At 44.5% G+C, this 57671-nt stretch carries 53 protein-coding genes and 1 tRNA gene (1 of these 54 running past the window's edge); 27 read left to right on the top strand and 27 right to left on the bottom strand.

Annotation, left to right across the window (positions count from 1 at the left end; translation table 11 throughout):
- A protein-coding gene (gene kdsA, locus AC1XUF_RS29750; RefSeq protein WP_483345602.1) for a 3-deoxy-8-phosphooctulonate synthase crosses the window boundary here: on the bottom strand, positions 1 to 441 show its 5' portion. 372 nt of this gene lie to the left of the window's left edge; the window shows 441 of its 813 coding nt (coding positions 1-441); it begins with the start codon at positions 439 to 441; the stop codon falls past the left edge of the window.
- A gap of 230 nt (positions 442 to 671) precedes the next feature.
- Here kdsA and AC1XUF_RS29745 point away from each other — a divergent pair, with 230 nt between their 5' ends.
- The 5 genes from AC1XUF_RS29745 (at position 672) to AC1XUF_RS29725 (ending at position 5360) form a co-directional block, all read left to right on the top strand.
- Positions 672 to 908, top strand: a complete 237-nt coding sequence (locus AC1XUF_RS29745; protein WP_015813362.1) for an acyl carrier protein — start codon at positions 672 to 674, stop codon at positions 906 to 908.
- Between the two features lie 44 nt (positions 909 to 952).
- A complete protein-coding gene (gene fabF, locus AC1XUF_RS29740; RefSeq protein WP_483345515.1) occupies positions 953 to 2206 on the top strand; it encodes a beta-ketoacyl-ACP synthase II in 1254 nt (417 codons plus the stop codon).
- Between the two features lie 14 nt (positions 2207 to 2220).
- Positions 2221 to 2967 carry a ribonuclease III gene (gene rnc, locus AC1XUF_RS29735; RefSeq protein ID WP_483345514.1) on the top strand — a complete coding sequence of 249 codons (747 nt, stop codon included), beginning with the start codon at positions 2221 to 2223 and terminating at the stop codon, positions 2965 to 2967.
- Positions 2968 to 3183: 216 nt separating this feature from the next.
- Positions 3184 to 3615, top strand: a complete 432-nt coding sequence (locus tag AC1XUF_RS29730) for an Hsp20/alpha crystallin family protein (protein ID WP_483345513.1) — start codon at positions 3184 to 3186, stop codon at positions 3613 to 3615.
- A gap of 212 nt (positions 3616 to 3827) precedes the next feature.
- Positions 3828 to 5360, top strand: a complete 1533-nt coding sequence (locus AC1XUF_RS29725) for a Do family serine endopeptidase (RefSeq protein WP_483345601.1) — start codon at positions 3828 to 3830, stop codon at positions 5358 to 5360.
- Between the two features lie 70 nt (positions 5361 to 5430).
- Here AC1XUF_RS29725 and AC1XUF_RS29720 read toward each other — a convergent pair whose 3' ends face one another.
- Complete coding sequence (locus AC1XUF_RS29720; RefSeq protein WP_483345512.1) at positions 5431 to 7020, bottom strand: pseudouridine synthase; 1590 nt, start codon at positions 7018 to 7020, stop codon at positions 5431 to 5433.
- Positions 7021 to 7318: 298 nt separating this feature from the next.
- Between AC1XUF_RS29720 and AC1XUF_RS29715 the strand changes: the two genes are divergently transcribed.
- From AC1XUF_RS29715 to AC1XUF_RS29705, 3 genes are all read left to right on the top strand, one after another.
- Positions 7319 to 9268 carry an acetoacetate--CoA ligase gene (locus AC1XUF_RS29715; protein WP_483345511.1) on the top strand — a complete coding sequence of 650 codons (1950 nt, stop codon included), beginning with the start codon at positions 7319 to 7321 and terminating at the stop codon, positions 9266 to 9268.
- 139 nt (positions 9269 to 9407) lie between these two features.
- Positions 9408 to 11111: a S41 family peptidase gene (locus AC1XUF_RS29710; RefSeq protein WP_483345510.1), complete on the top strand. Its 1704-nt coding sequence runs from the start codon at positions 9408 to 9410 to the stop codon at positions 11109 to 11111.
- Between the two features lie 30 nt (positions 11112 to 11141).
- A complete protein-coding gene (locus AC1XUF_RS29705) occupies positions 11142 to 11894 on the top strand; it encodes an SDR family NAD(P)-dependent oxidoreductase (protein WP_483345509.1) in 753 nt (250 codons plus the stop codon).
- A gap of 13 nt (positions 11895 to 11907) precedes the next feature.
- Here the strand turns inward: AC1XUF_RS29705 and AC1XUF_RS29700 are convergent, their stop codons facing one another.
- From AC1XUF_RS29700 to AC1XUF_RS29690, 3 genes are all read right to left on the bottom strand, one after another.
- The gene (locus tag AC1XUF_RS29700) at positions 11908 to 12588 is read right to left on the bottom strand and encodes a peptidoglycan DD-metalloendopeptidase family protein (protein ID WP_483345508.1); all 681 of its coding nucleotides are present in this window, start codon (positions 12586 to 12588) and stop codon (positions 11908 to 11910) included.
- Between the two features lie 52 nt (positions 12589 to 12640).
- Entirely contained in the window at positions 12641 to 15220 is a 2580-nt protein-coding gene (locus AC1XUF_RS29695) for a zinc-dependent metalloprotease (protein WP_483345507.1), read from the bottom strand.
- Positions 15221 to 15304: 84 nt separating this feature from the next.
- Positions 15305 to 16240 carry a Ppx/GppA phosphatase family protein gene (locus AC1XUF_RS29690; RefSeq protein ID WP_483345506.1) on the bottom strand — a complete coding sequence of 312 codons (936 nt, stop codon included), beginning with the start codon at positions 16238 to 16240 and terminating at the stop codon, positions 15305 to 15307.
- Positions 16241 to 16400: 160 nt separating this feature from the next.
- Here AC1XUF_RS29690 and rpsU point away from each other — a divergent pair, with 160 nt between their 5' ends.
- The 6 genes from rpsU (at position 16401) to AC1XUF_RS29660 (ending at position 22361) form a co-directional block, all read left to right on the top strand.
- Complete coding sequence (rpsU, locus tag AC1XUF_RS29685; RefSeq protein WP_026629542.1) at positions 16401 to 16595, top strand: 30S ribosomal protein S21; 195 nt, start codon at positions 16401 to 16403, stop codon at positions 16593 to 16595.
- A 104-nt stretch (positions 16596 to 16699) separates the two neighbouring features.
- Positions 16700 to 17572, top strand: a complete 873-nt coding sequence (locus tag AC1XUF_RS29680; RefSeq protein ID WP_483345505.1) for a tyrosine-type recombinase/integrase — start codon at positions 16700 to 16702, stop codon at positions 17570 to 17572.
- Positions 17573 to 17638: 66 nt separating this feature from the next.
- Positions 17639 to 20224 (top strand): phosphoenolpyruvate carboxylase, encoded by a 2586-nt coding sequence (locus AC1XUF_RS29675; protein ID WP_483345504.1) that lies wholly within the window; start codon positions 17639 to 17641, stop codon positions 20222 to 20224.
- Between the two features lie 300 nt (positions 20225 to 20524).
- Positions 20525 to 20959 carry a MarR family winged helix-turn-helix transcriptional regulator gene (locus AC1XUF_RS29670; protein WP_483345503.1) on the top strand — a complete coding sequence of 145 codons (435 nt, stop codon included), beginning with the start codon at positions 20525 to 20527 and terminating at the stop codon, positions 20957 to 20959.
- A gap of 223 nt (positions 20960 to 21182) precedes the next feature.
- Positions 21183 to 21917: an SIMPL domain-containing protein gene (locus tag AC1XUF_RS29665; protein WP_483345502.1), complete on the top strand. Its 735-nt coding sequence runs from the start codon at positions 21183 to 21185 to the stop codon at positions 21915 to 21917.
- 120 nt (positions 21918 to 22037) lie between these two features.
- Entirely contained in the window at positions 22038 to 22361 is a 324-nt protein-coding gene (locus tag AC1XUF_RS29660) for a YtxH domain-containing protein (RefSeq protein ID WP_483345501.1), read from the top strand.
- Between the two features lie 104 nt (positions 22362 to 22465).
- Here the strand turns inward: AC1XUF_RS29660 and nudK are convergent, their stop codons facing one another.
- Positions 22466 to 23050 (bottom strand): GDP-mannose pyrophosphatase NudK, encoded by a 585-nt coding sequence (gene nudK, locus AC1XUF_RS29655; protein ID WP_483345500.1) that lies wholly within the window; start codon positions 23048 to 23050, stop codon positions 22466 to 22468.
- A 102-nt stretch (positions 23051 to 23152) separates the two neighbouring features.
- On the opposite strand from nudK, the gene AC1XUF_RS29650 reads away from it, so the two are divergent.
- On the top strand, positions 23153 to 23656 hold the full coding sequence (locus AC1XUF_RS29650; protein WP_483345499.1) for a cupin domain-containing protein: 504 nt from the start codon (positions 23153 to 23155) through the stop codon (positions 23654 to 23656).
- Positions 23657 to 23673: 17 nt separating this feature from the next.
- Here the strand turns inward: AC1XUF_RS29650 and ggt are convergent, their stop codons facing one another.
- A complete protein-coding gene (gene ggt / locus AC1XUF_RS29645) occupies positions 23674 to 25440 on the bottom strand; it encodes a gamma-glutamyltransferase (protein ID WP_483345498.1) in 1767 nt (588 codons plus the stop codon).
- Between the two features lie 127 nt (positions 25441 to 25567).
- Here ggt and AC1XUF_RS29640 point away from each other — a divergent pair, with 127 nt between their 5' ends.
- Both AC1XUF_RS29640 and AC1XUF_RS29635 read left to right on the top strand, forming a co-directional pair.
- On the top strand, positions 25568 to 26809 hold the full coding sequence (locus tag AC1XUF_RS29640; protein WP_483345497.1) for an ABC transporter permease: 1242 nt from the start codon (positions 25568 to 25570) through the stop codon (positions 26807 to 26809).
- Positions 26810 to 26870: 61 nt separating this feature from the next.
- Positions 26871 to 27323: a hypothetical protein gene (locus AC1XUF_RS29635; protein WP_483345496.1), complete on the top strand. Its 453-nt coding sequence runs from the start codon at positions 26871 to 26873 to the stop codon at positions 27321 to 27323.
- Between the two features lie 6 nt (positions 27324 to 27329).
- Here the strand turns inward: AC1XUF_RS29635 and AC1XUF_RS29630 are convergent, their stop codons facing one another.
- Together AC1XUF_RS29630 and AC1XUF_RS29625 are read right to left on the bottom strand one after the other, a co-directional pair.
- Positions 27330 to 27662, bottom strand: a complete 333-nt coding sequence (locus AC1XUF_RS29630; protein ID WP_483345495.1) for a translation initiation factor — start codon at positions 27660 to 27662, stop codon at positions 27330 to 27332.
- Between the two features lie 30 nt (positions 27663 to 27692).
- Positions 27693 to 28565 carry a diacylglycerol/lipid kinase family protein gene (locus AC1XUF_RS29625; protein WP_483345494.1) on the bottom strand — a complete coding sequence of 291 codons (873 nt, stop codon included), beginning with the start codon at positions 28563 to 28565 and terminating at the stop codon, positions 27693 to 27695.
- Positions 28566 to 28786: 221 nt separating this feature from the next.
- Here AC1XUF_RS29625 and AC1XUF_RS29620 point away from each other — a divergent pair, with 221 nt between their 5' ends.
- Positions 28787 to 29221 carry a YybH family protein gene (locus AC1XUF_RS29620; protein WP_483345493.1) on the top strand — a complete coding sequence of 145 codons (435 nt, stop codon included), beginning with the start codon at positions 28787 to 28789 and terminating at the stop codon, positions 29219 to 29221.
- 50 nt (positions 29222 to 29271) lie between these two features.
- On the opposite strand, the gene AC1XUF_RS29615 is transcribed toward AC1XUF_RS29620, so the two are convergent.
- Both AC1XUF_RS29615 and meaB read right to left on the bottom strand, forming a co-directional pair.
- Positions 29272 to 29760, bottom strand: coding sequence for a lipocalin-like domain-containing protein (locus AC1XUF_RS29615; protein WP_483345492.1), 489 nt, complete (start codon positions 29758 to 29760; stop codon positions 29272 to 29274).
- 81 nt (positions 29761 to 29841) lie between these two features.
- Positions 29842 to 30849: a methylmalonyl Co-A mutase-associated GTPase MeaB gene (gene meaB, locus AC1XUF_RS29610; RefSeq protein WP_483345491.1), complete on the bottom strand. Its 1008-nt coding sequence runs from the start codon at positions 30847 to 30849 to the stop codon at positions 29842 to 29844.
- Positions 30850 to 30986: 137 nt separating this feature from the next.
- Between meaB and AC1XUF_RS29605 the strand changes: the two genes are divergently transcribed.
- Positions 30987 to 32981 (top strand): M1 family metallopeptidase, encoded by a 1995-nt coding sequence (locus tag AC1XUF_RS29605; protein ID WP_483345489.1) that lies wholly within the window; start codon positions 30987 to 30989, stop codon positions 32979 to 32981.
- Between the two features lie 71 nt (positions 32982 to 33052).
- Here the strand turns inward: AC1XUF_RS29605 and AC1XUF_RS29600 are convergent, their stop codons facing one another.
- The 5 genes from AC1XUF_RS29600 to yihA all read right to left on the bottom strand — a co-directional run bounded on the left by AC1XUF_RS29600 (position 33053) and on the right by yihA (position 37240).
- Positions 33053 to 33997 (bottom strand): 3-oxoacyl-ACP synthase III family protein, encoded by a 945-nt coding sequence (locus tag AC1XUF_RS29600; protein ID WP_483345488.1) that lies wholly within the window; start codon positions 33995 to 33997, stop codon positions 33053 to 33055.
- Between the two features lie 144 nt (positions 33998 to 34141).
- The gene (locus AC1XUF_RS29595) at positions 34142 to 35263 is read right to left on the bottom strand and encodes a glycosyltransferase (RefSeq protein ID WP_483345487.1); all 1122 of its coding nucleotides are present in this window, start codon (positions 35261 to 35263) and stop codon (positions 34142 to 34144) included.
- Positions 35260 to 35919, bottom strand: coding sequence for a deoxyribose-phosphate aldolase (deoC, locus tag AC1XUF_RS29590; RefSeq protein WP_483345486.1), 660 nt, complete (start codon positions 35917 to 35919; stop codon positions 35260 to 35262). The genes AC1XUF_RS29595 and deoC overlap by 4 nt, the downstream gene beginning before the upstream one ends.
- 77 nt (positions 35920 to 35996) lie before the next feature.
- Positions 35997 to 36524, bottom strand: a complete 528-nt coding sequence (locus AC1XUF_RS29585; RefSeq protein ID WP_483345485.1) for a DUF5606 family protein — start codon at positions 36522 to 36524, stop codon at positions 35997 to 35999.
- A gap of 107 nt (positions 36525 to 36631) precedes the next feature.
- Positions 36632 to 37240, bottom strand: a complete 609-nt coding sequence (gene yihA / locus AC1XUF_RS29580) for a ribosome biogenesis GTP-binding protein YihA/YsxC (protein ID WP_483345484.1) — start codon at positions 37238 to 37240, stop codon at positions 36632 to 36634.
- A gap of 152 nt (positions 37241 to 37392) precedes the next feature.
- Between yihA and AC1XUF_RS29575 the strand changes: the two genes are divergently transcribed.
- Positions 37393 to 37860 carry a thioredoxin family protein gene (locus AC1XUF_RS29575; protein ID WP_483345483.1) on the top strand — a complete coding sequence of 156 codons (468 nt, stop codon included), beginning with the start codon at positions 37393 to 37395 and terminating at the stop codon, positions 37858 to 37860.
- A 67-nt stretch (positions 37861 to 37927) separates the two neighbouring features.
- Here the strand turns inward: AC1XUF_RS29575 and gmd are convergent, their stop codons facing one another.
- A complete protein-coding gene (gene gmd, locus AC1XUF_RS29570; RefSeq protein ID WP_483345482.1) occupies positions 37928 to 39040 on the bottom strand; it encodes a GDP-mannose 4,6-dehydratase in 1113 nt (370 codons plus the stop codon).
- Between the two features lie 68 nt (positions 39041 to 39108).
- Complete coding sequence (locus AC1XUF_RS29565; protein WP_483345481.1) at positions 39109 to 39675, bottom strand: SPOR domain-containing protein; 567 nt, start codon at positions 39673 to 39675, stop codon at positions 39109 to 39111.
- Between the two features lie 111 nt (positions 39676 to 39786).
- On the opposite strand from AC1XUF_RS29565, the gene murB reads away from it, so the two are divergent.
- The 3 genes from murB to AC1XUF_RS29550 all read left to right on the top strand — a co-directional run bounded on the left by murB (position 39787) and on the right by AC1XUF_RS29550 (position 44130).
- Positions 39787 to 40803 (top strand): UDP-N-acetylmuramate dehydrogenase, encoded by a 1017-nt coding sequence (gene murB, locus AC1XUF_RS29560; protein ID WP_483345480.1) that lies wholly within the window; start codon positions 39787 to 39789, stop codon positions 40801 to 40803.
- Positions 40804 to 40816: 13 nt separating this feature from the next.
- Positions 40817 to 42043, top strand: coding sequence for a Dol-P-Glc:Glc(2)Man(9)GlcNAc(2)-PP-Dol alpha-1,2-glucosyltransferase (locus AC1XUF_RS29555; RefSeq protein WP_483345479.1), 1227 nt, complete (start codon positions 40817 to 40819; stop codon positions 42041 to 42043).
- Between the two features lie 86 nt (positions 42044 to 42129).
- Positions 42130 to 44130 carry a T9SS type A sorting domain-containing protein gene (locus AC1XUF_RS29550; RefSeq protein WP_483345478.1) on the top strand — a complete coding sequence of 667 codons (2001 nt, stop codon included), beginning with the start codon at positions 42130 to 42132 and terminating at the stop codon, positions 44128 to 44130.
- 17 nt (positions 44131 to 44147) lie between these two features.
- Here the strand turns inward: AC1XUF_RS29550 and AC1XUF_RS29545 are convergent, their stop codons facing one another.
- Together AC1XUF_RS29545 and AC1XUF_RS29540 are read right to left on the bottom strand one after the other, a co-directional pair.
- Positions 44148 to 45617, bottom strand: a complete 1470-nt coding sequence (locus tag AC1XUF_RS29545; RefSeq protein WP_483345477.1) for a hypothetical protein — start codon at positions 45615 to 45617, stop codon at positions 44148 to 44150.
- Between the two features lie 51 nt (positions 45618 to 45668).
- Positions 45669 to 45965 carry a response regulator transcription factor gene (locus AC1XUF_RS29540; protein WP_483345476.1) on the bottom strand — a complete coding sequence of 99 codons (297 nt, stop codon included), beginning with the start codon at positions 45963 to 45965 and terminating at the stop codon, positions 45669 to 45671.
- A 250-nt stretch (positions 45966 to 46215) separates the two neighbouring features.
- Between AC1XUF_RS29540 and AC1XUF_RS29535 the strand changes: the two genes are divergently transcribed.
- Together AC1XUF_RS29535 and AC1XUF_RS29530 are read left to right on the top strand one after the other, a co-directional pair.
- A complete protein-coding gene (locus tag AC1XUF_RS29535) occupies positions 46216 to 48402 on the top strand; it encodes a carbohydrate-binding protein (RefSeq protein ID WP_483345475.1) in 2187 nt (728 codons plus the stop codon).
- Between the two features lies 1 nt (position 48403).
- Positions 48404 to 49927: a hypothetical protein gene (locus AC1XUF_RS29530; protein WP_483345474.1), complete on the top strand. Its 1524-nt coding sequence runs from the start codon at positions 48404 to 48406 to the stop codon at positions 49925 to 49927.
- Between the two features lie 34 nt (positions 49928 to 49961).
- Here AC1XUF_RS29530 and AC1XUF_RS29525 read toward each other — a convergent pair whose 3' ends face one another.
- The 3 genes from AC1XUF_RS29525 to AC1XUF_RS29515 all read right to left on the bottom strand — a co-directional run bounded on the left by AC1XUF_RS29525 (position 49962) and on the right by AC1XUF_RS29515 (position 52422).
- Positions 49962 to 50672 carry a glycosyltransferase family 2 protein gene (locus AC1XUF_RS29525; protein WP_483345473.1) on the bottom strand — a complete coding sequence of 237 codons (711 nt, stop codon included), beginning with the start codon at positions 50670 to 50672 and terminating at the stop codon, positions 49962 to 49964.
- 57 nt (positions 50673 to 50729) lie between these two features.
- Positions 50730 to 51638 carry an ROK family protein gene (locus AC1XUF_RS29520; RefSeq protein WP_483345472.1) on the bottom strand — a complete coding sequence of 303 codons (909 nt, stop codon included), beginning with the start codon at positions 51636 to 51638 and terminating at the stop codon, positions 50730 to 50732.
- Between the two features lie 73 nt (positions 51639 to 51711).
- Positions 51712 to 52422 (bottom strand): SDR family oxidoreductase, encoded by a 711-nt coding sequence (locus AC1XUF_RS29515; RefSeq protein WP_483345471.1) that lies wholly within the window; start codon positions 52420 to 52422, stop codon positions 51712 to 51714.
- A 61-nt stretch (positions 52423 to 52483) separates the two neighbouring features.
- On the opposite strand from AC1XUF_RS29515, the gene AC1XUF_RS29510 reads away from it, so the two are divergent.
- Positions 52484 to 53212 carry an MlaE family ABC transporter permease gene (locus AC1XUF_RS29510; RefSeq protein ID WP_483345470.1) on the top strand — a complete coding sequence of 243 codons (729 nt, stop codon included), beginning with the start codon at positions 52484 to 52486 and terminating at the stop codon, positions 53210 to 53212.
- Positions 53213 to 53248: 36 nt separating this feature from the next.
- Complete coding sequence (locus AC1XUF_RS29505) at positions 53249 to 53995, top strand: ABC transporter ATP-binding protein (protein ID WP_483345469.1); 747 nt, start codon at positions 53249 to 53251, stop codon at positions 53993 to 53995.
- Positions 53996 to 54015: 20 nt separating this feature from the next.
- Here AC1XUF_RS29505 and AC1XUF_RS29500 read toward each other — a convergent pair whose 3' ends face one another.
- The 4 genes from AC1XUF_RS29500 to fabD form a co-directional block, all read right to left on the bottom strand.
- Positions 54016 to 55521: a lipopolysaccharide biosynthesis protein gene (locus AC1XUF_RS29500; protein ID WP_483345468.1), complete on the bottom strand. Its 1506-nt coding sequence runs from the start codon at positions 55519 to 55521 to the stop codon at positions 54016 to 54018.
- Positions 55522 to 55663: 142 nt separating this feature from the next.
- Positions 55664 to 56269: a TetR/AcrR family transcriptional regulator gene (locus AC1XUF_RS29495; RefSeq protein ID WP_483345467.1), complete on the bottom strand. Its 606-nt coding sequence runs from the start codon at positions 56267 to 56269 to the stop codon at positions 55664 to 55666.
- A gap of 234 nt (positions 56270 to 56503) precedes the next feature.
- A tRNA-Gln gene (locus AC1XUF_RS29490) sits at positions 56504 to 56574 on the bottom strand.
- A gap of 66 nt (positions 56575 to 56640) precedes the next feature.
- On the bottom strand, positions 56641 to 57516 hold the full coding sequence (gene fabD, locus AC1XUF_RS29485; protein ID WP_483345466.1) for an ACP S-malonyltransferase: 876 nt from the start codon (positions 57514 to 57516) through the stop codon (positions 56641 to 56643).
- Positions 57517 to 57671: the final 155 nt, after the last annotated feature.

Raw genomic sequence — 57671 nt, 5'->3', positions numbered from 1 at the left:
CGCAAATTTCATGGATGCCCCTGAAAGGAACTGCCCTTTTTTTACGTTGACCGCCTTGCCAGTGCGCGCCGCGGCCGCCAAAAGTTCAGTTTGCCGACATAAAAAGGCTGGAATTTGAAGCACATCAACATACTCTGCGGCAAAGGCGGCTTCATGTGATTCGTGAATATCTGTGACAGTCGGTATCCCAAAAGATTCATTGATTTCACGAAGTATTTTCAATGCTTTTTCGTCTCCAATCCCTGTAAAGGAGTCAATTTTCGTGCGATTGGCTTTGCGGTATGACCCTTTAAAAATATATGGAATTCGAAGTTTGTCGGTAATGGTGACGATATGTTCAGCGATGCGGAGCGCCATATCCCTACCTTCAATGGCGCAAGGGCCCGCCATCAGAAAAAATTGGGGCGAATCCGTGTTTTTTAATTTGGGTATTGAAATCATACGTAGTTGAATGTGGACGAGCAAATGTTTCGCGAATGTACATTTATCCGCAACGTTCTCCAGACGATTGCGGGATTTCCAATTAGATATAGCTGATAAGCGATTGATTTTCTGCTTTTTTTTATTTCCTATCGATGTTTCACAATAAAATGAAAGGACTAAAAAAATTTTGAAAAAGTGAACTGAAATATCTTTCTTTGTGGCGATTTTAACCAAAAAGTGAATATAAAATGTCAGCAATTGCAGAAAGAGTTAAGCAAATTATCGTCGAGAAACTCGGCGTTGAAGAGTCGGAGGTTACACCGGAAGCAAACTTCCAGAACGACTTGGGAGCGGACTCTCTAGATACCGTTGAATTGATTATGGAGTTTGAAAAAGAGTTCAATCTATCTATTCCTGACGATCAGGCAGAGAACATTGGCACAGTAGGCCAGGCTGTTGCATATCTGGAAGAAAACGTGAAGTAATTCGGTTTCACACCAGTGTCATCTTCTATTTCTGTCCTTATTTTATGAGTTTTAAGAGAGTTGTGATTACGGGGATGGGTGCATTAACACCCATCGGGAATGATGTTTCTACCTTTTGGACAAATTTGGTGGCAGGTGTAAGCGGAGCAGCGCCGATTACACATTTCGATGCTGAAAAGTTTCGCACCCGCTTTGCCTGTGAAGTGAAAGGCCTGGATATCAACAATTACATTCCTCGTCAGGAAGCTCGCAAGATGGATCCATTTGCGCAGTATGCTGTAATTGCCGCAGATGAAGCAATGAAGGACGCCGGCTTTGCCGCAGATACGCTTGATCTCGACAAAGCCGGTGTAATTTGGGGTACCGGTATAGGCGGCCTTAAAACCTTCGAAGAAGAAGTCATCAATTATGCCCAGAACGGCAAAATCCCCAGATTTAATCCATTCTTTATCCCTAAAATGATCGTAGACAGTGCATCGGGAGTTCTCTCGATCCGCTATGGTTTCAGGGGACCTAATTTTATTACTGTCTCAGCCTGTGCTTCGGCAACTAATGCACTGATTGACGCATTCAATTATATCAAACTTGGTATGATGAATGTTTGTATTTCAGGAGGCTCGGAGGCAGCGGTTACAATAGCCGGCGTAGGAGGGTTCAATGCACTGAAAGCTTTATCCGAAAGAAATGATTCTCCCGAAACAGCTTCACGCCCTTACGATAAGGACCGTGATGGGTTTGTGCTGGGAGAAGGTGGCGCTGCCCTCATCCTGGAAGAGCTCGAACATGCAAAAGCCCGTGGCGCGAAAATCTATGCTGAAATGATCGGTGCCGGAATGTCTTCGGACGCATATCATATTACTGCCCCTCACCCGGAAGGGCTTGGAGCGCACATTGTAATGAAGAACGCGGTAGAAAACGCTGGGTTAAAACCCGAAGACATCGATTACATCAATACACACGGCACATCTACACCAATTGGTGATCCACAGGAGATCAAGGCCATTGAGAAATTTTTTGGCGATCACGCTTATGAACTTAGTATCAGTTCCACCAAATCCATGACTGGCCATCTGTTGGGCGGTGCCGGTGCGATTGAGGCTGCTGCTTGTATCATGGCAATCCGGGATCAGGTTGTTCCTCCTACTATCAATCATTTTACCGACGACCCTGAGATCAATCCAAAGCTGAATCTCACGTTCAATACGGCTGAAAAGCGGAAGATAAATTATGCCCTTAGCAATACATTTGGTTTTGGTGGGCACAATGCATCAGTCATTTTCAAAAAGTATGAGGACTGATAAACTTTTTACCATTGGCAAAGCGAATTCTTATACCGATACTTTCTCTTTTCAGGACCGGAAGTGCTGAGGACAAAAAATTTAAGGAATCGATTGCACATGTAATTGGTGACCGCCCGTCAAACCTCGGGGTGTATCAACTTGCTTTCCGTCATACTTCGGCATCCAAAGAAACGGCCATCAAAGGTTTCCGTGAGTCCAACGAGAGATTGGAATATCTGGGCGATGCGGTGCTGGGAATGGTTGTCGCAGAATTTCTCTTCACAAAATATCCTTACAAAGACGAGGGATTCCTTACCGAGATCCGTTCACGGATTGTTAATCGCGAGTCTCTTAATCAAATTTCCCGAAAGCTTGGACTCGATCGCCTGATCGAATATGATGGCAATCGCCGAGGTATGTCTCCGAGATCTTCCATGTACGGCGATGCACTGGAAGCATTTGTTGGCGCGATCTATCTCGATAAAGGTTTCAGGTTCACCCGCACCTTTATCATCAGTAAGCTCATCACGCACTATGATCTGGATAGTATTATTCAGACCAATGCGAACTTCAAAAGCCTCATTATCGAGTGGGCGCAGCGTGAAGGTAAAGAGATCCGTTTCGAAATTCTTGAAGAACGCGGAACGAGGCATCATCGCGAATTTATCTCACAAATCCTCGTCAATGACGAGCCCTTTGCAACCGGTAACGGTTTTACAAAAAAGAAAGCAGAACAATCCGCTTCGGAACAAGCCTGCGCTATCCTTGAACTAAAATAATCCCCTATTTAACAGAGATCATCGCTTTATTGGCAGATAGGAACACTGTTTTCAGTCATTTTATGACTTTTTGTCACTATTAATTAAATTTCATGAACTATTCGGACATTTTGTCCTGATTTTTTTGGCATTTGTGAACAGGAATGAAAGTTGATTAACAGCTTACAAACCGAAACGGTTAAACTGTAAAATCAAAAACATTAAAACCTTATAGCAATGAGCACATTAGTCAAAACACATTTCGCAAATCCATCTTATTTGAACGGATTTTTTGGTAAGGATCTATTTCATGAATTCAACACCCCTGCATTTTCGGGAAGTGTGCCAGCTGTGAATGTGGTTGAAAATAAAGAAGGCTTCCGAATTGAAGTGGCTGCCCCTGGCTTGCAGAAAGCAGATTTTAAATTGAACCTGGAAAAAAACCAGTTGACAATCTCCGCACAAAAGGAAGTGAAAGAGGAAGAATCAAGCGAGAAATATACCCGCAGGGAATTCAAGTACAATTCCTTCCAACGCACCTTCACTCTCCCTAGCTCAGTGGATGGCGATAAGATCGAAGCTAGCTATAATGATGGTATCCTGAACATTGCTTTGCCCAAACGCGAAGAGGCGAAGGAAAAACCTGCCCGCGCGATTGAAATTGCATAATACGCGAAATTTCTTGAAGGCGTTATTTGCGAGAATAACGCCTTTTTTATGAAAGGCATTTGGATAAATGTTAATTTCGGCTGGCAGGATATTTTACTAAATTCCTAAATGAAATACCTTTGTTAAAATATGTTAAATGAGCCTGCTACGGGAATAATTTATTATTTGCTTTGCGTTATTCATTCACAAAATAAAACCCCAGCATAATGTCTATGAAAACAAATTGGAAAGGTTTAGTGTTGGTTGGGTTGATTTCAAGCGCGTCAACTCTTGCCGGCTTTAAGCTGCTAAGTCCAGATAACGGTAAAGATGTAATTTTTAAGGAAGCTGCTTCTGAGTCTATTGCACGGTTTACCTCAACGGGTGCGCCTGTGGGTGCTCCTGGCGATTTTGTATATGCAGCTGAGGCGACAACACCCACGGTTGTCCATATTAAGTCTACGATTACACGCCAGGCTTCCCGCGGTCAGCAACAGATCCCTGATATTTTTCGGGATTTTTTTGGTGATGATTTTGGCGGCGGTTCCCGTGGCCCGCAATCGTCCGAAGCGGCTGGTTCCGGAGTTATTATCTCTTCTGATGGCTACATTGTTACGAATAATCACGTAGTAGAAGGCGCCCAGGAGCTGGAAGTAACTTTGCACAATAAAGGCAAGTACAGGGCTAAGGTGATTGGCACAGATCCTTCGACCGACATAGCGGTTATTAAAGTAGAAGCAAAGGACCTCCCCGCAGTTGTTCTGGGCAATTCTGATGCGGTTAAAGTGGGAGAATGGGTGGTAGCGGTTGGTAATCCGTTCAACCTGGAATCGACAGTGACTGCAGGCATTGTGAGTGCAAAGGGTCGTGGGCTTGGAATCATTGGTCAAAACAGTCGTCGTAACGGTGTAACGCCAACTTCAATGGCAGCCGGCGATTCTCCACTTGAATCTTTTATCCAGACAGATGCCGTAGTTAATCCCGGAAACAGTGGCGGTGCGTTAGTTAACCTGAAGGGTGAACTGATCGGTATCAACACTGCAATTGCTAGTCCTACGGGAAGCTTTGCGGGATATGCTTTCGCTGTCCCATCCAGCATCGTTAAGAAAGTTTCTAGCGATTTGATCAAATTTGGCAATGTGCAACGTGGATATTTGGGTATTCAGCTTGATGATCTGGATAGCAGAAAGGCGGAGGAATACGGTGTGAAAGTGAACGATGGCGTATATGTCCGTGAATTCACAGAAAATAGTGCTGCAAAAGCGGGCGGCGTTAATAAAGGTGACGTGATCGTCAAAGTGGATGGGATGGATATCCATTCAGTTCCTGAGCTGCAACAATCGATTGGTTTACACAAACCTGGCGATAAGGTGAACCTGACAGTTAACCGAGAAGGCAAAGAGAAGGAACTAAATGTGACGCTTCGCAACAGAACGGGCGGCTCGGAAATCATCAAACGTGATGAAACAGCAGCAATTATGAATGCTTTGGGTGCGCAGTTTGGCAACCTCAGCGATGCTGAGAAACAACGGTTGTCCCGATATAAAATTGAAGGTGGTGTAAAAGTGTTATCCATTGAGGGCGGTAAGTTTGGCCGTTCGCAAGTTGAAGAAGGCTTTATCATTACCAAGGTGAATGGAAAAGCTGTCAAAACCGTGAAGGATTTCGAATCGGCAATTGCGGGCAAAGAGGAGTCAATGGTGCAGTTTGAAGGACTTTATCCCGATGCTCCTTACGATGTGTACTCTTTTGGATTCAGATTGTAGAACCTGTTTAGTATAAAAATGAAGGGCTGCGGTGTTCAACATCGCAGCCCTTCATTTTTTATTGGAACTATTAAAGCAGGAATTTGAGCTTAATCACTTCTTTCTCGTTCAAAAAGCGCCATTTTCCGCGGGGAAGGTCTTTCTTGTTCAGCCCTGCGAACACAGTACGGTCCAGTTTTTGAACCTCGTAACCCAAATGCTCGAACATTCGGCGAACGATGCGGTTACGGCCACTGTGAATTTCCAGGCCTACTACCATGGCATCGGGAGTGACAATTCCAACTTCGTCGGGATGGATGAAACCGTCTTCCAACTCCAGTCCGTGTTGCAGCAACTCAAAGTCCTCTGTGGTGATCGGTTTATCAAGTTCCGCCTGATAGATTTTCTTAATGCCTCCTGATGGATGAGTCAGTTTTTCAGCCAACTCACCATCATTGGTCAAAAGCAATAACCCGGTTGTATTTCTGTCCAGGCGGCCGACCGGATAAACACGCTCCGAACAAGCACCTTTGATCAGGTCCAAAACCGTTTTGCGTTCTTCCGGATCATCGGTCGTAGTGATATAATCCTTTGGTTTATTAATCAGGATGTAAACCATTTTTTCAGGATTCAACGCCTTTTTACCATATTTGACAACATCTGTGGGTTTTACCTTGTAGCCCATTTCGGTAATAGTCTTTCCGTTTACCGAAATCTGCCCACTCGAAATCAGGTCATCAGCTTCACGACGGGAGCATATTCCTGCGTTGGCGATATAACGGTTCAGGCGAATCTCGTTGCTTTCTTCTTTTTTCTTAGGAGCGTTTTTTTTCTCGTATTCCGAAAGATGATACCTCGGCGCACTTTCAAAGCGACCTACTCTGCGATCCAGTCCGCTACGATCTTCAGCAGGAGCTACATGCTCTTCTCTCGGTGTCCGATCTCTGAAGCTTCTTTCGTCCGATGGATCGGACTCACCTTTTTTTTTAAAAGCAGGTTTGTCTTGTCGGTCACGCTGAAAAGGGCGTTCAGTACGGCCCGATTCGGATCTAGGCTTAAATTCCCTGGAACCATTGCCTCTGTCAGAGGAAGTTCTTTCAGGTCTGTCGCCCAAAGACTTTCGTTCTTCTGATCTGAAATCTTCCCTCGGCTTGAACTCCCTTGCATCAGTGCTTCTGTCAAAGCGGGGCCTTTCAGTCCTACTTCCAAAAGATTTTCTTTCTTCAGGTCTGGAATCTTCTCTTGGCTTAAACTCTCGCGAATCATTTTCAGGACGCTGTCTGTCTGGTTTCTCGCCATATGGCCTTCTCTGACCAGGGCTTGAATTTTCGCGTGGCTTAAATGAACGCGCATATCTGTCCGGAGCAGCTTTTCCGGGCTCTTTACGATCATTGGTGCCTCGGTAGTCACCGTCACGGTTAATTGATCTGGGCTTATCACGATCAGGCTTATCGTTTCCGTACTTTTTAAATTCGGGCTTATCGAATCGCGGCCTGTCTGATTTTGGTTTTTCGTGGTCAAAATTCGGGCGGGCTTTGGGGCCTTTGTTTTCCGAAGAAGGTGCTGCGACCCTCAGACTTGATTTTTTGATACTTGGTTTGCTGAATCGGCTCTCGACTTCAGGCTTTGCTCTTTTGAAGGGACGGTCTCCGCCGTCATTGGATTTTGTTCTTTTTCTCATTAGGAATGCAGTATCACTACTGGATTTATTTTCCTCTCACAATTTGCCGTGTAACCGATAGTAATTTTATTGCGCAATAGTTATAAATCTGCCACTAAAATCTTCTATCTAACGTATCTGATGATCAGAGTAATTATGATTTAATTTTTAAGGGCACAAAGATACGGTTATTTTCGGAGTAAATATTTTTGTTTCATCTTATGTCGAAAATCATAAAGGAACGTTTATTAGTACTATTGCCAAAAGGCGGCTTTTATAGTAATATTTTTGGTCTATTCCTTCACATAATGTTTTAAATATGTCGGCTGAGGTGCAGGTTCAACCATTATGGAAGCCCGGAAGAACTTTACTGGAACAATCCAATATGAAGAAGTTCATGGATTGGCTGTTTGTAAAAAAAGGGCTTTATTTTCGTTCGTACCATGATCTGTGGGAATGGTCTGTAACTGATCTGGAAGATTTTTGGGAAAGCCTTTGGCACTATTTCAACATCAAATCACATGATCTCTATCTCGAAGTTCTGCAAAAACCGCAAAGCGGATTAATTGGTACCAGGTGGTTTACGCGTGCCAAGCTCAACTATGCCGAACATATTTTCAGGAATAAAACAAAAGACCGCCCGGCTATTATGTATCAGTCGGAACAAGCTGAGTTAAAGGAAATTTCCTGGGAAAAACTGGAAGAAGAAGTGGCTGCAGTGGTTGCCTGGCTGAGGCAGCGTGGGGTGAAACCGGGCGATCGGGTTGCTGCCGTCCTGCCAAACATTCCTCAGGCAATTACCGCATTTCTGGCAGCAAATGCGGTTGGGGCTGTCTGGTCTTCGTGCTCGCCGGATTTTGGCAAGACAGCTATTGCTGAGCGTTTTCTTCAGATTGAGCCCAAGGTACTTTTCATTACGGACGGATATTCCTATAACGGGAAAACTTACGACATCACTTCATTCGCACAGGAATTGTCATTTTTATTGCCTTCTGTGAAGGATACTGTTTTGATCAATAACATTTTCTCTGAAACAAAACCTGAGCGTTTTACCTCCTGGGAAGACATTTTACACATTCAAAATTTCGGTCTTGATTTTGAGCCTGTTCCATTTGATCACCCGATCTGGATCCTATACTCTTCGGGTACTACTGCCCAGCCGAAAGCCATTACCCACGGAGTAGGCGGCTGCCTGATCGAACACTTGAAAGCGTTGACGCTGCATCAAAATGTGAAACCGGGCGACCGCTATTTCTGGTATTCCACAACCGGGTGGATGATGTGGAATTATGCACTGGGCTCGTTACTATGCGGTGCTATCCTGGTACTTTACGACGGAGCTCCTGCATTTCCATCATCACAGGTACTCTGGACACTGGCGGAAAATGCAAGAATTACTCACTTCGGCAGTGGCGCGGCTTATTTTATAGCTTCCATGAAAAGTGGCGTCAGTATTACTTCTGAGCGTTTGGCTAGTCTGGAAACGATCGGCTCTACTGGCTCACCTTTGCCTGCAGAGTTATATGAATGGATTTATAAGCATGTTAAAAAGGATGTCTGGCTAATCTCCCTGAGCGGAGGGACAGACGTCTGCAGTGCTTTCGTAGGCGGCAGCCCTCTACTGCCGGTATATGCCGGAGAAATACAATGCCGGATGCTGGGATGCAGGATAGAGGCTTTTGATGAAGCTGGAAAGCCTGTATTGAATGAGATGGGTGAAATGGTGATTACCCAGCCCATGCCATCTATGCCAATTTACTTCTGGAATGATGAAAGCGATGAGAAATATCTGGGGAGTTACTTCGGAATGTACCCCAACGTCTGGCGTCACGGGGATTGGATTAAGATTACAGACAGAAAGACGGTAATTATTTATGGCCGGTCGGACGCGACCCTGAACCGGGGCGGCGTACGTATCGGGACGGCCGAAATTTACCGTGCTGTAGAAAGTATTCCGGAGGTCAGGGATAGTTTGGCTGTGTACCTTGAAAAAGCAAATGGAGAGGGGACTATTTCGCTTTTTGTGGTTTTGAGAAAAGACCAGACATTGACTGATGATCTCAAAATGCATATCAAAAATACATTGCGCACTCAGTATAGCCCGCGTCATGTACCTGACACGATAGAGCAGGTAAGTGATATTCCGTACACCATTAATGGGAAAAAAATGGAAACTCCCATGAAGAGAATTTTGATGGGCGAAGATCCTGCCCGGTGCATTAATCTTGACACGATGAGGAATCCGGAATCATTGAAGGCATTTGTCTGAATACTGCATAAAATGCTCATTTTTCGGCTATGTAAGTATTGGCAAAGCCTATTTGTTTTAAGGAATCAAAATTGTTTACTTCACGTTAGAGAAACTTGCTCATACAGCTGGTTACAACTCTTTTCAAAAACTCACCGGCATGAATCCAGAAAAATCCAACACCCCGATTCATAATTCAAAATCAATCGTTCGCTTACCCATCATCATTGGTATAACGCTAGCTGCCGGCGTTCTCCTGGGAAGTACTTTTTTCAGCGGCGGGCGTAAACTCTCGGATGTCGCCAAGGGGTATGCGAAATACCGTGAGGTTCTTATGCTGGTAGAAAACAATTATGTTGATTCTGTAAATACGGATGAGCTCGTGGATTTTTCTATCTCAAAAATGCTGGAAAAACTGGATCCACATACAGCCTATTTCAATGCAGAGGAGGCAACCGCAGCACGTTCGCAATTGGAATCCGGATTCGATGGCATTGGAGTGGAATTTAACATCTATAATGATACAGTATATGTGGTAACCCCATTAAGCGGGGGGCCGTCCGAAACGGTTGGTATTCAAAGCGGGGACCGTATTATTTCTGTGAATAAAGAAAATCTGTCAGGGCCGGGAGTTACCAATGCACAGGTTTACAAATTATTGAGAGGAAAGAGAGGTACGAAAGTCGATCTCTCAATTGAAAGAGTTGGTATGAAAGGGCCAATGAACTATTCGGTAGTTCGCGATCGTATCCCCACTTACTCCGTGGACGCCGCTTATATGGTTGATCAGGAAATCGGGTATATCAAGGTCAGCCGTTTTTCCGAAACTACTTTTGATGAATTTAAGTCTGCCCTGAAAACCTTGAAAGCAAATGGTCTTAAAAACCTTATACTGGACCTGCGTGGGAATCCGGGGGGGTATATGGAGCGCGCAACCAGCATGGCCGATGAGTTTATTGCAGGCGATAAGTTGTTGGTTTATACCGAAGGTAAAGACAGCCGTTTTGATAGAAAAACACGTTCGCATGTGGATGGTTTGTTTGAGCAGGGCCCGTTGATCGTACTTGTAGATGAGGGAAGTGCATCTGCTTCTGAAATTTTGGCCGGCGCATTGCAGGACCACGACAGGGCGCTTGTTGTAGGAAGAAGGTCATATGGTAAAGGGCTGGTACAAATGCCAATCAAGCTGGCCGATGGCTCGGAACTTCGTTTGACTATTTCCAGATATTATACACCTAGCGGCAGAAGCATTCAAAAACCCTATGAAATGGGAAAAGGAGAAGATTACAGCCTTGATCTCTCACACCGTTACGAAAGTGGGGAATTGTTCAATGCGGATAGTATCAAATTTGACAAAAGCAAAGTTTACAAAACGGATGGCGGTCGGATCGTTTATGGCGGCGGCGGTATTACGCCCGATATTTTTGTTCCAAAGGATACCCTGTTGAACAGCAAGTATTTATTTGAATTGTATTCTAAAAACATCATCAGGGAATACGCATTGCGCTACGCAAACGAGAATCAGAAAAAGCTTGAAAAACAATCATTCAAAGAATTTCTCAATTCTTTTCAGATTTCTGATGCAATGCTGTCAGATCTTGTAAAAGACGCTTCAAAAGCGGGGATCAAGCCGAATGAAAAAGAATTAAATCACTCGAAATCTGTTATAACTTCTCAAACCAAAGCCATTATTGGCAGATATGTATGGGGAAGGAAGCAAAAGAGCGGGCTTAACAACGAAGTCTTCCAGATTCTCAATCCGACGGATAATGTGTATGTCCAGGCGGTACAACTTTTCAGCCAGGCAGCGCAGCTTGAAAAAGGCAAATTCAGCAGCCTGAATATCCCTAAGAACAAAAATTAGTTTTGCGTCCCTAGTAACAAATCAAGTATAATGTCCCGAATTGCATTGATTACCGGAGCAACATCCGGAATAGGAAAGGCCACGGCAGAATTGTTTGCCAGTGAAGGAATCAATCTCGTTATATGTGGCCGACGGCAAGACAGACTGGATGAAATAGCCCGGGAATTGTCTTCAAAAGTGCAGGTAAAAACACTTATTTTCGATGTTCGCGATAAAGGCGCAGTATTGGCCATGATAGGTTCTCTGCCAGATGATTGGAAAAATATCGATATCCTGGTTAATAATGCCGGTAATGCGCACGGCCTCGGCTCGCTGGATGAAGGTGATACAGATGATTGGGACGCGATGATCGATGGAAATGTGAAGGGCTTGCTTTATGTCTCAAAAGCGGTAATACCATTGCTTTTGGAGCGTGGAAAAGGGCATATAGTGAATATCAGTTCGATAGCAGGAAAGCAAACATATGTTAATGGAGCGGTATATTGTGCATCCAAAGCCGCTGTCGAAGTGATTAGCGAAGGAATGCGGCTCGAACTGACGCAGCATGGAATTAAGGTTACCAATGTTGCTCCAGGCGCAGTAGAAACAGAATTTTCCCTGGTGAGATTTAAAGGCGACGAAAGCCGGGCAGAAAAAGTGTATCAGGGTTTTGACCCCTTACAGGCCGGCGATATCGCTGACGCGATTCTCTATGCTGTCAATGCGCCGGATAGGGTTACGATTGCGGATATCACCATATTGGCTGGTGCCCAGTCGGCTGCAACTACAATTCATCGGAAGTAGCAAACCAGCGGCTTCAGCCATTCTCCGGAATTCTTAAGATGAGATTGGGATCGGGGCAAATGGAGAGATAATATTCCCGGTCTAAAACGCTGCATACTCCCGGGAAATCCCCCGAATAGTCTCCCATATCACTGATCACCTGGAAATGAAGGTGGGGCGGCCAATCCCCGTTTTCGGGATATGGGCCGATAGAAGCAAAATGCTGCCCGGCTTCGAAATATTTGTCTTTGTACAAACCATTAAGGGAAGTCAGCGATAAATGTCCATAGAGCGTGAAAAACGCAGTCCCTTCCCATTCATGCCGTAGTACAATCGTCGGTCCGTAATCGCCATCCTGGTTGTTAAATGCGAAACTATGAACAGTGGCTTCAAAAGGGGCATAAACAGGCTCACCGGCCTCTGCCCAAATATCGGTACCCAAGTGAATGTTTCTCGGATTTTCAGAATCCATTGTAAAGTGTTTACGTTGCCGATAGATGATACGGTTTTCGTTAAAACCGCCAACGCCTATAAACTCACCCCGAGATAACATTTCCTTAAAAATATAATCTGAAAATTCCCGGGTACCTGATAAATCCAGGGCCTGGAGTTCGGCATTGTTTTCCGTAAAGTCGAGTTTCCTGAAAGGCTTTTTATTTCTGATAACCATTTCAAAATCGGCCCGACGAGAAAGTATTTTTTCAAGTCTAGTCATTTTTTATGAAAGATTGCCAGGCTTTCGGGCCTGGCAATCCATTGGTTTATGATTATTTTGGATCCAGGGCCATTTTGATTCTTTGCAAAACATCCTGAAGATGGTACCTGGTAATTTTGTCGCCAGGTTTAGCAACCGCACTTTGTATTGTTGTTTTCAGGGCTTCCAAATGAGCCCGTGCAACAGAAGGCAGGTCGGTTTTCTCCAGTTCTACAACACGCGTCGAGAAACCATAGGTAATACCCACTGGAATAGACTGAACATTGGCTTTGCCTGGTTTCAATAAGTCGATCAGCTTCTCTACGTAAACCTTCTGTAGATTTCTGCGATACAAGTCAATGGAAGTTCCTGCTTTCGCTTCCGACCAGATACCGCTTTCGAGGTCGGTGAAAAGATCGTCCAGCGTGAAGTTTTTGGCAGAAGTACCTGTTTCCATCAGCCTGACGGCCCGGTCACCAGCGAAAAGGGCTGTGAGCGCATACTCCTGCAGTGCTTTGATAGCCTCAACACCCGTTTCCGGTTTTATTTTATTCAGAATGCTCTGGTCAAGAAGCCAAACAGGGGTTTTGAACAACTGACTATTCAAGAAAGCGACTGCGTCCTTTTGGGTTGTTTTCGGTACAACTGTAAAAGTGGGACCGTCCATATCGTAGGTGGTAGGCGTGTCGTAAATACCTCCTACATTTTTGATCACATGGCCGAGGTAACGGCGGTACTGACTTACTACATTGGCATAAATTTCATCGAGCTCCTTATAGCTTTCCCCATCTTCTTTACTCCATTCGATCAGGTTGGGAAGGATTCGCTTGAGATTTTTTATCCCATATTCGGAAGCTTTCATCGCATTGTCGCTCAGATCTTCCGTTTGATAACGCGGGTCGTAGGGGCTGATCTCAGTCCCGAAATGCAGCCGATTATTTTTATATGCCTCTTTCGTCATCGCATTGAGCAATGCTTTCTCGGCAGCGACATCCTTTGAGTCGGGAAAGTTGCTGTAACCCCATTGAATGGCCCATTTATCATAATCGCCGATTCTTGGAAACAGATTGGTAATGCCGTCTTCTGGTTGGGCTACATAATTAAAACGGGCATAATCCATAATAGAAGAGGTATGGCCATGCTCGTCAACCCAGGCCTTATCGCGCAACTTTTCAACTGGTGTTGCCGAGCTGGCGCCCATGTTGTGGCGTAAGCCGAGCGTGTGGCCGATTTCGTGCGAAGAGACGAAGCGCACTAACTGGCCCATCAATTCGTCATCAAATTTCTTTTTACGGGCGTTCGGATCAACGGCTGCTGCCTGGATAATGTACCAGTTCCGCAACAAGCGCATCACATTGTGGTACCACCCAATGTGGCTTTCCAGAATTTCACCGCTCCGGGGATCATGTACATTGGGACCGTAAGCATTTTGAATATCTGCGGCAAAATAGCGGATCACGGAATAGCGGGCATCTTCCAGGCTCATAGTCGTATCTTTTTCGGGCCAGTACTCGCCGCGAATGGCGTTTTTCCAGCCAGCCTTTTCAAATGCAACCTGCCAGTCGTCTACACCTGCTTTCAGGTATTTGCGCCATTTTTCAGGAGTCGCCGGGTCAATGTAGTACACGATCGGCTTTTTGGGCTCAATGAGTTCCCCGTTTTTCTGTCGCTTTGCGTCTTCTGCATTTTTGGGTTCCAGCCGCCATCTTACGGCGAAAACTTCTGTATCGGATCTTTGAGATTCCTCTCCGAATGTGGCATACTGATTTGCAAAAAATCCGACGCGGCTGTCAAAAATTCTCTTGCGCATGGGGCTCTTCGGTAGCAGGATCAGCGAGGTGTTCATCTCCAGCGTAACAACACCCGCATCGAGACCGGCAGGCAGGTACTGCCCAATGCTCGGTACCGGAGTGGTCGTAAGCAATTGCGGCGTAACGGTGAATGTCTTTACAGTCCTTATTTCTGTGTTAATGGGGTATGTCCGGATTTTTTCAATGTAGGAGGCCTCTTTTTTGAAAGCATTCAGTTTCAACAATTGTTTGCTGATCGAGCTGAGTGAAAAGACCTGGTTGTCTGAATTGAAAAATTCGGTTACATCGATTACGGAAGATTTTGCACCAGGATCTTTTTTAACCGCCTTGATATCAAAAACACCTATGATAGGATCGGAGTTGGAATTTTTCACCGCCTGAAAAATCGGTTTGGTACTGTCCGGGCTTGTAACGACCACAGTTACAGAGCGAAGCAGCAGGTTATCGTCCAACCCTTTTTCCCAGCGGATCATTTGCCTGTTAACCTCTTCTCCTCCAAAAATCCCGCCGCCCGCGGCCGTCTTTGAGTAGCGTGTTACCGCCATAATATCTCGGTCTATTAAAGAATCCGGGATTTCAAAATACCATTTGTCGTCTATTTTATGAATGGAGATCATCCCTTTCTGACTCACAGCACTGGTATCAATGAGGTCCTTAAAAGCCTTTGGACCTTTCTTTTTGTCGTCTTTCAGCTTGTCTTTCACTGCGGAAGCAACTGCGTCAACGGCCTTTTCAATTTTTACATCTTCCTGTTTGTCTTTCTTTTTTTTCTTTTGGGCCTGAACCCCGGACACATACACCAACGCCAGTCCCGTTAGAAGAAGGTAGCGGAATAATCTCATAAAGCTTATTTAGTTGTTAAGAATGGATAAAACTTTGAACCCGGATAGAGAATAACTTTGGGGTAATTTAATAAATAAAAGAAATCATCGGGTGAGCAATTCGGCCAGCACACCCTCTTTCAAAGCATACCTGGAAACCTGTATCTTGCCGATCCCATAAGTTTTGAGCACATAATCGATCAGGCACACGGCCACAACGATCATATCGACCCGTAACTCGATCATTCCCGGAATAAGCAATCTGTCATTATGGTTACCAGACAAAACAAGCTCATAAACCCTGTAGAACTCGTTGATTGTAATGTTAAAATCGGTCTGGTTTTTGGGAGGCCAGCTATTTTCCCTGAAATGGAAATCCACATCGATCAAGGTATCGAACGTGCCGGACGAGCCTACAAGCTTGTCAGGTGCGTATTGGTGAATTGCATTTGCAAGCGGGATCAGATTTTCTTCAAAATGATTGTAAAGGCTTTTTCGATCGGTTTGAGAAAGGGGGTCGTTGCGCATAAACTTTTCCATAAGTCGCTGGCCGCCCATTTCAAAACTTTGCTTCCAGAAGATCTGAGATTTGTTACCAATGATAAATTCGACACTTCCGCCGCCAATATCCATGATCAGCGAAGTAGAATCACCAATATCCGCGCCGGCTCTCACTCCTTTATAAATGTATTCGGCTTCGCGATTTCCGTCGATTATGCTGATTTGAATGCCAGTTTTTTCAAGAATTGTCGAACAGAAGTCGCGCTGATTATCTGCGTTACGGATTGCACTCGTCCCGAAAGCAAAGGTATTTTCCGGCCTGACGTCATATTCGTCCAGTTTTTCCCGGTAATGGAATAGAACGGTCAATGCTCTTTCAAATGCCTCGGGAGTGATGATTTTCCGGTTAATCCCACCGAGCCCTATTCTCGCAGGCCGGCTTTCATGAAAGACATTTGTAAAACCATTCCCGGATTTTTCAACGATCAGCAGATGAAAAGTATTTGTTCCTAAATCAATAATACCCAGTCGCGAGCTCATAACGGGCCGTTTAATCTGCTAATGTTGTCCTGTTCAATGCAATGATTACAAAAATAACCTAATTTTAATGACTTATTTCTTGATTTTCTGTTTGATATGGCTTTTCTTTGCAGTCCGATTTTCAGAGAACCAATTCAAAAGAACATTATATTTTATAAGCATGCTTATTATCAATATTAAAGACAACGAATCGATTGACCGCGCTCTTAAGCGTTACAAGAAAAAATTTGAAAGAACTGGCACCATGCGTCAGCTTCGTGCCCGTACTGCTTTCGAAAAACCATCTGTTAGACGTCGTTTCGAAGTTTTGCGTGCCGTTTACAAGGAAAAAACTTATGGTCATTTAGAAGACTAGTTCTCCGGAATGGTTTTCTGAAAGATTCTACAGGATTATTATATCTTTAATGATAGGAAAAGAGCTGTCTTGCGTTGGACAGCTCTTTTTTGTATGTTACCCTTATGATAGCATCATTCCTGGATTTTTTGAAATTTGAGAAACGCGCCAGTGTACACACGGTAAAATCTTATGAAACGGATTTGGATCAGTTTCATAAATATCTTCTGTTCCAATATGAATGTGCCACACCCGAAGCCGCTCAATCGCCCATGCTTCGTTCCTGGGTGGTGAGCCTCATGGAAGAAGGCCTTAATCCCACGTCAATTAATCGCAAAATTGCTTCATTAAAAGCATATTATGGTTTTTTAAGACGTAGAAATCATATCTCTAAGGATCCGACCAAAATTCTGTTTGCCCTGAAAACCCGCAAAAAGCTTCCCGCTTTTGTGGAGGAAAAGTCAATGGAAATGCTTTTTGACGAAGCAACATTTGCGGAAGACTTTGAAGGTCTGCGCGACCGTGTCATTCTGGAGCTTTTGTACGGCACGGGTATCCGGTTGGCGGAACTTATCGACCTGCAGACATTAAGCCTGGATTTACCTGGGCGGACGATAAGGGTTTTTGGAAAACGGGCAAAGGAGCGAATCGTACCTATTTCTTCATCACTGGCCGAACTTCTAAAAAAATATCTGGAACAGAGGGCGCCTGTGGATGATACGAAAAGCCTGCTTATAACCGATTCAGGGAAAGCAGCTTATCCTGTTTTTATTCAGCGAGTGGTAAAAAAATACCTTTCCGCTGTGACGACGCTTTCTCAAAAGAGCCCGCACGTCCTGCGACACACCTATGCTACCCATTTGCTGAACCGCGGGGCAGACCTGAACGCCATTAAAGAACTTTTAGGCCATGCTAACCTGGCAGCTACCCAGATTTATACCCACAACTCGATCGAAAAGCTTAAAAAAACACATCAGCAAGCGCATCCAAAGGCCTGAAAGCCGGTTTTTAGGAGTATATTTGCCCTATATGCAAATTCCCAAATATAATTTCGTCGCTCCCATATGAATAATAGTTTCCAGGACGCAGTTGTAACGAAGTACAATATTTTCAATAGCCTTTTTCTGAGCTTGCCCTACCGTGGGATTTTTCAGACTGGTTCGTTACTTCCCATACTTACGCAGCAAAGCGAGATAGGATTTCAGGAGGGGAAATCCCCCAAGGAAATCATTGAGCATTTTTTTTCGGAGCTTCTGGAAACAGCGTCACCCAAAGAGAGGACCGATTTGCTTTTCGCATTTATCCAGTATATCGAAAGACAGGTGGTTTTATTTGATTCTGTAGAAGATGCAGCTTTTGATCAAACGCACGACCTGACAGGAAAGGGTTCTGTAAGCTATTTGACAGACCGATTGGATAATGACGAGCTTAAAAAGAAGCTGCTGGCAAAACTAGAAGACTATAGCGTGCGGATTGTGCTTACCGCGCATCCGACACAATTTTATTCCGGAAAAGTTTTGGGGATCATCAACGATCTTGAAGATGCCATTAAGGAAAATGATTTCACCGAGGTAAACCAGCTGCTACTTCAACTCGGTAAGACAGCTTTTATCAACCATGAGAAACCTACGCCTTTCGATGAGGCAGTCAGTTTGTGCTGGTTTCTTGAAAATGTCTATTATGACGCTATTCCTGCTATTATGGAAAAGCTCATCAATGGTTTGGGGATGAGCGTTCATGACTGGCCGTACCCCAATGTTTTCAGGCTAGGCTTCTGGCCGGGAGGTGATCGCGACGGGAACCCATTTGTAAATCCTGAAATCACCTTGCAGGTCGCATCAAGGCTGAGAGAAACGCTTTTAAGAGGGTACTACCGGGATATCAGGACTTTAAAACGTCGGTTAACTTTCAAAGGTGTTGATGAAGCGGTGTCTCTGGCCGAGAAGAAAATGAACAGTACTATTTTCGGCCCCTTTGAAGAAGGTTACGCCAACGCGCAGGAACTCATTGATGAGTTTTTAAAGGCGAGGGAGGTACTGGTTAGCAAGCATCAGGGCCTTTTTGTTGAGTTGCTGGACAATTTCATTCTCAAACTTAATCTTTTTGGTTTCTTTTTCGCGAGCCTAGATGTGCGCCAGGATAGCCGTAAGCATGCCAAGGCGTGGGAGGACATTCTCAAAAGGCTTGAGAAAAAGATTCCTTTGCTGAAATACAGCGACTATGAGAGTTGGGACGAAACAAAAAAAATAGAATTACTCCTGTCGCTTAACATACCATTGCGTGATGAGGATTATGAAGATGAACTTACCAAGGATATACTGGGCTCGATAAGAGCAATAAAGACAATTCAGGCTAAGAATGGAGAAAAGGGCGCGCACCGTTATGTGATCAGTAACAACACTTCTGCCTTAAATGTAATGCAGGTAGTAGCACTTGCTAAAAATCTCATTGCAGACGAAGACGGCAAGCTTGCCCTGGACGTAGTTCCGCTTTTTGAAACCGTAGACGACCTTGCCAATGCGCCGGACATCATGCGCTCGTTGTATGAGAACGACTTTTACCGGGCGCATTTACAGAACAGGGAAAATCATCAGACAATCATGGTAGGTTTCTCCGACGGCACAAAGGACGGAGGTTACCTGCGTGCCAACTGGTCTATTTACAGAGCTAAGGAGGAACTGACGAAAGTGTCACGGGAGCTGGGTATCAAAGTGACATTTTTCGACGGTCGCGGAGGCCCTCCTGCACGTGGGGGAGGAAACAACCACAACTTTTATTCTTCACTTGGTAATGATATCGAGGATAAGGAAATTCAGCTTACCGTTCAGGGCCAGACGATCAGTTCTAATTATGGAACGGTTACCACTGCTATGTATAACCTGGAAAGGCTGTTTTCCGCAGGCCTGGAAAATCACCTGTTCAGGGGAAATAGAGTTGAGGATGAGTTGAGCGAAGAGGATAAGATCTTAATTGAAGATATGGCTGCAGCCGCATACGACTCCTATCTGGATCTTAAAAACCACCCCAAATTTGTAAAATATCTTGATAAAAAGACACCATTGCGTTTCTATGGGCAAACCAATATAGGCAGTCGCCCTACTAAACGGGGCAATGCCGATGAGGGTCTGAAGTTTGAAGATCTGCGCGCAATACCCTTTGTAGGATCCTGGGCTCAAATGAAGCAGAATGTTCCCGGATTTTACGGCTTTGGGTCAGCGATCCGGCAAATGGCTGACAATGGAAAGCTCGAAGACATTAAACAGCTTTATAAAAGGTCACTTTTCTTTCGGACATTGATAGAAAACTCTATGCAGTCGCTGTCCAAGGCTTTCTTTCCTGCAACCAAATATTTGCGTGACGACGAAGATTATAGGGAATTCTGGGACAAAATGTACGAGGAATTTTTGCTGACGCGTGATATGTTGCTGGAAGTTTCAGGCCAACGGGAGCTGCTCGATAGCAATAATGTAACTAAAGTGTCTATTAAGACACGGGAGAGAATCGTATTGCCGTTGATTACGATTCAGCAATATGCTTTACAGATGCTGGCCATGGATCCCCAAAGTCTCCCTGTAGATGTTGAAACGTATAATCAGCTCATTGTAAGAGCCATGTTTGGAATCATCAATGCGGCAAGAAATTCGGCATAACTTTTAAATGAATATACTTGGCACCGGTAAGTAGCTTGCCGGTGCTTTTTCATTTCAAAAAACCGGTAGGGTGGCGCGGAAGCTGGATTTTGCCTTACCTCTGAAGTAATTCTATCAAAACCCAGATCATTCTGACGGTGGATTCTCGCGTTCCGCCAAATTAAGGGGGTGTAGAGCGTGAATTGTAGTGAAACTGGCGGTCAAAAAACGGGGAGAAGTTTTGCTGCAATTATTAGTAGACGAATAGTTGGACAGCCTTATACTATGAATACGCATTAGTGAAACTTCAACGTACTCCCCATGACACATCATTCGGATCATCGTGCCTATTTTTTTAAAATAGACACGACCATTAAAAAGATTCGCAACGCCCTCCAAAAACAATTAACAGAAGCTGGCTTTGATCTGACAGTAGATCAATGGGTACTTATCGACCATATTTTCAGAAAGCAGGGAATTAGCCAGAATGAGCTGGCGGAAATGACTTTTAAAGATCCTCCTACGGTTACCCGTATTATTGACCTCCTCGAAAAAAAAGGATTGGTAGAGCGAGGGGCTGCTGCTGGCGATCGCAGGAAATTTAATTTGTTTCTTACCCAGTCCGGGGAAAATACCTATAATCAGGCTTTCCCAATTGTGGCAGATATTCGTAGAAAAGGCTGGGGAAGCCTCAATGATTCAGATTATCAGCATTTTGTGAGAATTATGGATTCTATCTACCAGAATTTTACCTGAAAGCAGAAGTATTCGGAGTGTAAGTGGAAGGTTGACAGCAACTTATGTCGGCCTTCTATTTTTTTGTCCCAAAATCAAAAAAGATTGCACTAATGGTTTTAGCCCAATAGCGGTCATATCTTAAACCTTTGGCATATTTTTCAATCTAAATCTCCGTTGACCAATGAGCCCTGTATTTTGGTCAACAATTACATTTAACTCATTTTTTAAATTGAATGAAGCCATGAAAAAGGTTATTCTATTAAGTCTTATGCTCTCCACTTCTGTTATGCCATCAGCGTTTTCACAGGTAAAATATGAACAGCAAATTCAGGTGCCCAGAATTGAAGTTGCGGGAACTGCCGAAATGGAAATCGTTCCCGACGAAATCTATTTCAGCATTTCGCTCAGGGAATATTTTGAAGATGAAAAGAACCAGAAGGACAAAGTCGTGATCAGTACGCTTGAAAAACAGCTGATCAAGGCGGTTACAGATGCAGGGTTGACCAAAGAAGCATTGTCTGTCAGCTCCTTAGGGGGATATCAAAATTATTCTGATAAAAAGAAGAAGCCAGCAACATTTCTGGAAAGCAAACAATACGAGCTGAAAGTGAATAGTCCGGAAAAGTTGGACGTCATTATGTCCAAGATAGAAAGTCGTGGTGTGCAGTATGCAAATGTAGCCAGGGTCGATCACTCTAAGAAAGAAGAATTTAAAAAGCAAGTCAAGATTGACGCTTTGAAAGCAGCGAAAGAAAAGGCAGAATATCTGGTCGCTTCTCTGGGCGAAAAATTGGGGAAAGTATTGGAAATAAAAGAACTAGATGAAAATCTATATTTCCCTCAGCCTGTTTATGCAAAAGCAAATATGCGCACATTTGCCCAGGCAGAATCTGCTGACGCTGTGACTGAAAGCGATATCCAGTACCAAAAAATCAAAATTACCTATCGCATGCAGGCGGCTTTCGAAATCAAGTAAACCAGTGAGCTAGACGGTTTGATTCCGGCACAATTTTTTAAAAGGAATGCCGGAATCATTTCTTTTTTAAAAGAAATTGAATTTTCCTAAATTTAATATCAAACTAAGTAACTGGAAATCATGGGCATCAATTCAAAACATTTGGCCACATTTATTCTGGGCGCAGCGGCCGGAGTGGCAGCACATAAGTACCTTCAGACTGAAGAAGGAGAAAAGCTTCTGGAAGATCTGAAGACAAAGGCGAACAACCTGAAGGCAGATGCAGAAGGAGCTTTAGACAAGGCACCGGAATATTTTGAAGAGCTCAAAGCAAAAAGTGCAGAAACGCTTAAAAGCAACTTTCCGGATGCTGAGGCATTTTTCAAAGATTTGTATGCAAAATTTGTCGGAAGCAAGACTTCGGCCGAACCAACCACGGACATTTCGCCAGATCCTATTTCGTAAGATATTGTTTTGTATCATCCTCGGCGCAACTGTGAGACGTTTCCGGATAAGAGCCGCGTATTTATTGGCTGCGCCAGGGATGATGTAGATTTGCTGCCATTATTTTACCCAAGCAACTTATTTAATTGGGCATACTGGATCAGCATAATCGTTTTTGCATCTTTTATTTCCCCGTTAGCAATCATCTCTCCGGCTTCTTTAAACGGGATCTCAATCACTTCAATATTTTCCTGTTCCGTCTCACAACCACCTCCAGCGCTCACCTTCATTTCGTCAGAATATTCCGCTACAAAAAAGTATAGAATTTCCGTCACGGATCCTGGTGACATGTAAGCTTCGAATATTTTTTTAACAGATTTGATCTGGTAGCCGGTTTCTTCTTCTGTTTCTCTCCTGATGCAGTCCTCGGCATTATCTTTATCTAATAAGCCCGCGCAAGCTTCGATGAGCATTCCATTTGGATTTCCATTGGTGTAGGTTGGTAACCTGAATTGCCTGGTTAGTACAACTGTTTGTTTTTCAATATTGTAGAGCAATATCGTAGCTCCGTTTCCACGGTCATACGCCTCCCGGCTCTGACGTTCCCAGCTGCCATCGGCACGCTGATAGTCGTAAGTATATTTTCTTAAAGTATACCAGTTATCGGATAGGACTTCCTCATTGACCAGCTTAACGCCCTCATTTCTCATTTGACTAATTTTGATTATTTTAGATTGTTTTTGATCAAAATTAGTCATTTTTTCTGTTTTTCAAATAGAACTTGGTTATTGGTCAACCAAAAAACTGAAACCATGAAATCAGCAGCCTATTGGACAGAAAAATACGATTTGCAACCGCATCCTGAAGGGGGTTATTATTCAGAAACTTACCGAGCTTCTGAATTAATAAGTCATGATCTGTTGCCAGACAGGTTCAATGGTGACAGATCGTTTTCCACAGGGATCTATTTCTTGCTGGAGAGACAGCACTTTTCGGCATTCCATAGAATAAGGTCCGACGAAATGTGGCACTTTTACGCCGGAGAGGCTTTGGACATTTTCGTAATTAACCCCGGGGACGGCGAATTGAAGGTGATCAGGCTGGGGTCAGATCCTGAGAACAACGAAACCTTTCAGGCTGTTGTACCTGCCGGTGCCTGGTTTGGATCAAGGCCTGCAGAAGGAAGCAGCTATTCCCTGGTGGGTTGTACAGTTGCCCCAGGATTTGATTTTGCCGATTTTGAGATGGCCAACAGGGAAGAACTAACGAGTCTGTTCCCGCAGCATGAAGCTTTGATTAAGGAATTGACACACTGATCAGGCCCAGCGTGCAGTTAATATCCGAGGCTCGTGTCGTCTCCCCGAGGATCTGAGCCGCCTTCGAGAGAACCGTCGGGAAGTACCAGGATGCAGTCCATTCGGCCAATAGTATTTCTCTGCTGTTCAAGAACATAGCCCTTGTCCACTAACTTCTTGATCGTACTTGCCGAGAATGCATTTTCTTCAAAGGTAGTTTTGTCGGGCAGCCATTGATGGTGAAATTTCAACGCATTTACAGCTTGCTGCATCGTCATTTCATGTTCCAGCACATTCAGAATTGTTTGATAAACCGATGTAATTATGGTTGAACCGCCTGGTGTTCCTACTACCATGAACAATTTGCCGTTTTTTTCAATGATAGTAGGTGTCATGGAGGAAAGCATGCGCTTTCCGGGCGCTATGGCATTGGCTTTGTTTCCGATGAGGCCGTACATGTTCGGCGCACCTGCTTTGATGCTGAAATCGTCCATTTCATTGTTCATTAAAAACCCGCCGCCTTTAATCACCACCCGGCTGCCATAGCCTCCGTTCAGTGTGGTGGTCAACGAAACGGCATTTCCTTCTTTATCGACAATCGAAAAATGGGTTGTCTCCAGGCTTTCATAACCCGGAAAAGTGCCTCCTTTTACATTCTTGCTGTCGGTAGCTTTATTCCAGTCAAAGTCTTTCCAGCGGGTTTGCAGGTAATCCCTGCTGACCAATGTTTCTTTCGGAACCTTTACAAAATCCGGATCGCCTAGAAATTTTGCCCGGTCGGCATACACGCGTCTTTCGGCTTCAATCATCACCTGGACTGTGGAGTCGCTATGCCAGCCCCAGTTTCGAAGCGGGTGCGGTTCGGTAAGGCGCATGAGTTGGATTAACGCGATTCCGCCGCTTGAAGGGGGAGCCATTGTGATCACTGTGTAATCTTTGTAAGGTTCGGTAATCGTTTCTCTCCATTGGGCGTGATAATCCCTAAGATCCTTTTTACTAATTATTCCTTCATTGTTTCTATTAATATCTTTAACCAGTTGCCGTGCCGTTTTTCCTGCGTAAAAACCATCACGTCCCTTTTTCTGGATGCGCACAAGTACCTTTCCCAAATCTTTCTGAACCAGCAAATCCCCGGCAGCCCAATCCTTTCCTGATGGGTTCAGGAAATATTTGGATTTTGGGTTGAGTGTAATCAGATCCTTTTTTACTGCGTTTAAACCTCTTGCTTCCCTTTCAGTGAGGATTACCCCATTTTGAGCCAGGTTTATCGCGGGTTGAAGTACCTGTTTCCAGGGTAGCCTGCCGTATTTGGTATGGGCTTCGACCATACCGTCCACAGAGCCTGGAACCCCAGAAGCCAGACGTCCAAGCGTGCTGGCCCCCGCGATGATATTTCCATCCTTGTTCAGGTACATATCGGCATGCCCTTTTGCCGGGGCCTTTTCCCGAAAATCGATGCTATTGGTTTTTCCCGTTTGATCACGGTATAACAGAAACCCCCCTCCTCCGATATTTCCCGCAGAGGGATGGACTACTGCCAGCGCAAACTGTACTGCAACAGCGGCATCTACCGCATTTCCTCCTGCTTGGAGAATCTCAATCCCTACTTTCGACGCCTCGGGGTGAGCCGTCGCTACAATCCCGTTTTTTGCCAAAACCCCGGAGCGATCGCTGAAAAAAGGCTTTTGATTTGGATCGTCAGACTCAAACTGATAAAAGCCTTTGGATTCTTTTACAGGATTTTGTCCTGCTAAAAACCCAGGAAAAAATGCGGCAAAAAAGAGAAATACTTGGCGCAATGACATACAGGAGAGCTCTCGTTAAGTTTGTAATTTATTAAATCGAACCGTTTTTCTTGCCTTTCGTAACAATTTATTTCAAAGCAAGGGACTTAACTGCTAACTTTTAGATTCTATTGTCCCGAAGGTGCTTATGAAATTTTTACGTCAAATTCTGGAGAGCTTCCGGTTTGCATGGCAAGCATTGAAATCCAATATTACCCGGACCATACTTTCTTTACTGGGAGTTACCGTCGGCATTTTTGCGATTGTGGCTGTATTCACCATTGTAGATTCCCTTGAACGCAGTATCAAGGACAGCCTGAGTTTTATTGGCGATAAAGTGATCTATGTTCAAAAATGGCCTTGGGGATTCGGCGGGGAATACCAATGGTGGAAATACTTTCAATGGCCGGAACCCACTTATGCCGAATATAAATTTCTGTACGACAATCTGGAAAATGCAAGTGCTGTTGCAGTGATGGATTTCAAAGGCAATACAACCCTGAAAAACGGTTCGAACAGCATCACGGCCCAGATCCAGGGTGTTTCTTTTGAATACAATCAAATCTCTGACATTCCTATTCAAACTGGCCGGTACTTTATTCCTTTGGAAACAAATAATGCCAGGAATGTAGCGGTTGTAGGTTCTGATATTGCTGAAGCGTTATTTCCGGGCCGGGACCCTGTTGGGAAAACATTCAAATTGGCGGGGAATAACTTTACAATTATAGGAGTGAGAGAAAAGAAGGGCGAAAGTTTAATCGATTTCGGAGGCAGCCCTGATAAAAATTGCCTCATACCATTTTCATCATTTTCCAAGCTCTTCCAATCAGGGCGGCGAAGCGCTGATATTGTTGTAAAAGGCTTCGCGGAAGATGAAGGAATGAAAGAAGTGGAAGCCGAAATTACCGGGCTTATGCGTACGAAAAGAGGAATTAAACCAAAACAGGAAAGTAACTTCTCGCTGAACAGGCCTGAAGCTGCTGCGGATGCCATTGCCGGCCTTTTTGCAGTCTTAACCGTTGCGGGTTGGGTGATCGGCAGCTTTTCAATTCTGGTCGGGGGCTTTGGGATTGCAAATATTATGTTTGTTTCTGTAAAAGAGCGAACAAACCTGATTGGTATACAGAAATCTCTGGGAGCAAAAAATTATTCGATTCTCTTTCAGTTCCTCTTCGAAGCAGTTATGCTTAGTCTCGTCGGAGGAGTGGTAGGCATATTTTTGGTGTACCTGATGTCGTTCATGTCACTTGGGTCGCTCGAAATATTATTGACTCCGGGAAACATCCTGCTGGGCTTGGGGGTTTCCAGTGTGATTGGGGTACTTTCCGGGATCATTCCGGCCATGCTGGCAGCCAGAATGGATCCTGTCATCGCAATACGGGCGAAATAGTAGGAAAAATGAAACGCTTTTGCGAAGTTCGTTGATCATATAAACCATTGAAAATACTGCTATGCGTAAATGGGTCATCTTTGCTATTTTTCTGGCAATCGTATTTGGAATCCTGTATTATTTGACGTTTGGCTATTACAGTGAAGGAAAACGGGGAGGCTTTGTTACAAAGCTGAGCAATAAGGGATATCTGTTCAAAACTTATGAAGGAGAACTGAGAATGGGTGGTCTCTATGATGGAGACGGCACCATGAGCTCTTCTGAGTGGGTTTTTTCAGTGAGTGGAAAAAACAAGGATGCCATCGCCAAACTGGAAGACGCTATTAAAAGCGGACACCGGGTTTCGCTCACTTATGAAGAGAAGTTTTTTACATTACCCTGGAATGGCGATACCAAATATTTCGTGACTAATGTAGAGGTACTTGAGAGCGGCCGCGGCAATACGCAATTGAACCAGCCTGCGCCTGCACCGCCAGTAGAACCGACCACCATTGATACAAATAAGGTTCTCTAAGCCGGACTAACCTCCGGCTTTTTTTGCTTTATAACTCTTTGAAACCAGCCAGCCGATTACCTTATCTCTGTGGTCGCCCTGAATCTGGACTTCCTGATCTTTCACGGTACCTCCACTCCCGCAAAGCGATTTAAGGAGCTTTCCCAATGCCTCCAGATCGGTTTGTTTTCCGATAAATCCTTTGACGACGGTGATCACCTTTCCTCCGCCTTTTCGGTCAAGCCAGATCCTCAAATCCTGTTGAGAAGGAGACAAAGTTTCTATGTCGTCGTCCGAATCGTTGAATTCAAAATCCGGATTAGTCGAATAAATGATTCCTGAGCGGTTATTTTTTGACATACATATAAATTAATGTGCTCATGAAAAATTTCAGATGATTATTTTAAGACTTTGTGGTCTGATTTTCACTTCAATCTTGGTTGTGTCCAATTGCAATGGTTCCCCGTCATAATGGATCATAGGCGGCGTTTCGGTTTCCACAACGGCTTTTCGCACACTTTGATAGCTGATAAACTTCGACGATTTCATTTGCCGTGTAAATAACTGATATGCTAAAGAAGCACCATACCACTTGGGAAACGGCTTGATTGTGCAAACATCCAGAAAACCATCCTGAAGACTTGCGGTGGGAGCTATCCAGGCATTGTTTCCAAATTGTCCGGCATTTGCAAAAGAAAGAGAAAATGCATTGGTATCCAGACCATTGAGCCGGAAATGCTGCGGTTTGTAGGCCCAGTAGGATTTGAAGGACACGTTGACATAGCTGGCAAGTCCCCGCTCGCTTTGCTGGCTGAACAAATGGCCCACATAAGCATCGAAACCCATTCCGGCCGTACAGAAAAAAGGAATGTCATTCAACTCGGCGCTGTCGATGGTCGTGACGGCTCCGTCAAACAGTCTTTTTAAAGAACTTTCAAGTGTCAACGGAATCCCTAGGTGCCTGGCAAGCCCATTTCCTGAACCCAATGGCAGAATGCCAACAGGTGTATTAGATCCTACAAGAGGCCTGGCTATTTCGTTAACAGTCCCGTCGCCACCTACAGCGACAACGGCTTTCCAATTTTCCTTCGAAAGATTCTCGGTTACCAGGGTTGTTGCGTGACCAGGCTCTTCTGTAAAAAGAATCGTGGCCCGGTTGCCCGTTTTTCTTGCAAAGGATTCGATTGTATTTTCAACAATCGTCATCTTTTTCCCAATTGTCGTACCGGAATTCGGGTTTAAAATAAATAAATACGGATTCACGGTCAGGCAAAAAGTAGGAATAAAATCAGCAGGAAAACAATAATGAATAAATAATAGAGGCCGTCTATAAAAGGGTATTTCTGCCTGTCCATCTTCTTGAAAAGACTATCTAACTTGCCCATGGCTGTTTCTGACTCTGATTTCTATGAATATTAGTCCGGTTCACGCGATTCTTTGATTATATTGGAATCCGCAAAACTTTACAAAAATCCATAAAAATTATGAGAAACTGGCTTTTTGCCATATTACTGCTAGCGCTGGCGTTGGTCGGCAAAGCACAATCCGCCAAGGATAAAGAACAAATCCTGGCTACTCTCGACCGGCAAGTCGCTGATTGGAACAGAGGGGATATCAAATCTTTTATGAATGGCTATTGGGAATCTGATTCGCTAATGTTTGTGGGGAAGACCGGAGTTACCTATGGCTACCAATCAACTTACAAAGGGTATCTGAAACGCTATCCTGACAGGGCAGCGATGGGTAAACTGAAGTTCACGTTTATCAACTTTACCTTTCCCGGACCCGGTGTAGCTTTTTTGGTGGGTAAATTTCATCTGACGAGACCTGTGAAGGGAGATTTGGAAGGTCATTACACTTTGCTCTGGAAAAAAATCAAGGGTAAGTGGGTCATCATTTGCGATCATACCAGCGGATAAAAATGAAAGCAGCCAGGGCATTGCCCCGGCTGCTTTCATTTTCTGAATATCTAAACTTTTTTGAACAGCAGAACTGCATTTACCGCAGGTTTGGTGGCGTCTGTATTGGTATTAACGACTACAGTAAGATCCGTTGCGGTTTGCGTCATTTTGAACTCCTGGCTAGTGGTTCCTTTGGACAATACGAGTTTATCTCCGTTTACTTTCCATTTGGCGTCGGAGCCTACGGGAACAAACGGGTCAATTGCAGAAACAGCGGCACTGCAATCAGCAGTAGTGATACTATTGTCCGATTTGAAAGTGATTTTAAGACTGAATAAGCAAGGAACGGAGGCAGTGATAAATTGGAGCGCGGGAATGGTGGTACCAGAAGTCTCTGGAGTGATAGAAGTCAGCTGCCAGGTCCCAACTATAGGATTATTGTCTGGTGTAACAGGATCCGGATCTTTTTTGTCATCCTTACAGCCGACAATGGTAAAAGCTGTTAAGAAGAAAGCAAGTAAGGCGGTCTTGCCAAGGACAGGATTAATCTTCATCATCGAGGTAATAGTTGATTAGTTTACATGATACGTTACGTTTAACGCTCAAACATAGTTCAAAAATGTTTTTGCTTGACATTTTTATGATTTGGGGAATGGAATCTGGGTTTTGAGAAATAATTCAAGTAACTCATTGGCAGCGCTAACCGGCAGCTCTTTTCCTTCCTGTACTTTTTTCTGAATGCCGGGCAATTGCTTTTTTACAGCCACATTTTCGTAAAATAAATCTTCCAGGGACTGGCGGACCTGATCGTGCAGCCACTCTGTATTCTGAGATTGACGATTTTTTATAAAAAAGCCGTTCGCTTGGGTTACTTCCGTGTATTCCCGAACCATGTCCCAGATTATATCCATCCCTATCGCTTCTAAGGCAGAACATGCGATCACTTGTACATTAAATCCGGATTCGGTTGCGGGAAGCAGGTGTAAAGCATTCCGATATTCGGAAACTGCTAGGTTTGCAGCTTTTTCATTGGAACCGTCTGCCTTGTTAACCGCAATGGCGTCTACCATCTCCATGATCCCCTTCTTCATTCCCTGGAGCTCATCGCCCGCACCAGCGAGCATTAAAAGCAGGAAAAAATCGGTCATACCTTTCACCAACGTCTCGGACTGGCCTACGCCAACAGTCTCTACAAGGATGATCTCATAACCTGCCGCCTCGCATAAAAGGATTGTTTCACGCGTACTTCGTGCAACGCCGCCCAGCGATAGGCGGGTGGCCGACGGCCGAATAAATGCGAGCGGATTATGGGAAAGTTGCTCCATTCTGGTTTTATCGCCCAGGATGCTTCCGCCTGACTTTTTACTGGAAGGGTCGATCGCGAGCACGGCGACACGTTTACCCAATGATGTCAGATATTGTCCGAATGCTTCTATGAAGGTGCTTTTGCCAACCCCCGGAACTCCGGTAACTCCAATACGAATTGCGTTTCCCGTTCTGGGCAATATGTTCTGAAGAATTGCACCAGCCAAAACCTTGTCGTCAGCCAGCCGACTTTCCGTAATAGTGATGGCACGGCCCAGCATCATCCTGTCGCCGGCAAGAATGCCTTCGACATAAGATTCGACGGAAAGACGCTTTCGCATGATGGTTTTGGAATAATTACACAGCGGCAATGTAAGAGGACTTTGCTGGGCAAAAGTTAAACTTTTTATTCTTAAAATGGCGAAAAAGCGTATCTTGCTCGTTTACAAACCTATATTTTCCATTATTAATTGATAGAATGAAAATTTCATTATTTCGTCTGGGTATGTTGGTGATCGGCACCCTGGGCTCGTTCGGCAGCATTGCGCAGGACGCAGGTAAAGGGGCATATGACGCGCATGTACTTTTTCATCCGCTTTTTAACTTTCAGCCAGGCAGTGAATACCGTACAGGAAGTGGTGCACCGGGACCAAGGTATTGGCAGAATCGTGCAGATTACAAAATCAATATAGCATTGGACGAGGATAAGGGTACAGTGAGCGGAGATATTGAACTAACCTATAAAAATAACAGTCCCGAGAGCCTGGAATTTATTTGGCTGCAATTGGACCAGAATGCTTTTAGCGATAAATCCAGAGGTGGGAAAACCACACCGGTTTCTGGCGGACGTTTTGGAAATACAGGTTTTGAAGGAGGCGATTCGATCAGATCTGTGTCTATTCAGCAAGGGAAGGAGAAGTTTGTTGAGGCGGATTATAAAATCACCGACACCCGGATGCAGATCCGTTTGACGACGCCTGTAAAACCGAACGGTGATATCATCAAGATAAAGATCGCTTATTCTTTTAAGATCCCGGAGTATGGGTCGGACCGTATGGGAACATTGGAAACGAAGAATGGGATTGTTTACGAGATGGCCCAGTGGTATCCACGGGTAGCTGTTTTTGATGATATAGAGGGCTGGAACCTGCTGCCCTATCTGGGCGCTGGCGAGTTTTATCTCGAATACGGAGATTTCGAATACAACGTTACCGTACCCTGGGACCATATTGTGGTAGGCTCCGGCGAACTCATTAACCCTGCCGAAGTTCTTACAGCTGAACAAAGAAAAAGACTGGCGGAAGCTGCGAAAAGTGATCAGACTGTCATGATCCGTACCGAGGAGGAGGTAAAGAACCCTCAGTCCCGCCCTAAACAATCGGGTACACTGACCTGGCGTTTTCGTTGCACGCAGGCACGTGATATTGCCTGGGCTACTTCTAAGGCATTTGTATGGGACGCGGCACGCATGAATTTGCCCAAAGGAAAAACGGCCCTTGCACAATCGGTTTATCCGGCCGAAGACGGTGGTTTGGAAGGCTGGGGGAGGTCAACAGAATATGTAAAAGGTTGTATTGAATTTTACTCAGGCTATGTGCATGAGTTTACTTACCCGACCGCAACCAATGTCGCCGGAATTGTAGGCGGGATGGAATATCCAGGTATCGTATTTTGCAGCAGCAAAAGCCGCAAAGAAGATCTTTGGGGCGTGACAGACCATGAATTCGGGCATAACTGGTTCCCGATGATTGTGGGTAACAATGAGCGTAAGTATGCCTGGATGGATGAGGGCTTCAATACTTTCATCAATTTCCTTTCGGGGGATAACTTCAATAACGGGGAGTATAAGACAATGCAGATGAATGACATGCATCGGCTGGCTCCAATGATTTTCCGTCCGAAAGCGGATCCGATCATGACCATTCCAGACGTAGTGCAGGCAGTTAACTTGGGCTGGGAAGCCTATTACAAGCCAGCACTGGGTTTGAAAATGCTTCGTGAGCAGGTTCTCGGTAAAGACCGTTTCGATTATGCTTTCCATTTATATGTACAACGCTGGGCTTTTAAACACCCCACGCCATACGATTTTTTCAGGACCATAGAGGATGCGGCAGGCGAGGACCTGGGCTGGTTTTGGAAAGGATGGTTTTTTGAAAACTATAAGTTGGACCAAGGTGTAAAAGAAGTGAGCTACGTGGAGCAAAACCCACAAAAGGGCTCTTTTATTACAATTGAAAACCTGGACCAATGGGCAATGCCTGCGAAAATTGATATAGAAGAAATTAGTGGAAAGAAAACCCGCATTGAACTGCCGGTTGAAATCTGGCAAAGAGGCGGGTCCTGGACTTTCAAAGCAGCCACCCAGCAGGCGATACGCTCTGTGACGATTGATCCTGAGCATAACCTGCCAGATATTAACCCGGATAACAATGTCTGGAGACCGGCGATGTTTGCTGAACCCGAAGTGAATTAGATATATCGATATTAAAAAAAGAGAGGTGGTTGAATTGCTCGGCCACCTCTCTTTTATGGTATATTGCTCGGCTACACAGTCAGCAGCATGGCGCCATAAGAGTACCCACCGCCGAAAACAGTAATTACAATGTTATCCCCCTTTTTGAATTTGCCTTTATTTTCGGAAAGTGCGATCGCGCAACCTGCACAGCCGGTATTCCCAAGATATTGAATATTGGAAATCAGCTTTTCAGGCGGTATGCCCAAGGTGTTGATTACATTGAGGCTGATCCTGTGATTGGCCTGATGTGGGATCAGGTAATCCAGATCGCTAATGGTAAGCCCGCAAGCCTGAAGTACCTGCTGACTCACCTTCGGCATATAAACGCAGGCATTTTGAAAAACGTCGCGGCCAAACGGCATGATCACGCCACGGTCATTAGGCCGTAAGACGACGGCCTCGATCGCTTTTCCGCTGGTCGCCGCGCCGCCTGTGATCAATTTTTTAATTTCCATATCCGATTCGGTCTGACGTTCTTTCGAAATCAACATTGCCGAAGCGCCATCTCCCCAAAGGTGTCCTGAAACGGTATCCATTTCATTGTAGTAGGCGGTATTATGGTCCGAAACAATTACCAATGCCTTGGACGCCTTACCCATCGCAAAGTAACCTTCTACAATTTCAATGGCGTTCAGTAAGGAAGAACAAGCGGATGAAATGCTTACGACCGGAATATCGGGAATCTGAAGCTGGTGTTGTACCGCGTGGGCCAGTGTAACTATGGTGTCATAGGGTGTATAGGTGGCACCTATGATCAAATCGATTTCATTTTTGCTGTAAGGGATATTTTCAAGTAAGGACTCTACTGCTTTTACTGCCATCGTGGAAGTATTTTCTTCCGGGGATGCCCTACGTCTTTCTGAAATTCCTGTTCGCTCTACAATCCACTCGTTGGACAGATTGTTAATATTTGTAAAATATTCATTACCAATAACTTCGCTTGGCAAATAATGACTAACTGTATTAATATACATGATTGAGAAGTTGACTTCGCAAACTACGATTCTTTTTGATTTCGAAAGTTAAATATTTCATAGAAATCGTAGTACTTAATATTTGAACAATTCAATAATAAATTTATAAAATGATACGGAATTAACCGCTTCCCCGTCAGATATCTATGCCTTTCGAATAAGAGAATTATAAAATGACAAAAGTGTTTCTTCTTCTGTTGTCCAGTTGTACCTTTCATACACGGACTTTTTTCCATTTAAACCCATTTTTGATCTTTCTGCGGGATTTTCGATGAACCAGGCCAGCTTATCGCATAATGCTTCCGCATCATATGGAGAAATACAAAAGCCACATTCCGAATGTTCCGTAACCTGCTTGTAAAGAGAAAAATCCGAAGTGATTACCGGCAGGCCCAACGCCATATATTCGAATAATTTAGTGGTGTAAGAATCCGGATAGTCAGCAACTGGTTTGAGCAGCGCAATTCCTGCAATACATCTCCCGGCAAAACTTAATGCGCGTTTTTGATCCTGATAACCATAAAAAGTCAAATGCCCGGCGACCTGCTCGTAACCGTGTAAGTGTTTTAACTTTTTTGACCCCAATCTTACAGGCCCAAATAAATGAACATGAAAATCTGGATAGAGGGATTTTAACTTTACCAATGCCAGTAATAATATATCAAAACATCGTTCCAATGAAATAACTCCTGCATAGAAAAACTCATATCGGGCAGAAATCGGGGTATGATTTTCGGGAATAGCATCAATGAGGGTTTCCGAAGCGAAATTACGGACAATAGCACTCGAATGGCTGAGCCGGCTGTATTCTTTCAGGTAGGCATCTTCGGTAAAAATAAGATGGAATTTCCTTCGGGCAACAGAGTCGAAATGGCGAAATAAAGTTTTGAAAATAAGGCTATTGTTGGATTGTTTGATCTCAAACTTCTTGTATAAGTTTTCCTGCACTTCGTAAATGACCTTGGCTCCCTTCCATTCGAACAGCAAGGCAGCGGGAATCAACTCCGGCACGAAGATATGGATTATATCAGGGTTAAGCCGCAGGCACTTCCAAAGCATAACGGGATGGCTGATCAACAACCTGAGGAGCAAACTTCTAAAGTACGGCAGTTTGATATTAAAAATACGGGTTACACTTTTATTGCCAGCATTGGGCAGGGCGCAAAAAACCTCATAGCTGGGAGCCAGCGAAGGAGCGATTTTGTAAACGATTCTCGGATCTGTCGCAGGATGAACTGTGCTGATAAGCAAAACGCGCCGTTTCATGCGGATACAACTATTGTAACACCTGAGGAAGTGCTAATCCGGTCCGCCCCTGAGTCAATAAGGCCAATGGCATCGTTATAGGAATAAACCGGGCCTCCTGCCTTTATTCTCACGGTAGAAGGAAGCATCGGTCTCAGCTTTCTCAAAATGTCCTGATCAGTATGGTTACCAATAAATCCGGCAGAAGTTTTCACAAAATCGGCATTAGCCTCGACGCAGATTTCGGCAGCGGTATAGAGGTCAAATGAATCGAGATAGGCGGTTTCAATAATTACCGTACATTGGGCTTCTGCGTGGTGCGCCATGTTTGAAAGTTGCTGCAATTCTTCCCTGACGCTCATATATGCCATGGATTTGAACTGGGAAAAATTCATGACCACTTCGATTTCGGTTGCTCCGCTTTTCAATGCCTGTTCTGCCTCGGCCATCTTTGTCGCCGTAGTTGAAAACCCAAACGGATATCCCACAACGGTCACGATTTCTATTCTATTCGGGCAAAATTCCAGCATTTCGGCTACATAAGGTACGAAAGTCGGGGCAACACAAACTGCTTTAAACTGATGTATCCAGGCTTCCTCGCATATTTTTCTAATGTCTGTTTCGCTGGCAACGGGACTTAGAAGCGTATGATCAATGAAGGCGGAGAGTTGGGTCATCGAGACAGAAATTCTATACTTAAAAAAATAAAAACCCCGCCGGGTCGACAGGGTTCTCGAAATATATCATGTGCAACCTAGGCGTCACTTTTCTCTTTTTTAGAAGCCTTCTTTGCTGGTTCTTCCGCTGGCGCCTCGGTAGTTTCCGCTGGTGCCGCTTCCGGCTCCTCCGTCTTCGCTATGAAGAGTTCAGGGGTATATTTTGATAGCAGATTGTACCAGGTAATGATCTTTTTAATATCCGATACATACACTTTAGACCTGTCAAAATCCGGCAGGACCTTAGCGAGGAACTCGATCAGTTGCTTGTCGGAAGCTGTTTTAACCGGCAGATCAATCTGCTCTCCATGCATTTCACGAATCGTAAGAAATACATCTTCAAGAGGGACAGATTCAGTTTCGCCATCGGTGAATATCGATACATCTTTCAGGACTGAAACGCGCGCAGTTGGCCCGATTAAAGTTTTTTCGTGTTTTTCATCAAGGCTTTCTACAATAACGCCCGCACGGCTCGGCTTAAGAATACGAAACAAACCGCCTTTACCAGAAACGTTGGCTATTTCCTTCAACAAATCCATTCCGGTTGACTCTACTTTTTCACTCATCCTTTCTTATTTATTAGTTATATCCTTAATAATGATACTGTTGAATCGATTACCAATTAAATTTTGCGCAAAATAACGGAAAGATTATCCCTTAAACAACCCAGGACTCACTTTGCCTTTTCAAACGACTGGTTATAAGTTTCTATTGTTTTTAAAATCGGCTCGGAACCTTCGTTTTTTTCAGCGGATGTTACGAACACAGGGGGAATTTCCTCCCAGATTTCAGCTAATTTTTGCTCATATGCCTGCACCTGACTGGCTACCTGGCCTGGTTTCAGCTTGTCGGCCTTTGTAAAAATGATATGGAAAGGAATTCCTGCTTCGCCCAGCGCTTCCATAAATTCGAGGTCGACGGCCAACGCGCTATGCCTTACATCAATGAGAACAAAAGTGCAAATCAGGTTTTCGCGGTTGTACAAATAATCGTGGATCATTTTCTCCCACTTTTCACGTTCTGTCTTGCTGACTTTTGCATATCCGTAACCAGGCAAATCGACTAGGTACCACTGATTATTAATCAGGAAATGATTGATAAGCTGTGTTTTGCCGGGTTGCTGGGAAGTTTTGGCCAGGGATTTTTTCCCCGTCAGCATATTGATCAGCGATGATTTGCCAACATTGGAGCGACCTATGAAAGCATATTCGGGCAAAACAGGATCAGGGCATTTCTGGTAATCCGAATTGCTCATCACATACTTTGCTTCCTGAACTTTCATATTTTTCTATTGGTTGTTAGAGCTGCAAAGTTACCCTTTTTGAAATCCCAATGGCATAATAATCCGTGCCTGCGGTTTGAAAGATATTGGATAAAATAAAACAAGGATGTATTTTCGTTAAAACTGAGTGTACAACAGAACCATCAATAAGAATGAAAAGTCTAAAAAATTTAGGTCTCCTGATCGCGGTTTTCGCCTTGACCTTTTCGATTGCAGAAGCGAAAGACGATAACAAGAAAGCCGGCAAAGCGGCAGAAAAAGGCATTCAGTTCACGGAAGCTTCATGGGCGTCGATCCTGAAAAAGGCAAAGGAAGAAAAGAAGATCATCTTTTTTGATGCCTATACGACCTGGTGCGGACCTTGTAAGCTATTGCAGAAAAACGTCTTTACGCGTGACGACGTTGCAGAAGTTTTTAACGATAAATTCATCAACGTAAAATTTGACATGGAAAGCGGAGAAGGTCCGGCTTTGGCCAACAAGTACCCTATCGAAGGTTATCCGACGCTTTTCTTTATCAATGCAAAGGGTAAAGTGGTCAAACAGCTCCTGGGGTATCAGACTCCCGAGACCCTAATCAAAGCAGCTAAATCGATCAAGGGGGATCCCGGGACGATTTAAGATATTTAGAGTATAAAAAAATAACCCCGGAAAGTAGCCGGGGTTATTTTTTTACCTGATATGCATCTTACTCGTAATAATTGGGGACGCGGTGGCCGCTGCTTTCCAGCAAACGGTCTTTTTTAAACAATGTAAGGTCAGCTGCAACCATATCGTTAACCAATGCTTTCAGGTCATATTTAGGTTTCCAGCCCAGCTTGGTCATTGATTTCGTAGGGTCCCCGATCAATAGCTCTACTTCCGTCGGACGGAAATACCTTGGATCTACCGCCACTACTTCTTTTCCTATTTCTATCTGGAAATCAGGATTTGAACAACTTGCTACCTTGGCAATTTCTTCCGCCCCTTCTCCACTGAATTCGACTTCTATCCCCACTTCGGCAAATGCCATTCTCACAAAATCCCTGATGCGCGTTGTGATACCGGTCGCAATGACGAAATCTTCGGGTGTATCCTGTTGTAAAATGAGCCACATTGCCTCAACAAAGTCCTTTGCATGGCCCCAGTCACGCTGGGCGTCCAGATTTCCCAGGTAAACTTTATCCTGAAGTCCCAATGCAATGCGGGCTACGGCACGTGTGATTTTCCGGGTTACAAAAGTCTCACCTCTCAGCGGGGATTCGTGGTTGAAAAGAATTCCGTTCACGGCGAACATATCGTAAGCCTCCCGGTAATTTACCGTGATCCAGTAACCATAAAGTTTCGCGACAGCATAGGGCGAGCGGGGATAGAAAGGCGTTCTTTCCGACTGGGGAACTTCCTGGACCAACCCATACAATTCAGAAGTCGAAGCCTGATAGATCTTTGTCTTTTTAGTTAAACCCAAAAGACGCACGGCTTCGAGAATTCGTAAGGTGCCTATTCCGTCCACATTGGCAGTGTATTCCGGTTCTTCAAAGCTTACCTGGACATGCGACATAGCGCCCAGATTATATATTTCGTCAGGCTGCACTTCCTGAATGATTCGAATAATATTCGTAGAATCACTCAGATCACCGTAATGCAGGTGAAATCGCACATTTTTTTCATGCGGATCTTCGTAAATATGGTCAATTCTTTGTGTGTTGAATAGTGAGCTACGGCGCTTGATACCGTGTACTTCATATCCTTTGCTCAGTAAGAGTTCGGCCAGATAAGAACCGTCCTGTCCGGTAATTCCGGTAATTAGGGCTTTTTTCATTATAAGTTGCAGTATGTATATGGGATAAAAAATATCCAGGTTAAAAAAGAAAATACAAAGTAGATAATCTAGTTGTTATCGGAAGCCGTGCCCAGCATCAGGCTCCTTCTGATATCAACTTTGTCTGCCAGGATCATTGCTGACGAATACTGCTCGCGGATCATTTCGAGGTATTGTTCAGCATCGCTCCGGTACATAAAATCGCCTACCTTGACACGATAAGTAGGCTGAGAATAAGACACATATGGATTTAGGTCGGGGAATGCCTGATAGATATACGACTTGGCACCATCCGCTTCCTGCCTCACATTACCGACATAAATCTGAATCCGGAAACCATTGATATACCGAATGGACTTGTTATGTTTTGCCAGCGTATCTAAAACTGTTTCCAGTTTTTTGTTGACATACAATGGCTTGTCGGCTACTGTTTTAGGAACGTTGTTGCTTTTTGCAGGTTGAGTAATTTCGGCTTTTTCAAAAGAAGGTTCGACATATTCATATCGAGGACGGACAGCAGCGAGATCTTCCTTGTATTCGGCGCCGGAAGAACTAACTACTGATTTTTTACTACATCCCGAAATGATGATTATACCAAGATGCAGTGTCCATAAAAATTTCTTTGTCAGCCTCATATCCAGGACAGTTCTAACTGAACCCACAAACTTAAACAAAATTGCATGAATCACCATACCACTTAATTTTGAATGTAATACCTAACTTTACTGTCCATATCTATTCTTTCAATGCAAATTCAAACGAACTTTTCGCTCCGGAATTATAATACTTTTGGGCTTGAAGCAATTGCACTTTACTTCGCCGAAGCGAAATCAGCAGAAGAATTGACAAAAATCCTTTTGGATCCTGCCTGGCAATCGACAGCAAAATTCATACTTGGCGGCGGCAGTAATGTCCTGTTCACTAAAAATATCGAAGCATTGGTTATTCATCCCGACATCAAAGGGATAGAAAAGATAAAGGAGGATGATTCGTTTGTGTGGATCAGAGCGGGCAGCGGCGAAGTATGGCATGACTTGGTGATGTATTGCGTCGGACATCACTACGGCGGCATCGAAAATCTTTCGCTGATACCGGGAACGGTTGGCGCGGCACCCATGCAGAATATTGGTGCTTACGGGGTTGAGATCAAAGATGTTATCGAATCCGTTGAGGCTATAGAGATAGGAACAGGCACAAAACGGATCTTTTCAAAAGAAGAGTGTCATTTCGGATATAGGGAAAGCATTTTCAAACGAGAGGTTAAAGGTCGATATGTAATCACGGCAGCAACATTTATTTTAAAGAAAAAGCCGGTGCTGAACATAGGTTACGGGGATGTCAGGAAAACATTGGAAGAAATGCAGATCAGCAACCCTTCGATCCGGGATGTAAGTAATGCTATTATGAAGATCAGAAGAAGCAAGCTGCCCGATCCGGCTGTTATTGGAAACGCGGGAAGCTTTTTCAAAAATCCGGAAATTCCGGAAATGCAATATAAGTCGCTCAAAAAAGAATATACCGAACTGCCGGGCTATCCAGCTAGTGCCGGGAGTGTAAAAATCCCCGCGGGCTGGCTCATCGAGAAAGCCGGCTGGAAAGGTTACAGGGAAGGCCCGATCGGCGTGCACGAAAAACAGGCGCTGGTATTGGTGAATTATGGAGGGGGTACCGGAAATGCAATTCGATTACTTTCTGAAAAGATTCAGGATTCCATTGAAGCTCAATTCGGCATTCGTCTGGCGACTGAGGTCAATTTTGTTTAAAAATCAAAGCTTTATGCAACGCAGAAATTTATATACATCATTAGTTATCCTCCTGTTATTTGCAGTAATCTTTTTTCTGAAAGACCAATTCACGGGAGCGCTTTATCAGGATGAATTTCATTATCTGCCCACAGCAGTATTTTTTAGCCGGGAACCACTCCCCTCTCTAGAGTTATTAAAAAGCTATAATGAACTGAACACGCCGATCCCTTTTATACTGGGGGGATGGGTAGTAAAATTGTTTGGGGAGAACATTCAATATTTGCGGCTGCTCACATTATTTACCAGCTTCTCATTGTTGATGCTGTTCATCTGGAACAGCCCTGAGCGTTCCAAAAGGTTTTGGCTTTGTCTGGCCGGACTGATGATCTTCCCCAACTATTATTTGTGCAGCGTTTATTATTACACAGACATTTTTGCCATGTTTTTCACTTTGGGCGGTATTGTGTTTTATTTGAAAAGGCAGCATTGGACAGGCCTGCTGTTTTTCGCCGCCGCGATATGCTGCCGACAATATATGCTGGCTTTTCCAGCGGCAGTAGCAGCTTTTGAAGTCCTTAAGATTGTTAAGGAGGCAGGAAATATCAAATCTTTCACGAGCAGGCTCAAGTCTGACCGGGCGTGGATGTACTACACTGCCGCGGTGTTGAGTATCATTCCCTGGGTCCTGTTATGGCATGGGCCTGCGCCGGCGCCAGTGATGGCGGAGCAGCATTATAATTCGGATAAGCTGGTGCAGTATAATTTCGGTTTCCTTATTTATTCTTCGGTGGTGGTGTCCGTTTACTATGTGATTCCAGAGATGCTTTTCACAGGAAGATTGAAATATCTGGTCAGTTATCCCCTCAAGAAGCCAGGGTTATTTGCTTTGTTACTTGGGTTTGTAGCCGTGCTGATCATTTTTTTCCCGGCCCGGCAGGCTTATAACCCCTATTTCACCTGGCCTTTTTTGGGTTATATCGATCAACTATTCATGACCATCGGCATTACCGGTTTCGTCAAGCAGATCTGCTTTGGAATATTGATGATGATTACGCTGATCAGATTTGTTACACCGCCATTTAATCTTGCAAGCTGGATGGTTATATTGAACACCTTGTTGCTGGGCAAGGCACAGTTATCTTGGGACAAATATTCATTGCCACTCATCATGGGGCTTTGGTTCCTGGCAATGTTTGACGAACAATGGAAATTTTCGGATCGGCAAAAGGAAATGGAGCTTGCCCAAAATGAAAAATAATAACAATATATTTATAACAGTTAACGCCATTGCGTATCTGAACATAGAATCGGTTTTAGTTTGTCACAAAGAAGGTTTTGAATGAAATGAATTTTACACATAGGAACATCCTTATTTTGCTCCTTGCATTGGCAGGCATTCCAGCGGATGGTTATGGGCAGCGGTTTTACGCACTGGTTTTCAACAATCTGCCGAAAGATATGCAGCTGTACGCCCGCGACGATGATAACACAGCCGAAGTCCCTATATCCGGAGTGATAGAAGTTGCCGGCTGGGACCATATTTCGGTAATTACATACAGGAATAAGGAAAGAGTTGATTATCATAAATCAGTTCTTGCATATGGAGGGAAAACTTCCGCCAACTTTGATCTCAGACCCAAAATAACAGCTGAAATGGCTGATTATGATTTTGAGGTTTATGCCTGCAAGGAAACAGACTCGGTTTTTATTGTGAGGAGAACGGACGTTGTAGCGGGCGATTTTTATGTGATCAGCGGGCAGTCAAATGCTTCTGCGATCCATTTTGGAAATTGGTCCAACAAATACGCCAGGACGGTGGCCAGGATTCCGGATGACAATCCAACCATCACAGAAGGTGACACGCTTTGGATCCAGTCGACTTGGTCGTGGCCCTATGCGGGCGCCTGGGGCGTGGAAATGCAAAAACGCATTCTGGACAATTATGGCATTCCTACCTGTATCATTAATGGTGCACTACCTGGTTCTTACATTACCTATCATAACGACAGAAATGCCCAGAACCCTGCGTTGCCTACAATTTACGGGCTTTTATATGGGCGTATCAGAGTGGCCAAACCGAAGAGAATAAGAGCTTTTTTCTGGTACCAGGGAGAGCAGGAGGCGATCGAGAATATTCCGAACTACGACCAGCAGTACGACAAGCTGTTTAATTATTGGCAGATGGATTACCCACAGGTAGAAAAATTCGTAGTTGTCCAAATCCCGGTCTTATTTAACCCATACTATATTGCCGGGACCATTCGCGAATTTCAGCGCAAGACAAAGTATGTATATCCTAAAACGGAACACTTCAGTGCTTCGGGTTTGCCGGGATTCGATGGTATCCATTACGATCTGGCCGGTTATCAGGAATTGGGCCGCAGATTTTTCCAGTTTATAGGACCCAGTATCTACGGTTCAACGGATACCAGCAATGTGAGCTGTCCGGATATCCGGAAGGTATTTTACTCGTCTGATAAAAAAGATGAGATCACTATTTTTTACGAACAGGGCCAGGATATGGTTTGGCCAAAGGACACGTTACTGGACGATGTCAACGGAGTGAAATTTGTGAAAAGTTTGAAAGAAGTGTTCTTTTTTGACGGTGACGAGTCTAAGCCAGCCCCAATTACTATAGGTATCGCTCAGGGTAACCAGGTAACCCTGAAATTATCGGTAGCGTCGGCAGCGAAGAAACTCACTTACCTGCCTGCTTACAAGGGAGAGAAAGTAAGTGCTTATTATGGCCCGTTCTTGAAGAACGGGCGGGGCCTTTGCGCATTTTCATTTCAGGAAGTACCTATTGCAGATGCGTTGGTTTTCAAAACGCTGGAGGCAAAGGAATCGGATATGGCGACAGTAATGGTATCGTGGGAGTCAACCGGAGCTGAAAGTTATGTTTTGGAAAGGAAAGCGGGTAATGATACGGATTTCAAGGCGATCAAAACATTTGATAGCAAAACACTATCGTATGAAGACAAGGATGTATCTCCTGGCGCGAGCTATATCTATCGTATCCAGGCATTTAATGCCAGTTCTCAGTCAGCTCCTCAGACAGTGACGATCAAAACCTCCCCTTTGCTCGCTGTCGAACCCGGCAGGCAGGACCTTTTTTGGAACATATATCCCAATCCGGTATCGGATGAAGTCAGGATCGAATTCAAAAATGCCGCAAGCGGGACATTGAAGCTCCAGAATGTAGCCGGACAGAAACTGCAGGCGGATGTTTTGGAAGTTCAGCGCAATTACAAAATGAACGTTGCCGCTCTTCCTTCCGGCTCTTACATCATTTCCCTCACCCGTTCTGATGGAACAACCGTGAGCCGTAAGATCATGAAAAAATAACCTGGCGCAGGTTTGGCCTAGGGCGCTATGTATTTTTCGTAAAGGGAGTCGACCTTTCCCAAATACTGGTTGGCTTCCTGCACGGTCCATTTTGCACGTAGTACCTCATATACATTGGGATATGCATCATACGGAATTTCAATAAAAGGGGCTTTACCCGGCCCTGGGATAAATGGGTTTTCATTAACCGCCCGCCATACCCTTCTGACAGCGAGCACAGAGGTTAAAAGTAATATGAGTATGATAAATAAACTTAAATAGGAATTCCGGAGGGTCTGAAGAGTGGTTTTCCAGCTATTTCTGGTAAGCGGATAACATAAATAAATTCCTGCAAAAAGCAGTAAGGGCATCATTCCCCGGAATAAAAAGTCGTTTACTTTTCCCAAACGGAAGATTGGAAAAATAACAGTTAAAATGAGGATCGTAAAAAATGGAAAATAATCCAGCGTTTCGAAATTCATTTTTTTGAGACAAATGTACAAGGTTAGAAAGGCAAATACATTGAGTAATATATTTGCTGAATATTCAGACAGTAAATTGAAATAATCTTCTCTGAACTGCCATATAAAGCCCGAAACAGGCGTTTCCTGATGTGATAGCAGGAAGATGAATATGGGAAGGCAAATCATCGCAGGAAGAATTATTTTCTTCATCAAAACCGCCTTCTCCAGCCGGAGTGAACCGGTTATCCAATCTCTAAGAAGTACACAGCCGATCAGGATACTGAGCGTAAAAGCCGGGAAAACTGCCCACCAGAAAACAAGCACGACAGGGAAAATAATCAAATAACTATTCAGGTTATTTTTTAAAATATAAATAAACATTCCGGCAATAATCAATGAAGGAATTATCTGGTTAGGCACCCAGAAAATGTTTTCAAAAAGAGACCAGTGTTCTATGCCAAAACTTGAAAATGTATAAAGGTTGAGTGATAAAAGCGCGAATGTATTTTTTATAATGTGAGGGAAATCCCCGGCGCACATTGCCATGAGTACAAACCAGATTTTTTTATTCAAAACCAAATATACCCAAGCAATACCCATCGCAATTCCTGCTGTTGTCCATATCAAAATAATAACCTCATTGATGCTTCCTGTTATTTTAAAAAGTGATGCGGGAACAACATAATAGCCATAGTAATAAGAAATTACCGACCCGTTAACTGGAATCCGGATAGGCCATTCGCTGGTAAAAAGCTCGTAGAATTTGGCGTTATGGCACCAGTAATCTATGGTTTGATAACAGTAACCTCCTGTACCAGAGATCAATGTAAGCAACAGACCGGTGACTCCAACAATAAGAAGATCCTTCGTTTCAAAATCTGTGGCGGATTGGAAGCTGACGTCCTTATAATCGTCAGATGCCAAATAGATTAATATGATGATCCCAATGATTGCAACCGACAGCCGCGTCCAGCTGTAAAAGAAAAGCAAATTGGGGAGCAACAAATAGATAACACTGGCATGCCTTAGATTTTTTATAGTCATTTTGTTTGTAAAAAGTGTGTGCAAATGGAAAATGAAAGGAATAAGAATGTTCTACATTTTAGATTTGACAATCTTGTAGAATTTGTTTAAATGATCCCGATGTCTGGTGCTGAACCTGAAGAGTGTATTCCGACCGTATAATTGAAGTTTGCTTCTAATGCGGCTCTTGTAATTTTCAATGCTTTTGGCCTCAACAAAAAGCTCACCGCCAATTTCGCTGTTGGTAAGTCCGTCGGCCAATAAGATGAGAACGTCCCATTCCCTGATCGTTAATTTGTATAGTTTTCGGTTTATGAGCTGATATTCAGGGGCAAATAATGGTGATAAGTCTGAAGAAGGTGGCTCCATAGTTGCAATTCAAGAATTTAGTGTGTCTGATTAGAGGTTTAAAATCAATAATTGTAATTGCAAGATCAAATTTTATTTGGGGCTACCCAAATCAGAAATTGAAATTTGGGGTAAAGTTATTTGGATAAAATCAATTATAAACCCCTCAATTTTTGAGGGGTTTTCATGACAAATATTGAGGGGGTTGTTTACGGTTAGTCCTAAGCGTATTGAACTACTTTTATCACACTTCATTTAACATAATTCTATCATGAACATCCAGAAAATCAGAAAGCCAAATCCATGGGTTTTAAGAGCGCTTATAGCTCTTTTGCTTATGGTCCACATGGAGGTCTATCCAGGTACGTTGGTAAGGGATGCGGACATTGATCCGGTATTGTTTACACTCGTACCAGGTAAGTCATCCGTTACTCGGGGAGAGGAATTTGAAATTGCCATTGAATGTAGGTTGAGAGGGAAGTGGGATGACCGTCTTGGGCCCATGACGCTGGATACAGAGTTCAGGCTGAAACTTGTGTTCCCGCCAGGGTTTGTACAAACCGGCGGGGACTACCACGATCTCATCGGGGACAAACTATCAGGCCCAAAAAACCAGGTTATTTACAGGGTCAGGGGAAAATTTTTAGAAATACCGAAATCCGCGACATTTCTGCTACTAAGAGGAACAAGACATTCCGCTGAGATTGGCAGGTTTTTGGCCCGGGGCCAGGTTACATTAAAAGTTACAGACCCGGCGGAGGATGCGACTGAGAACCGTATTGCTGCGATTTCCAGTTTTTCGCAGTGCCTTGAAGCTGAACTAATGACCAGCGCCAACGGCCCCATAACAAGCGACCCCAATGCTTCCAATGGAAAAACACGGGGAGCAGAGAATCAATACAACCATTATGTAGATTACACATTGACCAACGTACCTGCCGCCGGAAGTTATCAGGTAGTCCTTCGGTACTATTCTTCTGCAATTCCAATTGTGAACCTGCAAGTCAATGGAGCTAATAGCCAGTCGCAGACATTGCCAAATTCGAATTCCTGGAACATTGCTTACACCGACGCCACTTTCAATGTGACTCTGGCGGCTGGAAATAATACTTTGCGTATAATCGGAACCGGTGGAGGAAGCTGTCGCCAGGACAGGATATGTGTTACCGGTAGTCCATCTCCATGTTCCATACCGGCTCAGCCCGCCATAGCGAAGACATCAGGAACGACAGTATGCGCTGCTGTTAACGAAACGGTTACGCTTACCGCAACCGGGGTGACGGGCACGGTCAACTGGTTCAGGGATGGGTCGCAGATAGCCTCGGGGAATAGTGTTACTACAAATGCCCCGGGCAGTTATACCGCCACGTGCACGCAGGATGGTTGTACCAGTGCGATGTCGGCTGGAATTGTTGTCAGCCAAACCGCAGGCTGCGGGGCTGCTTTTAGCAAATGTCTTGAAGCAGAGTTGATGGCAAATGCTACAGGCCCGGTCAGCAGCGACCCAAATGCGTCTAATGGCCAGACGCGCGGTGCAGAGGGGCAGTACAATCATTATGTTGATTATGTACTTTCAGATGTCCCGGCGAAGGGTAGCTATCAGGTAAAGCTCCGGTACTACTCTTCTTCTGCTCCAGCCATAGCCATAGCCGTGAATGGGGCCAATGTGCAGAGTGTAACACTGGCTAACTCGGGTTCATGGAATATCGTTTATACGGAGTATGCCTTTGCATTGAATTTGGCAGCTGGCAGCAACATAATCAGGATTTCGGGGGCAGGTGGCGGAAGTTGCCGACAGGATAAAATTTGTGTAACCGGGGGAGGCGGGGCCTGTGTAAAGCCATCTGCGCCAACAATATCCAAAACATCGGGGACTACCGTTTGCCCATCAGCAAATCAGACTGTGACATTGACCGCGACCGCATTCACCGGCACAGTCAGTTGGTTTAAAGGTGGGGTGCAAGTCGGGCAGGGGACAAGTATAATCAAAAGTGAGCCAGGGAATTACACGGCTGCCAATGGTACTGACGGTTGCACGAGCGACGCATCCAATTCAGTGGCCGTGACGCAATCGGCAGGCTGTGGTGAGAATCTCCCGACACCCAGGATATCGTCCTCGGGTTTTCCAGAAGTACTGACATTGTCTATCGTCCCGGATCCCGGTCAGACGGGAAGCTGGCTGATCAGCGATGTCGGGACAGTCGGCCTGCCAAATGGATACGAATGGTCCTATTTCGTAGGAAATAAGTGGATCAAGCGATCAACAAACCTGCTCAATGAGCCCTGGCAATCCAATAGCCCTGGCCGGGTAGTTAAGATGGCCACTAAAATCGGTCTCGATACATTAAACCGCTGGCCCTGCCCGAACGACGGCTGTGGCTACTATTACCAGCCAGATGCCGTTGCGCAACTGGTACCTGGCGCAAGAGGAGGATTAACCACTTTTATATTTAACTGATATGAGAAAGACGATATTTTTCTGGCTGCTGCTATACACATTCGATGTTTACGCCCAAAGCATACCTGTCACATTTAAAAACACAATCCCGGCCGGATATGACCCCTCCTCACAAGTGCCCGGTTTTCTGGAAGTCAGCCCCAATCTGACGATGCCGGCCGGTCATGTACTGGTAAAGCCGCCGACCAAGCAAACTTATACTTGGGGCCAGATCTTTTCCAAAGGAGGGACGCATTACAACCGTAACGAGATTGAAAGCGAGGGTTCTCTATCGAGTTTCAGGGCAAGTTATCCGGACAGGGAATATAATGGCGTACCCACGATTAACACCATTTTCGGACTTCCGTGTGACGGACCGGAGGAGTGGGTTGATGGTTACAATAAAAAATGCTGGCCCAATGGCCCGTTCACAGACCAGGAAGCCCGGTCAAAAGCGCATGAAGTATGGAATAGCGGTAATGCTTCTAACCTTTGGATTGGGGAGACAATGGAGAATTTTCCTTTCATGCCGGCAGACAAAGGTATGTGGGGATCTTTTTATGACGAGCTTTCAACCCTTTACGAGACCAAGAAATCGCAGGATCAAAAACCCTTTTATTTGTGCCACAATTATTTCACGTCAAGTCCCTATAATCTGGGCAATACGGATAGGTCCAAGTCCGATTGGGAGATCATGTATTCTCAGAATCCGTCGCAGTGGCAGTACAAAACGCTTTATCATCCAGGAGGGACGCTCTCCAAAACGAACACCATCATGGAGGCCATTTACTTCGGCCCCTTTGATCTGAATCCAAAGCTGACGATGAACACGTTGTTTGCCATGGAGTTATGGCAAAAGCTCGGCAAATACACAGGTATTTTTTTCTATAACCAGCATGAATGGGCACCAGAGTCGTTTACGGACCGGACCACATACCCGGAAGGAGATTTTTATCGATCGGATAAGCCGTTACACAGTCCATCTTTTCAAATTCTGATGGGCTTCCTGGCGCATGAATATGGCAACCTATTTGTGGATTGGGGAACAATATTAAAGCAGCCTGCTGGGAAAAAGCCGCTTGGATATTATCAGCCGCTCCATCAGAGTATGGATTTTTGGCGTCCTAAACCCGGTGGACCAGGTAGTTTTCCATTCTATTATCCGCTTGGAGTAGGCCTGCCAGCTGAAAACTTTTATTCTGCGCTGGCCGTCAGCGGTGACTACACTTATTTTGGAAACTTGCTTTGGATGCAAACGGGGGGACAGGTAGCCGGCGGTACTGCTTACTATTGTACTTATCGTCTAGACGGCAACAATTGGATAGAGAGGAAAGCTAATGGGAGTGATATCGTAAGCGCTTATTTTGACACGCGGGGTATTTCCCGTTGTCGCATATTGGGAAGTAAAATGGTCCTCTACTATTTCAATGTTTTTGCGGACAATCTGAGGCACACGATTGAAATCAAGCACCCCACTGATCCCTCAAAAACTTATGCGGGTACCGTCGCAGGCAGCGGGATCCACGTTGCAGTAATCGATTTATGATTTTGCTGGGGGAGTGATCGTCTCAGAACCTCAATTAGCTTCCAAGTCCATATCTGACAATACAGTACAAGGCCCGAAAACCATCTTTCCAATTGATTTTCTTGCCTTCATCGTAAGTACGGCCATAGTAGGACACACCGACTTCGTAGATACGGATCTTTGGAATTTTAGAAATTTTGGCGGTGACCTCTGGCTCAAAGCCAAAACGGTTTTCTTTCAAAACCAAGCCCTTTAAAAGATCTGCACGGAAGAGTTTATAGCATGTTTCCATATCCGTCAGATTGAGATTGGTAAACATGTTGCTCAGAAAAGTAAGGAACTTATTCCCAATGGTATGCCAGAAGAATAAGATGCGGTGTGGTCTCCCGCCCATGAAGCGGGAGCCATATACCACATCGGCATAACCCTCAATAACAGGCTTAAGGAGTATATTAAACTCCTGCGGGTCGTATTCGAGATCGGCATCCTGAACAATGATGTAATCTCCGGAAGCTTTGCGTATCCCTGTATGCAGTGCCGCCCCCTTTCCCTGGTTGTATTCGTGGCGGAAATAACTGATCTCGATCTGTGGATTTTCCTCAATGAATCGCTTTGCAACAGCTTCCGTGTTGTCTGCAGAACAGTCATTCACAATTACTATTTCCTTTTGAAAATCATCGATCAGTTGAACGGATTTCAGCTTATCCAGTACTTTCCAGATCGTCTTCTCTTCGTTGTAAGCAGGAACAATAATTGATAATTTCATCAAAAAAATAAAAAGTGGAACTGTTTGGACGCAATTTTTGCCGATACAGTTGTAATATTAGTCAAAGCATAACGAAGCAGCACCAAGCAAACCTGCGTCATTGGCTAAGGTAGCACGTTTGATACTGATTGTTTTTAAATAATATGGGGTCAGCCAGTATTTGAAACGGTCGTTTATGGCTGGCAAAATAAACTCAAACGAAGCAGAAATACCACCGCCTATTAAAATTGTCGTGATATCCAGGATACGGATCATAGAGACCAACCCCTCTCCCAGCAGGTAACCCATTTCATAAAATACCTGTTTGGCCAATTCGTCACCGCCTGATGCCGCTGCCACAAGTCCGGTCGTAGAGATGGTACCATCAGCTGGAAGCTGTGTTTTTCCTGTATAATTTGCCCTCATCGCATTGGCGAGGTCCAGAAGCTCTTTTTTGCCAATATTCCTCTCCAAAACTTTGCCGTTCTTGGAGGGTACATGCCCGGGTTCCATTGCATTACCGCCGCCTCCTTTGAAAACCTTTTTATCAATAATTGCAGCACCGCCGATGCCTGTACCCAGCGTCACAAAAATATAATCTTCAGGAAGCTTATCCTCACCAAAATAATATTCGCCCAATGCGGCTGCATTAGCGTCATTTTCGAGATAAAATTCGTGATTTGGAAACCGTGTTTTCAGATCGGGAACGATAGCAATCCCATCGATTTCAGGTATCGCAGTAATTTCTATCAATGTAGTCCTGTCTCTGGTAGTGAGGCCGGGAACGCCAATTCCTACTTTTTTTACCTCGGGGTATTCGACCAGCTGGAGCGCTATTGCGTCCCCTAATCGGTCTATAAAATGGCCTGAACTACGCCAGCTGGCAGTATCGTGACTATAAAAATTTGAAATTCGTCCATCCGTAGCGTCAACGATCCCCATTTTTACGTTAGTACCGCCCACGTCTATACCGAGGTATTGTTCCATGAAATGAAATCTGGGTTTAATAAATAATTTTAAAAATGCCGCAATTTAGCAAAAATGCTATATGATTCACTAATCAATTCAAATCGCCTAACTGGGGGCGTATCAAAATCTCCTCTACCACCGCCCTTGGCGAGAGTTTATAAGTCGACCAAATTGATTCGGCCACATCATGAGCGTCAATAAATCTTTCTTCAGGCAGGTCGACGCCTTTCCAGCTATCTGTGAATGTGGCACCGGGTAACACGGCGGTTACTTTTATGCCATGAGGCTTCATTTCCTCGCGTAAGACTTTTGTCATACCGTATAATGCAAATTTCGATATGCAATAGGACCCCCCGTTCGGATAGGCGGTAATGCTGGCGGTGGAGCAGATCGTAAAAATGTGGCCTTTCTTTTTCTCCATCATATCCACAACAAGTCCCCTCGTCAGGTGGTAGGCGCTATACAAATTGGTCTCCATTGTTTTTTCGAGGGTACCCTCCGTTTCATTATGGATTTGACCCGGAATAAATACGCCAGTATTATTGATAAGTACCTCCGTAAAGCGGTTCTTGGATTCAATAAACTTCAGGAATGTGTCAACATCTTTTCTGACCGAAAGGTCTGCCCGAAAACAATGAAGCTCAGCGCCAGGAAAACGCTCTTTTTGATTTTCCTTTAAGACAGCAAGATCGTGTTCGTTTCGGGCGCAGGTAATGATGTCAAAGCCACCTGATAAAAATCGTTCAATTGCGGCTCTACCAATTCCTTTCGTCCCGCCGGTAATGACCGCTAATGGATTCATTTTTCTGATTGCTTCTTTTTTTGCCTAATTTTCCCGAAAATATTGAATACAATTAAGATTTATGTCTGTAATCGGGAAATACTTTATTTTTTTAGGGACATTATTTTCAAAAGGAGAGAAGCTGTCGGTTTATTGGCGAAGGCTCATGGAGGAATGTGTTGGGATTGGAGTTAGTTCGATATTTATTGTTGCTATCGTTTCTACTTTCATCGGTGCCGTTTCGTGTATTCAAACGGCATATAATCTGGTGAGCCCTATCATACCTATTTCTACTGTGGCGCTGATCGTACGCGATATGGAAATCCTGGAACTTGCGCCGACGATTACCTGCATCGTACTGGCTGGTAAAGTGGGTTCCAATATCGCCAGCGAGCTGGGCACCATGCGTATCACCGAACAAATAGATGCGCTAGAGGTCATGGGCATCAATTCATCGTCCTATCTGGTTTTGCCCAAGGTAATTGCCGCCATGCTCACGTTTCCAATGCTGGTTATTTTCTCCGCTTTTCTTGGTATCCTGGGTGGCTATCTGGCCGGGACGCTTACAGGAGTGATCACCGAACGCGATTATCTATACGGGATCAGGGATTCCTTTGTACCGTACAATATCTTTTTCATGTGTGTCAAACCATTTGTATTCGGTTTTTTGATCGCATCCATCTCCTCCTTTAAAGGATTTTTTACCGAAGGCGGGGCATTGGAAGTAGGCAAATCGAGTACGGATGCGGTTACTAACAGTTGTATCTCCGTTTTGATCGCCGATTACCTGCTTGCTCAGTTGTTGTTGTAATGATAGAGGGCATTTCGTATTTATAAGAATCAAACCATGATTGAAATAAATAATATAGCAAAAGCATTTAATGGTAAGGATGTTCTTAAAGGCATTTCGGCCAAATTTGAAAAGGGGGAGACAAACCTGATCATCGGGGGCAGCGGGACTGGGAAAAGTGTTTTGCTTAAATGCATGATCGGGCTGGTTAAGCCTGATCAGGGAAACGTTTTATACAACGGGAGGGATTTTTACAACTGCGATAAAGACACCCAGCAGGCAATAAGAAGAGAAATGGGGGTCCTTTTCCAGGGAGGGGCATTGTTTGATTCCAAGACAGTCGAAGAAAACGTAAGATTTCCGCTTGATATGCTTACTTCCCAAACCATGCAGGAAAAACAGGACCGGGTGGCGTTTTGCCTGCAACGTGTGGGGTTAGACGCAGCTGCCAAAAGAATGCCTTCCGAGATCAGCGGCGGAATGAAAAAAAGGGTGGGCATCGCCAGGGCAATTGTGATGAACCCGAAATACCTGTTTTGCGACGAACCCAATTCCGGCCTCGACCCGCTCACTTCTGTTAAAATTGATGAATTGATTAAAGAAATCACAGAGGAGTACGAGATTACGACCATTATCATTACCCACGATATGAATTCGGTAATGGAGATCGGGCAGAATATTATGTTCCTGTATCAGGGCGCCAAATTGTGGGAGGGCGTTAATGCTGATATTATCAAAACGGACGTTCCCGAACTCAAAGAATTTCTCTTTTCCAACAAGTTGCTGCGGGAAATGGAACCGTAAATGTTTGTACAAATTGGTAGCTAGGACTTCCGGTTCAGAAAAGGGATGTTTTTCCGCTCCAGAATGAATGTTATGCCCGCAAACACTGCAAAAATCGCCATGTGCACAGGTACGGCAACCATAAGGTCTGCTATTTTGAATTGCGAGGAAATGCAGATCAGCACAGCCCCTGAACCGATATAGCCAAATGCAGATTTTACGTCATACGGCACCGGGTAAAATTTCTGGCCAAAGTAATAGCTGAGCGCAAGCATGGTAAAGCCCGACAAGGTGAATGCAATTGCAAATCCAAGATAGCCGATCTGAGGCACAAGAATAAAGCTGGAAACAATCGTAATGGATGCACCGGTCAACGTAAACCAGGTTCCGTAATGCGTTTTGTCCGTCAGTTTGAACCAGGTAGTCAGGTTATAATAAATCCCAAGAAACATATATGACACCAGCAGCCAGGGAACAACCGATAGTCCTTCGTGGTAGATTTTCTGTTTCAGAAACAGAGCTGCGAAGAGATCCAAATTCAGGCATATCCCTACCCACATCAGTACGCAAACGATCGTGAAATACTTGGTCACCTTGGCGAAAACAGGAGGTGCATTCTTATCCTCGCCTTTGGAAAAGAAAAACGGCTCAGCGGCATATTTAAAGGCCTGTATGGCCAGGTTCATGAAGATCGATAGCTTGTAGCACTGGACGTAAATCCCGATAGCTTGTTTTGTAGTGCGACCGGGATAAAAATTGTCTGGCAAAAGAAACTGGATAAACGCGCGGTCAAACAACATATTGATAACACCTCCTGCATTCATGACCAGGATCGGCAGTGCATATACCCAGAGCGGACGAAAGAGCTCCGCGTCGAAAACAAATCTGAAATCGGCAAATTCCTTTCTCAAAAACCAAAAAAAGGATACGTTGGCGATCAGATTAGCCATAATGATGTAGTCCGGTGCATGAAGGGGGTTGTAAAATAAATCGATAACCGGCTTCAGGAAGACCAGATAACTGCCTTTATGAATGTCGCGGCAGACGATCAGAAAGAAAAGGTTCAGGGAAATGACGATAAGGATATTGGTAACCCGCACAGTGACGAACTTCTTGCCTTTTCCTTCCAGACGGAGCCTGGCAAATGGGATAGATACAATGCCATCGATTGCCATGATAATAGCAAACATCCTGACCAGGGAAACATTCTCAGGATATTTGATAAAGAGGGCAGCACTTTCTGCGAAAATGAACAGGAGACCGGAGAAAAAGAGGCTAACCAGGATAACAGCGCTCAAAATCAGGTTATAGTAGTGCTTTCGGTCTTCCTCTTTTCTAGCAAATCGGAAAAAAGTGGTTTCCATTCCGAAAGTGTAAAGAACCGCGGCAAAACCCGCGTAAGCGTAAAGCTGCCCTTGTGCAGCGATTTGTTCCGGCTCAAAAAGTTTAGTGTGAAGCGCTACAAGCAGGTAATTAAGGAAGCGGCCCAGCATGGTGCTGATTCCGTAGGTTGCGGTTTCACTGGCCAGTTTTTTTAAAACACTCATAAAAGATGGCCCGTTGAGCAGACCGTAGAACGGTTTTCAGGCCTTTGTTCAGAACAGGTACATTGTTAATTCAAACTAGTGGGCAAATTACAAAAAAAAGAGTCCTCCCGTCAGGATTGGGATGGACTCTTTCGCAAGTGTTTTAACCCCTTACGTCTGCAATGATCCTTTCAATCACTTTTTCGATCCTTGTCCATCCTTCATCCGAGTGCAAATCCACGTCGATCATTTTTTCGCGATAATCGGTAGAAATGGTCATATAGTAGATACCTGCGGATAGAAATGTAACAAGTGCACTGGTGTCTTTGAAATAAGGTAAATCACCTATCTTGTTTAAAATTCGTGAGGCTACCTGATTGCGGGCATCCGATAGCATAGACTTCCCTGTCCCGATTTCCCATCTGAGAAGGTCACGGGTGGCTTTGCGTTCTCTCAGGTCGTGCATAAAAGTTTGCATCAGACTGTTGAGGGCCTTTCCCCGTTCATCAGGTGCCAGCGGCGGGATGGCATCGATGTAATCCGTGCCCATCGTTGAGGTATATTCGCCGGACTTTACGTATTGTTCCATAAGCCCATCCACACTTTCAAAATACCTGTAAATGAGAACTTTGTTGACACCTGCCGTTCGGGCGATCAGGTTAACTCCTACTTTCTCGGTTCCATGCTGTTCGATTACCTCGCCAACTGCCTTGAGTATTTTACTCTTGGTGCGTTCACGATCACGCTTTTTAACTTTGTCAATTTTCATATGGGTGCTGTTTAGGTTAAAACATGGTAAATGTAATATTTCATCTGGAAATTTTATACCGATAAATTATTATAAGTCACCTATTTCGTGATTTTGTTACCTTAAAAAGCGCTTATCTATAAAAAAGGGCAATTAAGAGAGGAAAATGGCCAATCTATCGATTAATTTGTACTGATTCTTAAATAAGAAAGCACAAAAAAAGAGCTCATTTTTGATGAGCTCTTTGATTTACTGTTGGCCGACAAGGACTCGAACCCTGAATAAGACAACCAAAATGTCCTGTGTTACCATTACACCATCGGCCAAAACCGAAAACAGTGGTGCAAAAGTAATGTGATGAGGTTAAGTTGTCAAGCTTTTGGATAAAAAAATTAAATACTTTTCAATTCGACCTGTCCGGCAATCTTCTTGACCAGACCTTGTAAAACCTTTCCGGGACCGCATTCAATGAAGAGTCCAGCACCGTCAGCGACCATTTGCTCAACGGATTGTGTCCATCTTACGGGTGCTGTAAGCTGTGAGATCAGGTTGTCTTTGATGACAGAAATTTCAGTTGCCGGCTTTGCATTCACGTTTTGATAAACAGCACAAATGGGTGCCTGAAATTGAGCTTCATGGATCGCGGAAGCCAGTTCTTCTCTGGCAGGTTCCATCAACGGAGAGTGAAATGCACCGCCCACAGGTAGGATCAGGGCTCTTTTTGCGCCTGCGGCCTTCAGCAGTTCACAGGCTTTTTCTACTCCCTCTAATGTGCCTGAAATCACTACCTGGCCCGGACAGTTATAATTAGCAGGCACCACGATTTCATCTGTGATTCCCGCGCAGATCTCTTCAATAATTGCATCGGGCAAACCAAGTATGGCGGCCATTGTGGATGGTCTGATTTCGCAGGCTTTTTGCATGGCATCAGCCCTTTTTGCGACTAAGGAAAGTCCGTCTTCGAAAGAGAGCGCCCCGGCAGCCACTAAGGCAGAGAATTCACCCAATGAATGTCCTGCGACCATATTGGGTGTGAAATCTGTGCTGATCTTGGCTAATACAACCGAATGAAGAAATATAGCGGGCTGGGTCACATTAGTCTGTTTAAGCTCTTCGTCTGAACCTTCGAACATGACCTTGGTTATTTCAAAACCCAGGATCTCGTTTGCCTTTTCGAATAATGCTTTTGCTGAATCGGATGACTGGTACAGGTCAAGCCCCATGCCTTTGAATTGTGACCCTTGTCCGGGGAAAATATAGGCTTTCATAACTGTCGAGTTTTGGTGTTGTTTGGTATTGAACAAATAAGCCCGGAATAGGCCCGGGCTACAAAGGAAGTATTTGGGAACGAAAAAGAAAAAGGTTGCCTCACCTGAGGAGCTGTACCCACCCTTTCATGGTGGTTGGGGTGCTTTGTTTTTTG

It is taken from the genome of Dyadobacter sp. HNCC25DJ185 (assembly GCF_056895195.1).
The sequence above is the reverse complement of the archived record's forward strand: the minus strand, read 5'-3'. Positions and strand labels throughout refer to the sequence as shown.

Coding starts and splice junctions, on each gene's coding strand:
- AC1XUF_RS29745 (WP_015813362.1), top strand. CDS start 672: ATGTCAGCAATTGCAGAAAGAGTTAAGCAAATTATCGTCGAGAAACTC.
- fabF (WP_483345515.1), top strand. CDS start 953: ATGAGTTTTAAGAGAGTTGTGATTACGGGGATGGGTGCATTAACACCC.
- AC1XUF_RS29730 (WP_483345513.1), top strand. CDS start 3,184: ATGAGCACATTAGTCAAAACACATTTCGCAAATCCATCTTATTTGAAC.
- AC1XUF_RS29725 (WP_483345601.1), top strand. CDS start 3,828: ATGAAAACAAATTGGAAAGGTTTAGTGTTGGTTGGGTTGATTTCAAGC.
- AC1XUF_RS29720 (WP_483345512.1), bottom strand. CDS start 7,020: ATGAGAAAAAGAACAAAATCCAATGACGGCGGAGACCGTCCCTTCAAA.
- AC1XUF_RS29715 (WP_483345511.1), top strand. CDS start 7,319: ATGTCGGCTGAGGTGCAGGTTCAACCATTATGGAAGCCCGGAAGAACT.
- AC1XUF_RS29710 (WP_483345510.1), top strand. CDS start 9,408: ATGAATCCAGAAAAATCCAACACCCCGATTCATAATTCAAAATCAATC.
- AC1XUF_RS29705 (WP_483345509.1), top strand. CDS start 11,142: ATGTCCCGAATTGCATTGATTACCGGAGCAACATCCGGAATAGGAAAG.
- AC1XUF_RS29700 (WP_483345508.1), bottom strand. CDS start 12,588: ATGACTAGACTTGAAAAAATACTTTCTCGTCGGGCCGATTTTGAAATG.
- AC1XUF_RS29695 (WP_483345507.1), bottom strand. CDS start 15,220: ATGAGATTATTCCGCTACCTTCTTCTAACGGGACTGGCGTTGGTGTAT.
- AC1XUF_RS29690 (WP_483345506.1), bottom strand. CDS start 16,240: ATGAGCTCGCGACTGGGTATTATTGATTTAGGAACAAATACTTTTCAT.
- rpsU (WP_026629542.1), top strand. CDS start 16,401: ATGCTTATTATCAATATTAAAGACAACGAATCGATTGACCGCGCTCTT.
- AC1XUF_RS29680 (WP_483345505.1), top strand. CDS start 16,700: ATGATAGCATCATTCCTGGATTTTTTGAAATTTGAGAAACGCGCCAGT.
- AC1XUF_RS29675 (WP_483345504.1), top strand. CDS start 17,639: ATGAATAATAGTTTCCAGGACGCAGTTGTAACGAAGTACAATATTTTC.
- AC1XUF_RS29670 (WP_483345503.1), top strand. CDS start 20,525: ATGACACATCATTCGGATCATCGTGCCTATTTTTTTAAAATAGACACG.
- AC1XUF_RS29665 (WP_483345502.1), top strand. CDS start 21,183: ATGAAAAAGGTTATTCTATTAAGTCTTATGCTCTCCACTTCTGTTATG.
- AC1XUF_RS29660 (WP_483345501.1), top strand. CDS start 22,038: ATGGGCATCAATTCAAAACATTTGGCCACATTTATTCTGGGCGCAGCG.
- nudK (WP_483345500.1), bottom strand. CDS start 23,050: ATGAGAAATGAGGGCGTTAAGCTGGTCAATGAGGAAGTCCTATCCGAT.
- AC1XUF_RS29650 (WP_483345499.1), top strand. CDS start 23,153: ATGAAATCAGCAGCCTATTGGACAGAAAAATACGATTTGCAACCGCAT.
- ggt (WP_483345498.1), bottom strand. CDS start 25,440: ATGTCATTGCGCCAAGTATTTCTCTTTTTTGCCGCATTTTTTCCTGGG.
- AC1XUF_RS29640 (WP_483345497.1), top strand. CDS start 25,568: ATGAAATTTTTACGTCAAATTCTGGAGAGCTTCCGGTTTGCATGGCAA.
- AC1XUF_RS29635 (WP_483345496.1), top strand. CDS start 26,871: ATGCGTAAATGGGTCATCTTTGCTATTTTTCTGGCAATCGTATTTGGA.
- AC1XUF_RS29630 (WP_483345495.1), bottom strand. CDS start 27,662: ATGTCAAAAAATAACCGCTCAGGAATCATTTATTCGACTAATCCGGAT.
- AC1XUF_RS29620 (WP_483345493.1), top strand. CDS start 28,787: ATGAGAAACTGGCTTTTTGCCATATTACTGCTAGCGCTGGCGTTGGTC.
- AC1XUF_RS29615 (WP_483345492.1), bottom strand. CDS start 29,760: ATGATGAAGATTAATCCTGTCCTTGGCAAGACCGCCTTACTTGCTTTC.
- meaB (WP_483345491.1), bottom strand. CDS start 30,849: ATGCGAAAGCGTCTTTCCGTCGAATCTTATGTCGAAGGCATTCTTGCC.
- AC1XUF_RS29605 (WP_483345489.1), top strand. CDS start 30,987: ATGAAAATTTCATTATTTCGTCTGGGTATGTTGGTGATCGGCACCCTG.
- AC1XUF_RS29600 (WP_483345488.1), bottom strand. CDS start 33,997: ATGTATATTAATACAGTTAGTCATTATTTGCCAAGCGAAGTTATTGGT.
- AC1XUF_RS29595 (WP_483345487.1), bottom strand. CDS start 35,263: ATGAAACGGCGCGTTTTGCTTATCAGCACAGTTCATCCTGCGACAGAT.
- deoC (WP_483345486.1), bottom strand. CDS start 35,919: ATGACCCAACTCTCCGCCTTCATTGATCATACGCTTCTAAGTCCCGTT.
- AC1XUF_RS29585 (WP_483345485.1), bottom strand. CDS start 36,524: ATGAGTGAAAAAGTAGAGTCAACCGGAATGGATTTGTTGAAGGAAATA.
- yihA (WP_483345484.1), bottom strand. CDS start 37,240: ATGAAAGTTCAGGAAGCAAAGTATGTGATGAGCAATTCGGATTACCAG.
- AC1XUF_RS29575 (WP_483345483.1), top strand. CDS start 37,393: ATGAAAAGTCTAAAAAATTTAGGTCTCCTGATCGCGGTTTTCGCCTTG.
- gmd (WP_483345482.1), bottom strand. CDS start 39,040: ATGAAAAAAGCCCTAATTACCGGAATTACCGGACAGGACGGTTCTTAT.
- AC1XUF_RS29565 (WP_483345481.1), bottom strand. CDS start 39,675: ATGAGGCTGACAAAGAAATTTTTATGGACACTGCATCTTGGTATAATC.
- murB (WP_483345480.1), top strand. CDS start 39,787: ATGCAAATTCAAACGAACTTTTCGCTCCGGAATTATAATACTTTTGGG.
- AC1XUF_RS29555 (WP_483345479.1), top strand. CDS start 40,817: ATGCAACGCAGAAATTTATATACATCATTAGTTATCCTCCTGTTATTT.
- AC1XUF_RS29550 (WP_483345478.1), top strand. CDS start 42,130: ATGAATTTTACACATAGGAACATCCTTATTTTGCTCCTTGCATTGGCA.
- AC1XUF_RS29545 (WP_483345477.1), bottom strand. CDS start 45,617: ATGACTATAAAAAATCTAAGGCATGCCAGTGTTATCTATTTGTTGCTC.
- AC1XUF_RS29540 (WP_483345476.1), bottom strand. CDS start 45,965: ATGGAGCCACCTTCTTCAGACTTATCACCATTATTTGCCCCTGAATAT.
- AC1XUF_RS29535 (WP_483345475.1), top strand. CDS start 46,216: ATGAACATCCAGAAAATCAGAAAGCCAAATCCATGGGTTTTAAGAGCG.
- AC1XUF_RS29530 (WP_483345474.1), top strand. CDS start 48,404: ATGAGAAAGACGATATTTTTCTGGCTGCTGCTATACACATTCGATGTT.
- AC1XUF_RS29525 (WP_483345473.1), bottom strand. CDS start 50,672: ATGAAATTATCAATTATTGTTCCTGCTTACAACGAAGAGAAGACGATC.
- AC1XUF_RS29520 (WP_483345472.1), bottom strand. CDS start 51,638: ATGGAACAATACCTCGGTATAGACGTGGGCGGTACTAACGTAAAAATG.
- AC1XUF_RS29515 (WP_483345471.1), bottom strand. CDS start 52,422: ATGAATCCATTAGCGGTCATTACCGGCGGGACGAAAGGAATTGGTAGA.
- AC1XUF_RS29510 (WP_483345470.1), top strand. CDS start 52,484: ATGTCTGTAATCGGGAAATACTTTATTTTTTTAGGGACATTATTTTCA.
- AC1XUF_RS29505 (WP_483345469.1), top strand. CDS start 53,249: ATGATTGAAATAAATAATATAGCAAAAGCATTTAATGGTAAGGATGTT.
- AC1XUF_RS29500 (WP_483345468.1), bottom strand. CDS start 55,521: ATGAGTGTTTTAAAAAAACTGGCCAGTGAAACCGCAACCTACGGAATC.
- AC1XUF_RS29495 (WP_483345467.1), bottom strand. CDS start 56,269: ATGAAAATTGACAAAGTTAAAAAGCGTGATCGTGAACGCACCAAGAGT.
- fabD (WP_483345466.1), bottom strand. CDS start 57,516: ATGAAAGCCTATATTTTCCCCGGACAAGGGTCACAATTCAAAGGCATG.